The organism is Paenibacillus cucumis (ex Kampfer et al. 2016) (genome assembly GCF_019748695.1).
GTDB lineage: Bacteria > Bacillota > Bacilli > Paenibacillales > Paenibacillaceae > Paenibacillus > Paenibacillus polysaccharolyticus.
In genome coordinates, this window is record NZ_JACLIC010000023.1 from 1 (window position 1) to 57,671 (window position 57,671).

Below are 57,671 nucleotides of genomic sequence, written 5' to 3' on the forward strand. Positions count from 1 at the left end.
GAAATCTTAATGCATCTCAGATCCCTGAAAAAAACACGCAAAGACGTATCCCTGCATGATCCCATCGGTACGGATAAAGAAGGAAATGAAATCACATTAATTGATATCCTCGGCACTGAGGCCGATGATGTGGTAGATCGTGTGCAACTCAAAATTGAGAAAAGCAAAATTTATCGTAATCTCGACATTTTGGATGATCGGGAGAAAGAAGTCGTCATTGGCCGCTTTGGCCTTGAGGCTGGTGGAGAAGAGCGAACCCAGAGAGAGATTGCCAAGGAACTCGGTATTTCACGCAGTTATGTTTCGCGGATTGAGAAGCGGGCGTTGATGAAGCTGTACCATGAGTTCTATAAGCAAAAATAGATGTGAACTAAACATGTATGTGTTTATGTTTCAGGAGGGCGGCCTTTCGTTGTGAGGGGCGGCCCTTTTATGGTGGATGTACAATTCTTCTGAGCACGAGATGTATTGAAAATGAAATTTTGATGCATCTACGTGCTCTAACGTATTTCTACATAGTGAACTATATACGGATAAAGAAGGAAATGAGATTACATGAATTGATATTTCATATTCAATTACAATGAAACCCCGTGGAGGGAGGATCTTTTTCCCATATCCAATAATGAAAAGTAATGATAGGTATTCAGCGAAGATTATTATATATTAGATGGTATATTATTTTTTCATCACAGAGAGCATGAGCAGAAAGAGAGTGGTGGTGTACCATGCAGGAAGAAACGTTGACAAGAGGACTCAAGAACAGGCATGTGCAGTTGATGGCGATTGGAGGGGCGATCGGAACAGGATTGTTTCTTGGAGCGGGCAAAACGATTCAACTCACCGGCCCATCGATCCTATTCGCATATATCATTACAGGTATCGTATTATTCCTTATTATGAGAGCGCTTGGAGAGTTATTGCTGAGCAATCTGCAGTATCACTCCTTTGTGGATTTCGTGCATGATTACCTGGGAAATATGGCGGCGTTTATTACGGGCTGGACCTATTGGTTCTGCTGGATATCTATCGCGATGGCAGATATTACTGCTGTTGGTCTGTACACACAATTTTGGTTTCCGAACGTACCTCAATGGATGCCGGGACTGATTGCCTTGGTCATTTTGCTGGGCATTAATCTGGCTACGGTCAAGCTGTTTGGAGAGATGGAGTTTTGGTTTGCCTTGATTAAAGTTATCGCTATTCTGGCACTGATCGTGGTCGGTTTGTATATGATCTTTACAGGTTTTACAACAGATCAGGGTGCTGCAAGCTTCACGAACCTCTGGAGCCACGGGGGCTGGTTTCCGAATGGGATGCATGGTTTCATCATATCATTTCAGATGGTCGTGTTTGCGTTTGTAGGCATGGAACTGGTGGGGCTGACCGCAGGGGAAACGGAAAATCCGGAGAAAGTCATTCCGAGAGCTATTAACCGGATTCCCATTCGAGTGTTGCTTTTCTACGTGGGAGCCTTGCTGATTATTATGAGTATCTATCCGTGGAGTGCGATTGTGCCAACCGAAAGTCCGTTTGTACAGGTATTTGCGGCGGTAGGGATTGCGGCGGCAGCCGGAGTGGTTAATTTTGTCGTGCTGACGTCTGCCGCATCGGCATGTAATAGCGCTATTTTCAGTACAAGCCGTATGGTATATTCTATGGCCAAAGACCAAAATGCCCCTGATTCATTTGCACGTGTAAACAAAAGAAAGGTTCCAGCCAATGCACTTTTTTTCTCCACCATTGTGATCTTTATCGCGATTGTGCTGAACTACATCATGCCCGAAGGGGTTTTCACACTGATTACCAGTGTCTCAACGGTATGTTTTATATTTGTCTGGGGAATCATGGTGATTTGCCATCTGCGATATAAGCGTACTCAACCCGAACTGGCATGTCAAAGTCGGTTCAGACTGCCGCTATATCCATTTTCCAATGTGTTAATTCTGGCGTTCTTGGCTTTTGTGATCGTTGTGTTGGCGCTCGCAGAGGATACAAGGGTGGCGTTGTTTGTAACACCCGTATGGTTCCTGATCGTTTCAGTTATTTATATGATCAAGAAAAGAGCGAAGCAGTAAGGGGAAATGTTCATTCTAATTGAAACAGAACACCCGTTGGGGAGTAAGGAACTAAGGAACTAAGTAAATAAGTATTAAGAATTAAGGGAATAAGGAAAGAAAATAGAGAAAAGAGAGAATAGAGAAGAGCAATCTCCAAGGAGGTTGCTCTTTTCTTTCAGCCCGTTTTTTTACCCGAATAATTGGAATCAAGCCACTCCAGAACCACATCTACAGCTTCCTTATATCGCTGACCCACAAGTAGACCTGTATGTGTTGTACCCCAAAGCCCAACATAACTGGCTCCTAGTTGCTTCGCGGTTAATCGGCCTCTTTGTTCCTCGTCCTCAGACAACACAGCTTTGATCACCAGACCGGGACAAGTAATCAGGCTTCCATCAATGGATATCCCTTTTGCCCCGCAGAGTGCGGAGAAGGTTCGAAATGCTTTTGCCGATTCCATTTGCAGATAGTGTCGTTGAAAAGCGATATCCTCTGCGGTTTCATCGATCGTTTCGTTCTCCTCGCGTAGAGGAGCTGGCATGATTATTCCTGCTTCTATTCGATCCGTCAGGGGGTAAGGGAAGGCATCATGGACTTCTTTGCTGATACTGGTGTCAATGATTATTAAACCTGCCAAGTCAGCGGTTTCCGCAACCTTTTGGCTAAGTATGCCGCCCATGCTGAAGCCCACCAATATAGGAGGTTCATCAAGCAGAGATAATACCTCACGAATGTCTTCCAAATAATCCTCCACCGTAATTCGAGTCATGTCCATCACCCGGCTTCTATAATGGCTTCTGAGATTCATTGCAAAACAAGTCCATCCATGCTCTACAAAGTGGGGGATATACTTACTCCACATCCAGCTACCTGTGTATGCCCCGTGAACCAATAACAGCGGAGGATGCGTGCTTATCGATGTTGTGCCTGATCCTTGATTTCGATTTCCCCTGTAAACTTCAACGTGAAGTTCATGTTTACCCATTCGCTCTACCTCATGTACAGGTAAAAATTGTGTGTAATCAATCATAATAAATCCTCCTTGATAATTAGTTTGAAATCAAACTATTAATTCAAAAAAAATTAAAAGTTATCGTGTATTTTGATCAGAATGCGAAGCAGTTCATTTTTCTCATCATCTGTAACGTCCGTATAGAAGGTATCCAGCAATCGCTGTGAAATATCCTCAAAGATCGGTTGTAATGCTTCGCCCTTGGCAGTTAACTCCACATGAACAATACGGGAATCGCCTGTATCTCGTTCTTTGGCAACGTATCCGGTTCTCACCAATTTGTCCACAAGTGCAGTTACTGTCGATTTATCTTTGCGAATATTCTTGGCAATCTCCGCCATGGTCATACGCTGATGGTTGTAAAGTGCGTAGATGATATCTCCATGTGAAGTAGCCAGATCGTGAATGCCCTGTGCTGTCATCTCGGTCAAAATAAAACGACTTGTTTTCTCTTTAATTTTGGATATAAGTGAAACAGCATCTCTTGTTTTCATACTTGTAATATAATTGGATATCAAACTAATGTCAAGTGACTCATTGATATGGGAAAAACCACCCTGATTTGAGTAATAGAAAAACGGGTTACCAAGGTGGACGATGAAAAGCGCTAATGTTTATAGTAAAAAGTGTATCTATTGGAGTTTGGGACTAACAGGGTGAGTGTGATCTCCGCTCTTGACCTCTTCGAAAATGTCTGTTGAATTCGTACTCGTCTCTGTGGGCCTTTGTTTACTGAACTTGTGTTGTAGATCCGTATCAGGTTTAGTTGTAATGGTGTAATTACGCAAAATCTCTTCCAGATCGCCAACGGTCACTGGGCGAGCGTGTCGTTTCAGGACATACCCGAGTTGCCCGTTGGGTTCGACCGTTGCTGTCTGCAAATCATCTATACTTTTTATTCCTGCCTGTCTTAAATGCATCTCTAGCTGATCCATCGTATAACGCATTCGTTTCAGATTCGGAATGATGACTTTACCATCTTCCACAACAACCTTGGAGCGCCCGCTCATGATACGTTCAAAAAAGTTAAATTTCATTTGGAGTTGCTCTACGATGAGCAATGTTGCAATAAACACAGCTGCGGAGCCAATTGCTTTCCCCAGTTCATGGTTGGCAATCGGCTGCACAATCGTGGTTCCGATGGAGATCATAATAACGGTAGTGGCAACACTCATCTGAGAGATCGATTTACGACCTGCGATTCGTAGCAGGATCATACCAATGAGAACAAGTAAGACGGATTTCCAGATCCAATCCATGCAAGACATCCTTTCTTTTCCTAATTGAACGCTGATTATTAGACTGTTCCGGGATGCGAGGGAATATACCCAATCCATTCATTATGCTTATACCTCTGTTCTGATGTTCAACCAATAACGAACTTTCATTTTAACTACTTCTTCGTTTACAATAGGATATTGATGCAGTAAACAAAGGAGCGGTTACGCATGGCGAAACAGAAATATTACGTGGTATGGGAAGGAAAGAAACCTGGCGTATACAGCACTTGGGCGGAATGTAAGGCTCAGACGGATCAATATGCCGGAGCCAAATATAAATCATATGAGTCCAAGGCAGCTGCCGAAGCAGCGTATCGTGCTGGCTGGAAAGGGAACTGGGGTTCAAGTGCAGGTGGCGCTTCCAAGTCGAAGTCAGGCAGCAGCGGCAGAAGTACCGGGATGGAGACATCCGAGGAAGTGGACTATGATAGCATCTCTGTTGACGTAGGCACACGAGGCAACCCAGGGCCAGTAGAATATAAAGGTGTGGATACCCGCACAGGTGAGGTGCTTTTTTCCGTCGGCCCGATCTCGAAAGGCACCAACAATTTGGGAGAATTTCTGGCGATTGTGCATGCGCTGGCTTATCTCAAAAAAGAAGGTAGTAATAAAACGGTCTACACCGATTCGGTGAATGCGATGAAATGGCTGAAACAAAAAAAAGTTGCGACAACACTCCCACGTGACAACTCAACGGAAGAAATCTGGTTGATGATTGACCGGGCAGAGCAGTGGCTTCGCACGAATACGTACACGAATAAAGTGCTCAAATGGCAGACGAAACATTGGGGCGAGATCAAGGCGGATTATGGCCGAAAGTGACACTTCTACTCGAGTTAAAAAAAGATAAGCATGTCTATTAGAAACGATATTTACAATTTCCAATTTCCATTCTATAATCATCAGCATATGATAAGTCACACATATGGAGGAGCCTGTCATTTTAACAGGCCCTCTTTATCTTTTTGGGCCGGGATTCCGGCTATTGATCACTGGAACAGGTGAGATGAGTACACATTGCAGGAGGCAGACATGAGTTCCATTTATAGAAGTGAAGAAGGCAAGAGCAGTATTCTGGAAGAATACGAAATTTATTTGAGTGAGCTGGGCGAAGGATTTACAAGAGAGTATGTGGAGACACGTTTTGGGAAAACACATGTGTTGCTGACTGGGCCGGAAGATGGCAAGCCGTTATTTATTCTTCAGGGTGGCAATTGTGTGAATCCAATGACTCTGTCCTGGTTCTCTTCATTATTTCAATCCTATCGGATTATTGCGCCGGATACGATCGGCCATCCCGGGTACAGCGAGGAAACGAGCATTTCGGCTCGTTTTGACAGCTTGGCGATGTGGGTATCCGATCTGCTGGATCATTACAACATTGAACAAAGTGCGTTCATTGGTCCTTCATTTGGCGGCGGCATCATTCTGAGATTGGCTACTTATATTCCGGAGCGTATTGCATGCTCGGTGCTGGTAGCTCCCGCGGGTCTTGCGGTCAACTCCAGAATGAAAACCGCTCATGATATTACACTTCCACTCGTTAAGTATCGTATGACTTCTTCGCCAGCTTCTTTGCAAAAGATTACGGATAACCTGTCATGCCATTGTATGAAGGAAGCAGATAAAAACTTGATCGGCAAAATATTCAAATATGTCAGTCTGGAGCAGGATTTACCCAAACTCGCAGAGAGAGAAGAACTTGAAAATTATACCTCGCCTACACTACTTCTGGTCGGTGAGAAGGATGTCTTTTTCCCAGGAGATAAGTGTATTGACCGTGCTCAGAAAATTATTCCGAATGTACAGGCGATTAAATATGATACAGGCCACTTCCCTTCTCAGGATGTACTAAGAGAGATGAATGAGGAGATTCAGCAATTTTTAAATAAGCATTATTAAAGGCGATTAGCATAGGAACATGGGGTAGTTCGCATTTTTACGAACAGATTAACGAAACTGCCCCTTTTGTCGATACTATGTATAGAAGAGTGCTCGCATCTTCGATATAGAAAACGGAAGCTTGAACGAAAATGCACTTTCCGCGAGAAAAATGTTTCAAACGGTGGTGTATGGTTTATAAAGATGGTTAGCGATGATTTGACTCTCTGGTTGGATTTATTTCCGATGAGTTCAAGGATCAAATTCGTCGTTATGCGGCAAGTCTTCCGATCGACAAGCTTGAAAAGAGGTTTGGGATGAGAAAAAATAACTGGAACATGGCTTTGCAACGCAATGTCATTTTGAATGATACATATCAGGTAAGACAGGTATTGACTAGTAGTGAATTAGCGATTGTGTATGTTGGGCGGAATCGGCATACAGGTGCCAAAGTCGCTATAAAGGAATTTTTCCCCCATCGGATTGCTGCACGTCAGTCAGACAAGCGCAGTGTATTTTGTGCATCCCGAGGATACGGCGGACAATTCCATGAACTGTTATCTGTATTTCTTCAGGAGGGTGAGTTGTTGTCATCTCTTAATCATCCTCACATCATTACATATGTGGATCATTTTGAGGCCAATGATACGGGATATCTGGTCACAGAATATTGCGCCGGCATGATCTTGACCGATTATTTACAGGAGCGTAACCATGCGCTGCAACCCGAGTTTATTACAGATACGCTATTGCCGCTCGTGGATACGCTGGATTACATTCATAAACAAGGCATTCTCCACCGGGATGTCAAACCTTCCAATGTCATGGTGATGGAGGATGGCACGCCCAAATTGCTGGACTTTGGTGCGGCTGTGCGCTGGCCGATGCAGACCGGAGCAAAACAGGCGATTTTTACCTCTAAAGGGTATTCGCCGCTTGAATTTTATTCCGAGAAAGCAGTTCAGGGACCCATGTCAGATATCTATAGTTTGTCTGCCTTGCTTCATTACTGGACTTGTGGTCAGCCGCCTATGGATGTGAAGCAACGTTTGTTCCAAGACGAATTGCCTTCCGTCCGCAAGCACAATGAATATGTTAATCCGTGGCTTGCCCGAGTCATTCATTGGGGACTTATGGTGCGTTCGGAGAAGCGTTGTACCTCTCTGTTTTGGGTGAGAAGATCACTTCGCATTCAGGCCTTGGTGTGGAAGGTTCGCAAACCAGGTATGGTGGAGTGGATGCATGAGGAAAATGAGCATACTCAAGTCTATGAGCCGGAGCCGAAGAACCAACATGAGACGGCCTGACCGTGGTGAGTTTCAATGAAAGTGGAGTAAGACTGTGTTGCGTATAGCTGTGGTGTTTAAAGGAGACCAAATCGACTCTATCTGCAGAGAAGATTTGGTTTTTTTACTATTTTGGGTTTTACTATAATAAAGGTAGAGTTAATCTAGTATAAGCACGTTGGAGGAAAGAAGGTTGTGAACGAATGGAGTTTGAATTTCATGTTACCCTAAGTGACCTGAGCCCGCAAGAAAAGCAAACTTTTATCCGTATCTGTGAAGAAGAGAACGTAAAACCGGTCCTGATCGAACTCGATCAAGGAGAGCACATCCATCAACCCATGATTACGGGCATTGTCCATAGCGAGGATTTTCAGGATGTACAGCGTATCATTGAAGAGATTTCAATAACATTTAGGAATAACGGGTTCACTGTGGTACGTACAAAAGTAGAGATACCGGCTAAGGAGGAACGGTTTTTCAAACAACCGATGGTGCCTCAGTACAGACCTTATTTTGAGTGGCATGGTAAGGTTCAAGTCGAAGATGTGAATAGGCTGAAGCATATATGTGCGGGGACAGGTGGCCATATCTCCCGTAATTCGCTCCATAAGAATGGCAGTATAAGGTTTGTAACTGTGCGTGAGTATGAGCATGCAGATCATTTTTATCGTAGCGTCGAGGAAATTCATAACATTTTGCAAAGCAATCAAATTGAACTAATCAAGCAACAATATGAGCTGTGTATATATGATAGTCGGGAAGAGTTGGATCGAGGCTGGATCTGATTGAACCAGCTTGATGTGTTTAAGATAAGATTGGAGGAACAGTTGTGACGAGAAACGGGAATGAAATACCCATACATCGCTTCAATGAAGACGAGAGATTAATTATTGTTTTGGAAGCGCTACTGAAACGGGCTACGCTAGTCCATTCATCCTTTATTTTGAAAGGTAGCCTGTTAACGAGACAGTACTTGGAGAATCCAAGTCTGCGCTATGCTGAGGATATCGACTTTCTGTATAAAGGTACGATTGAACATGCGGATCAGGCCAAGCAGATTTTTACGGATTGGATGATTCAGGTGACCGAACTTGATCTGAATGATGGAGTCCATTTTCGCAGCTTTCGGGAGAATGCATTCTGGCGTGAAATTGATTACGCAATGGATGATGACTTTCCAACGGTGAATACCGATATCGCCTATGCGATCCAGAGTGAGTCCAGTGAAGGGAATCGGTACGAAGATGAGCTTTTTCTTGATATTTCATTTAATCTGAAGCTGGATGCAGAGCCTGTGGAGTTAAACTACCAACCGTTAAGAGGTGAGCCTTTTGTAGTTCCCTACACGGTTCCGTTGTCCACTCAAGTCGCTTGGAAGTTGCATCAGACGATTGTGAGACCGAGGTTCAAGGATCTATATGATCTGCAGTATCTCGTATCTCACCCTTCCTATGACAAGCAGGCTGCAGAAGATACGCTGCAGACACTCGTCAATGAATGTAGCATGACGACTAGTATTACGAGTGAAGATATGAAGAAAATATTAGTCGAAGATTTGCATCCACTGTATCAAGGTTTGGAAAACGATTATCTATTGAAGCAGCTTGCAGGGGATCGGGTACCTGAAGTTTATTTCATGGAAGTTGCTACTCGCTTGCGAAAAGCGCTGAATCGTGCGGGTATCCACCAAGAGGCTTTCAAACATCTGCCGTCCCCGATATGGAATAAAGGACAGAACGGAGAATATGGATATGAATGATTTTATGAACAAGGATGATAAGAATGATGTTATTTTGGGCTCAGCAGCCCATGAACTGGAGCAGATGGTAGAACAGGTCTGCGAACTGATTGGCACACCACTCGCAGAAACGACAGAACTGCAACGTCAAGTGCTCGCCGCTTTTGGTTTTGGTGCGGTGTACAGCATTACTCATCGTGATCGGCTGGCCGAACCCCAGGCTCATGCGCTAAGCATTCGGATGTTGATCAAACCGTTTAATTACAGTGAACAACAGGCAGTTGATTTTGCTGACGATCTGATTCGTGTTGCATCCAAGGAAGAGGTTCATCCAGTGATGAATACGATTATTCATCGCGGTATTAATGGACATATCCAGTTTGCGCAGGAGGATCACGAAGCTCTTGCTCGTAACATTCAGGAGATTATGGCGGCAGTTCAGCAACAAGGATAGATGTGGGAAGGTGAGAGACATGGACTACATGAAACTGAGCAAAGAGCTTTCCTATGCATTGAGACATGCGCCATGGGAATACGAGCTTGAGCTGGATGAAGAGGGATGGGTAGAGATTTCACAACTGCTCGTCGCTTTGCACGAAAGCCCAGGGTGGCGTAATGTAACAGAAGATGACATGCAACATATGATTGCAGTTTCGGAGAAAAAAAGGCACGAGATCAATGCTGGACGAATTCGTGCACTTTATGGTCATTCTACTCCGCAAAAAATATCCAAAATAGCTACACAGCCTCCCGAATTGTTGTATCACGGTACACCCGTACGTGCTGTGTCCTCCATCATGGAGCACGGTTTGCAGCCACGGCAACGGCAGTATGTGCATCTATCGGCTGATATGGATACGGCACGTCAAGTTGGACAAAGGCGAGATGATCAGCCTGTTATTCTACGCGTTAAGGCTGGACAGGCGGCACGTGAGGGTATTCTTTTTTACCATGGCAACGAGAGTATTTGGCTGGCTGATGTGATTCCATCGCGTTATATTGAGCAAGGTTAATCGATTAGTTAGGTTAAAGAATGTGTAAGTTTTGTTCGAAGAGCTCCATAATAATGTATACGAAAAGGGCTGTTCCCCGTCATCATGTGACGTATGGAACAACCCTTTTTCTATATCCTGTATGTTACCGTGAGGGCAACATGACGAATTTAATTACCCAAAATAGCTTTAAAACCTTCACTTAGCGGTTGAGCTGGACGCCCAAGCAATGTTTCCAGTGCATCGCTCTCTACAGCCAGTGCGCCTTGGCGAATAGCGCTTTGCATTTCAACCAGCATGGATACAACAAAATCAGGCAAACCTGCACCTTTCATGATGTCCGCATAAGCCGCATCGTCGACATTTTGCACGTTGATTTCCTGCCCCAACACTTCACCAGCAATGGCAGCAAGCTCAGCTTGTGTGCGCAGTTTACCAGACAATTCATAGACCTTGTTCTCATGTCCTTCGCCTGCAAGTACAGTAGCAGCAGCTTCAGCATAATCACGTCGAGTAGCCCAGCCAACCTGGCTGTCATTCGTGGCATGTACCCAAGGAGCACCATGTGTTACGGCTTGTACACTGCCAGCTTCATTTTCAAGGTACCAATTGTTACGCAGGAACGTATAAGGGATGCCAGACTCACGAATCGTTTGTTCTGTCTTGCGGTGTACCTCAGCAAGAGAGAGCGGGTTATGCTCGGCGTTGACCACACTTGTATAAGCGATATAACCGACACCTGCTTTTTTGGCAGCTTGAACAGCAGTCTGGTGCTGACGGATACGTGTCTCGTTATCACCGTCTGTGGAGATCAGTAGCAGGCGGTCTACACCGGCAAAAGCTTTCTCCAACGTTTCCGGTTGATCGAAATCCCCATGACGTACGTCTACACCCTGCGAGCGCAATGCTTCTGCTTTTTCTGGTGAACGGACACTAACAGCCAAGTCTGTTGCAGCGTTTGTCTTCAACAACGCGTCAACAACCAGTGAACCAAGTTTACCCGTAGCGCCTGTAACTAACAATTTCATTTTGTTTCCTCCTAAAATGTGGTTTGCAACATTTGCATCGTTAGCAGCTTCATTGTCATTGTTGAACAATCGTGTATGTACAGCGTACCTCTAGAGTATTAAAGCAATACCACTTCCGAGGAGTAGCTGTGGATGTGTGAAACAAAGTGTTTATCTATGTAACTATAATAGTTACATAATAAAGTGTTGTCAAATTTTAATATCTATAAAGACGACTAAAGTAGTCTGAATATATGGGTAAAAGGAATCAACCAATGGTTATTAAATTTTTTCGACTATGGAATAAATGAGAGGTGGTTCTTTTGGAGTGTTAAAAAAGAAACATATATTGGTTGAATATATGTAAAAATGGTATATAAGACCCAAAAATTTCAAGTTATATAGAACTAAGTACGATAGATTCATTGCGTATAAGAGAAGAAAAATGGTAAAACCTTCGACAAAATAGAAAATTATGTACGAATTGACAAATGTAAAAGCGATTATATAATGTGGGTATCTACAAATTAATCCATTTAGTTACAAATGATTCCAAAATAACGAATTGGCAGGAGTGAAACAGCGATGTGGTTTTTGGTTCTATGGTTATTTGGGCTTATTTCAGGAACGATTCATCTTTGGATGCTCGGTTTCCCTGGCGAAATGAGCGAGATTAGCAGAGTGTTATTGCTTCATCAGTTTGTGGTTACATTTGGACTTGTAGGTGTTATTGGTTACGTGGTTAACATTGCTAGAGCAGAACAGACAGCCAAAATGCTAGGTTGGCCAGGAGGACCGTTTCAGGTCAAATATGGATTCTCGCAAGTCGGACTTGGCGTTATGGGTATTATGGCGATCTGGTTTCAAGGGAACTTCTGGGTGGGTGTATTGGTTACGATGTACATATATGGTTTGAGTGGTCTGTGGTCACATACTTATGTCATGATCAAGAATCGTAAGGCAGATGGGGACAGTATCGGCAATTTGATAATGGATGTTGTCTATCAAACGTTTATCACCGTTCTTTCCATATGGGCTGGCGGCATCTGGGTAATGAGCTAGACAGAGACTGGATTTATGACAACACAGCTTGAATCTCAATTAATGAATGAGGTGTGGTCGTGATGGTACGTAAAACCGTGGAACTCTCCGAAACACAAAAGGGAATCTATTTTGATTGCCAAGTGAATGATCCATCTTCTTATAACATCTCCGCTTCGATACAAATCGAAAGGCTTCAACTTGAAGCCTTTCGACGTTCCATCGAGTTGCTCATGCATGAACAAGTCGTGCTCCGCACGCACATTGAGATACAGCAGGACAGACCAGTTCTGGCGATCCACGATGATATGGAGTACTCACTGATTATGCGGGATCTGAGTCAGGCTCATCAGGATGGCAAGGAACAGCAACTGGAGGGATACATTGAAGAATGTATTCAGGCTCCCTTCATATTGGAGCAAGGCCCTTTATTTCGAATCATGCTTGTACATATGGACGAGAACACGCATGTTCTTACTTTATGTATCCACCATTTAATCTGTGACGGTATGTCTCTGGAAATTTTTAAAAATAAACTTCTCCATGCGTACACCTGCATCCTGCAGGATCTACCTTTGGAAATAAAGCAGGATCAGGGCTTTATCTCTTATATCGAATCAGAGAATACGAAAATACAAGAGAACAAGTATAACCGTGAGCGTGAGTTCTGGTTATCCAAAATGAACGGTGCAGAGCCCCTGGCACTGCAGCATGACTATCCGGCTGGCGGTTCACAGACCGGTGTGGGACATGAGCTACGTTTTGATATTCCAGAGGTGTTGATGGCGGATATTACAGAGATGTCAAAGGAGCATGAGGTTACGGTATTTATGTTTTTCATGGGGGCATTCAGTATTCTATTGAATAAATATGCAGGCAAAGAGGATATCACGTTTGCTTCTCCGTATTCCCATCGTCCGGATATCGAATTGGAAGAAACGATTGGCTGTTTTGTACATATGTTGCCGATGCGGTTCCAGATTGACCTAGAATCTAAATTTGGTTCTCTCCTTGAGCAAGTTACTGCAGCCTGGATCGAAACGTATAAACACATTGGATATCCTAATAATCTAATCGTCAGAGACAGTATGTTGCAGGTGCAACCAGGCTCACCATCGGTATTTGATATCTCCTTTGTGTATGACTCATATGAGGAGGATCTGCCAGGAAGCCAGCTTGTGGAACAGGATAAGGTTACTTTCCCAGGTGATCTGATGGTTGTATTAAACGGCACACCTCAAGGTACACAGCTGAAGCTGCAATATAAACCGAATGTGTTTCGAACAGACTCCATTGAACGAATGGGTCAGCGCTTCTTATTCCTCATGCAACAGCTGGTAACTGCACCAGAGAAGAGCATTGGTGAATACAGCCTGCTGATGCAGGAAGAGCAGGAGCAATTGCTGCATCAATTTAACCAAACTTCATATTTTCCCTACACTCCGCAGCATATCATCGATGTTTTTCATACAAAAGTAACAAAGCACCCAGAACGAGTAGCTCTACTCGAAGGAAAAGAAAAACAAACCTACGCACAAGTTAATGCAAAGGCCAATCAATTGGCAAAACAGATCATCGCACGGAAAAAGACCGAAAACGAGGCAGTCGGCGTACAAATGCTACGTTCTTCCGATCTGGTCATCGTCTTGCTGGCTGTTCTGAAGGCTGGATGTGCTTTTGTTCCCCTAGACCCTTCCTATCCGGTATCCAGAAAAGCCTACATTTTATCCGATGCGAATATATCCACCGTTATTGCCATCCGGCCAGAAGCAGAGGATGACTCGCTTCCGGCTCACTATATCTACACAGAAGATGGGATGGTATACACGGGAGACAGCTCCAATCTCGAAGATCCTCTAGATCCTTACAGTCTCGCCTACATTATGTACACGTCAGGATCAACGGGCAAACCTAAAGGGGTCATGATTGAGAATCATAGTGTGGTCAATACATTGCTTGATTTGGAACGTCGTTTTCCAGTACAAGCGAGTGATGTGTATATGTTAAAAACTGCGTATACCTTTGATGTATCCTGTACAGAATTGTTTGGTTGGTTTATGGGTGAGGGAGCATTAAGTATTCTGCCGCCAGGCGAGGAGAAGAACCCGGACCAGATATTGACTACAGTAGCTGAACATCAGGTGACTCATATCAACTTTGTGCCGACGCTATTCCGTCTTTTTCTCGAGACGATGGAACTTCGTTCTGATCTCTCAGGACTGGACACGCTGAAATGGGTATTTGTAGGCGGAGAGGCCGTCACACCCGATATCATTAAAAAATTCAACCAACTGAATATCCGGGCAAGCCTGGATAATGTATACGGTCCTACGGAATGTACGATATGGGTCTCCCATTATCCATTGAGTGCCTATGAAGGGCATGGAAACATACCCATTGGTTCCCCATTGAACGAGTCCAGATGGTATGTCGTTGGAAGCCGGGATGAATTGCAGCCTTTGGGCATTCCGGGGGAACTATGTCTGAGCGGTGTAGGTCTTGCACGCGGATATTTGAACCTGGAAGAAATGACAAGGGAAAAATTCGTTCCTAACCCTTTCTTTGACGAAGAGAAGGACCCTGAGTATTTCAGAATGATGTACCGCACTGGGGATATGGTTCGCTCCCTTCCAAGCGGAACGATTGAATACCTGGGGCGCATTGATTTTCAGGTCAAAATTCAGGGTGCAAGGTTAGAGACAGGTGAGATCGAAAATACTCTTTCATCTTACCCGGGAGTCATTCAAACCGTCGTTGTGATGAAATCCTCCGAGACAGGGTCCGGTTTACTGTATGCCTATTATTTGTCGGAGCAGGAATTGCCTGTGGCTGATCTGAGAGACCATTTGTCCAAATCTCTGCCAGCTTATATGATTCCATCTGTTTTTGTACATAAATCGGAGTTCCCACTCAATAGTAGCGGGAAAATTGATCGCAATGCACTAATTGCAGATACCACTCATATTCACACTTCAAGCACGGCTTACGTTGCTCCAGCCACGGAATTAGAGCGGCAGATTGCATCGGTATGGGCAGAAGTGCTCGGTGTCGAGAAAGTCGGGAGAGATGATCATTTCTTTGAACTTGGTGGCAATTCATTTTCCGTTATTCAGGCTCATAATCGTTTAAAGCATCGTACTGATGTGGATTTCCCAGTGCCCCGCTTTTTTGAGCGTCCTACACTGCGGCAGTTTGCAGCATTGGGACAGAAACAGGAGACAGCACGGATACCGATGTTGCGAGAAGAACGTTTTGGACGGAAAGCCGGTATTCTGCGTGATGATATTGCCATTGTAGGGATGTCCGTGAATGTACCCGGAGCAGAGGATATTCATGAATTCTGGCGTAATCTGATGGCACAAGAGGAGAGCATTCATTTTTACAGTGATGAGGAACTGAGGACGCTCGGTGTAGACGAGGCATTGCTGCGTTCTCCTCGTTATGTTAAAGCCAAAGGGCGGGTCAACGGGATTGAGGAGTTTGATGCTGGCTTTTTCGACTATACACCTGGCGAAGTTAAAATGATGTCCCCTCAGTTCAGACTAATGTATCAGGGAATATGGGAAGCATTTGAGGATGCTGGGTGCAGACCTGATGAAGCAGGCAAAGTCGGCGTTTTCCTCGGTGGATCGGATGACTTTGAGTGGTATCGACAAGTGCTGTTCGGGGATGCGGGATACAGCAGCAAATATGAAGCATTTACACTCAGCACCAATCATTTTTTGGCTACACGCATGGCCTACAAGTTGAACCTTAGAGGTCCTGCTTATACAGCTCTTACGGGATGTTCAACGTCTTTGGTCACTCCACATCTGGCATGTCAGTCTTTAATCGTTGGAGAATGTGATGTCGCTGTGGCTGGTGGAATTACAGTAGAGCTGCCGAATGAAGGTGGCTACGTGTACGAGGATGGCATGATGTTTGCCTCGGATGGCCATTGCCGTCCATTTGATGCAGCTGCAAGCGGCACGGTGTTCTCCAATGGGATGGGGATCGTGGTGTTGAAGCGGTTGAGTGATGCATTGCGAGATACAGATCATATTTACGGTGTCATTAAAGGTTCAGCCATTAATAATGACGGTCAGGAGAAGCTGAGCTTCCTTGCGCCAAGTGTAAGCGGTCAGGCAGAGGTCATTCAGGATGCGTATCAGGCAGCCGGAGTTGATCCCGAAACGGTTAGTTACATTGAGGCGCATGGCACAGGCACACTTCTGGGTGATCCGATTGAAGTTGAATCGTTGACACGTGCTTTTGCCTCCGAGAAAAAGCAGTTCTGTTATCTTGGCTCAGTAAAAGGCAACGTGGGACATATGGATACAGCGGCTGGCGTTGTTGGTTTGATTAAGGTTGCACTTAGTCTTGATCAAGGATATATCCCGGGTACCGCCAATTATGAACAACCGAATCCGAAGATTGATTTTGCAAGCACGCCCTTCAAGGTCAACTCGCAGGGGGTGGACTGGAAACCAGGTGAAGCTGGTGTTCTGCGTGCAGGGATTAATTCATTTGGTGTGGGAGGCACGAATGCTCACATGGTGTTGGAGGAGGCTCCAAAGATGGACAAGTGCAGTCCGGATGATGATGTCAATGTAATGATTTTTTCAGCCAAAACAGAGTACTCGCTGAGCCGCACTGCTGAACAAATTATGGAGCATCTCGCGCAGCATCCAGAGATATCCATTTCGGACGCAGCGTGGACATTGCAGACCGGTCGAACGGGTTTTGCTTATCGTAAGGCACTGGTTCTGGATAAAAGCTGGAAAGATGATCCCGAGCAATGCATGCGTCAGCTGGAGAAGGCAAAAATGGTTCATTCGCCGCAAGATCGGCGTCCGGTTTATTTTATGTTCCCTGGGCAGGGCAGTCAGTATCAGGGCATGGGTGCAGCATTGTACAAATCGACAGAGCAGTCAGGCATTGCACCACTTTTCAAGAAGCATGTACAGCAGATTGTGGATCTGCTTCCTGAAGAAGAGCGAGAAGAGATTCTGTCTGTTGTATACGGTGATCAGCATCCAGAGCGAATTAACCAGACGGAGTACAGCCAATTTGCGCTATTCATGACCAGTTATGCCATGGCTCAATCCTTGATTGATCTGGGCATCAGGCCAGATGGCATGATCGGACATAGCATCGGAGAACTGACAGCAGCTGTGGTTGCAGGTGTATTTGATCTTGCAGATGCTGTACAGATCGTAAGGCTACGGGGACGTTTGATGCAGCAACAACAGCCAGGTGTCATGCTCGCCATCATGGAGGACTCTCCGTTGGTAAAATCCCAATTGGAAGAAGGTACGTGGCTGGCTCTAGTCAACACAACAGGTTCCAGTGTCATTGGCGGGACGGCAGAGGCGATTGACCGAATGGAAGAAAAGGCCGGAAGACTCGGCTGGAAATGCGTTCGTGTGAAAACCTCCCATGCCTTCCATACACCGATGATGAAGGATGCTGCGATGGAATTTGAACACAGTCTGTCCGCTTATTTGCTGCATAGCCCGCGGATTCCATTGCTTTCGAATACGAGCGGAACATGGGCATTGCCGGATGAGATCGTAAGTCCAGACTACTGGGCAAGGCATATTTTAGAGCCGGTGTTGTTTGAAGCAAACTTGGCTGAAATGTTAAAGGAAGAACAAGCTGTATTCATTGAGGTTGGGGCAGGACGGACATTAAGCTCATTTGTGAGACAGCACAGTCAGTCCAAGGAAACACAATCCGTATTGAATATGTTGCGTCACGTTAGAGAAACAGAACCGGACGTGCTGTATACAAACCGCAGAATCGCCGAGTTATGGTGCGAGGGCCTTCAGCCGGACTGGAAAGTACTCAAGGGACAGAACGTGCGCCGCAAATGCTCCTTGCCAACCTATCATTTTGATAAGCAGCATTATCCAATTGGCCAGTCGCTTATTGGTGGTTCGACGTTGGAAGGAACAAGCAGTAGTCGACATACACCTCAGTCGAGTGAACAATATAGCAACACGTCCCTTTCCGTTGCGGGAGGTTATGCAGGTAGTCTGGAGGCCATGAAACGGGTTGTTCTGGAGGCGTATGAAACGATTTTTGGCATAAATGACCTGGAAGAGCATGTTAATTTCTTCGCCGTTGGTGGAGACTCGCTCAAAGCAGTCAGTTTGTCCGCATCGATTCGGTCTTCCATCGGGATTCAGGCAGAGGTTGCGGATGTGTTTAACCATGCTACACCAGCCCAACTGGCGGAACATCTCTTTGCAATGGTTGAGCCGCAAGTACAGAAGCAGAACATGATTGAGGCTGCGCCGATAATGGATGCCTATCCAATCTCATCTGCGCAGATGCGTATGTTCACTCAATCCATGCTGGATCCAAATAGCACGGCGTATAATTTGCCGTCGGCTACCCTGATCGAAGGAGATTTGGATCATGCCAGAGTAGAGGCTGCACTGGAAAAGCTGGTGCAATGTCATGAAGCGCTTCGAACGACGTTTGCAATACGCGGAGATCAGGTGGTGCAGATGGTTCATGCATCCGTTCCTTTAGATTTCAGCTTTACCGAGCAGTATTTAGCCGATGAACAAGAGACTTCTGCTTTGATTCAGACGCTGATTCGTCCTTTTGAGCTTCATCAGGCTCCACTCATGCGAGTGAACCTGATTAGAACAGGAGCGCGCAAGCATCTGTTGTTCTTTGATATCCATCATATTATTGCGGACGGTACTTCCGTTGAGTTGATTACACGCGACTTCAATGCACTGTATTTTGGGGAGGAACGCACTGTCCGGTTACATTACAAAGATTATGCGGTCTGGCAACAGCAGCGTCTTACCTCTCAGGCTTATCAGCCGCATCAAACATACTGGCTGGAACGGTTGAGTCCAACACCGCCTGTACTGCAGCTTCCACTTGATCATGATCGTCCATTACAGCGAGAGATGAAAGGTGAACGAGTTCATTTCACGTTGAGCCACTCGTTAACGGAGCGATTGCACAAGCTGGCTTCATCCACGGAAGTTTCCATGTATATGGTGATGTTGAGTGTATGGAATCTTCTGTTAGCGAGTCGAACAGGTCAGCAGGACATCGTAGTCGGGACCCCCGTAGCGGGTAGGTTACAGGAAGAATGGAAAGAGACAGTTGGAATGTTTGTGAATATGATTGCCATGCGGAATTATCCAGCATCAGATCGGACCTATACCGCTTTTTTACAAGAGCTGAAACAGCATACACTCGATGCTTTTGCACATCAGGAGTATCCATTTAATGAGCTTGTAACGCAGCTTGGACTTAAGCGGGAACTGAACCGTAATGCCATCTTTGATGTGTGTTTTGATTATCAGAACATGGAACTGCATGATCTTGAGCTTCATGGACTTCAATTCAGTTCTATTCCTGTGGAGACCGGAGTCTCAACTTATGACCTGTTGTTAACATGTCAGGAGAACAGGGAGCAGCAAGTCATTGAAGGGTACATTGAATATGCGTTAGACCTGTTCCGGGGTGAAACGGTTGAGCGTATGATTCAAGAATTCATTGAACTATGTGAGCAGGTTGTGCAACAACCGGATGCACCTCTAGGTAAGCTGTATGAACGAGTCCAGCGTGCTTCGGGAGCTGAGGTTCATCGGTTGGCGGGACCCATTTTACATTATGATCATACCCTGAGCTTGCATCGTTTGTTTGAACTACAGGCAGAGCGTATACCAGACCAGACTGCACTTATTGTTTCTTCGGGCAAGGAACTTACCTACCTTGAGCTTAATGAGCGAGCGAATGCGTTGGCTTGGAAGCTAATTGATCGAGGGGTACGTAGAGATGAACCTGTAGGCATATTAACTGGCCGGGATGAAACTCTCATTATTATGTTGATCGCAGTACTCAAAGCGGGTGCAGCTTACCTGCCTATAGATCCAGCATTTCCACCGCAACGTATTCTGGACATGATGCAAGATAGCAAGATGAAGTTGCTACTGTGCACTGCTAATGAGGCCAATGTCGTGGCTTTTGAAGGCGAACGCATCGTTTATGAGCCTGATTTTGCTGACGAACGTTCAACTATTAATCCGAATGTGGACGTTCTATCTTCTGACTTGTCTTGTGTCATCTTCACCTCTGGATCCACCGGAAGGCCTAAAGGGGTAATGATTGCTCACGATGCGATGGTCAATTTTGTGGAAGACATCAGGCATCGAAACCTTTTTGAATATGAAACAGATCGAATGATTAGTGTAACAACGGTATCTTTTGATATTTTCGGATTTGAAGTGTGGGCACCATTGTGTACAGGGCATCCTCTATATTTGGCAGATGAGCAGGAACAGCTTGATCCCGTTCTTGCCGCGCGCCAGATAAGGCAGCATGGCGTAACGCATATTCTCAGCACGGTATCCCGGATTAAAGCATTTGTTGAAAATTCGGAATTTGCCAAGGTACTCCCTCATCTTCGGTGTGTTCTTACCGGAGGAGAAAGTGTTCCGGCAGGACTTCTGACTGATATTAAAAAATATTCGTCCGCCCGTGTCTTTAATATGTATGGCCCTACCGAAACGACGATTTGGTCAACGACCAAAGAGTTGCAACAATCTGGACTCATTACGATTGGCAAACCTATTGCTAATACGGAGCTTTATATCGTGGATGAAGAGGGTGAATTCCTGCCTCCCGGAAATTATGGAGAACTCTGCATTGCAGGCCGCGGGGTGTCCAGAGGTTACCTGAATAATCTGACCGAAACGACTGCCAAGTTCATTGACAATGCAAAGGTTCTGGGTGGACGTATGTACCGGACAGGTGACTTGGCTCGTGTGTTGCAGGACGGGGAGGTCGAACTAGCGGGACGTTTGGATCAGCAAGTGAAGATCAGAGGATACAGGATCGAATTAAACGAGATCGAGCAAATGGCTATGAGCTATGAACGTTTGAGAGAAGCCGTCGTGAAGGTCGAAGGAAACCAGCCTGAGCAGTTGCAACTGGTGCTCTACTACAGCTTGAAGCCGGACATAAGTGTATCGAATATGGAAGAGCAGGACACTTTGCTCAGGTCTTGGCTGAAACAGAAGTTGCCACAGTATATGATGCCTTCACGCATCATTCGTCTAGACAAGCTGCCAGTTCTGCCGAATGGCAAACTGAATCGGAATGCCCTTCAATGGACTGACTTTGGAGCGATTGAGGCGATCGAAGCTAATGAGAAGCCAGCTCCATCTTTAATGGCTGGTTCTTCTTCTCCAGTGGGAAGAGAACAGGCTCGCAAAGAGCTGGAGCAGATGCTGGTTGAAACATGGAAAGAGATGTTGAACCGGGATCATGTCGGAGTACAAGAGCACTTTTTTGATATTGGCGGTAACTCGCTAGGTCTGATCTTGATTAATAACCGGTTAAACGCTTATCTTGGGAAAAATATTCCGCTTGTGCAGTTGTTTGAACACTCTTCCATTACTTCGCTCGTTGATCATCTGATGTCTGAACAGATGTCAGCTTCTGTGGATGTACCTGTTCAGAATGAACACGAGCAAGAGCATGTATCCAGGGAAGTCATCGCGAGCACGAGCACTGCGGTCAAACCTGATCCTTCAATGATGCAAGAAAGAGTGATAAACATCAAAACAGATGCGGATGTGAACAGCAGGAACAGAAGCACTTCCCCATCGGATATCGCTGTTATAGGTATGGCCGGTCGTTTTCCAGGATCAAAAAATATCGAGGAGTTCTGGGATAATCTGATGGCAGGTAAGGACGGCATTACCCGACTGACTGAAGAAGAATTGGCAGCAGCAGGGGTGCGGCCTGAAGAGTATAAACATCCTGAATATGTTCGAGCCAAAGGCGTTTTGCAAGATACCGAGTTTTTTGATTCCGGATTTTTCGAATACCCGTATCAGGAGTCCGATATGATGGACCCGCAGATTAGACTGCTTCATCAGTGTTCCTGGGAAGCGCTTGAACATGCGGGCTGTGATCCATACCGGTACTCAGGTTCCATCGGTTTATTTGCCGGAAGCGGATTGAGTTTACCATGGATGGTTCAATTCCTGGGTCGTTCAGGTGATCTGCTGCAAGCTTTTGAAGCGATGACGCTGAATGAGAAGGATTATATTACGACACGTATATCTCACAAGCTGAATCTAAGAGGGCCAAGTATGGCTGTGCAGACGGCATGCTCGACCTCGCTCGTCGCGATTCATCAGGCAGCAGAATCACTGATCCGGGGAGAATGTGACGTGGCTCTCGCAGGGGGAGTGTCTATCTCTTATCCGCTCAAAGAAGGGTATCACTGGCATGAAGGCATGATCTATTCCAAGGACGGGCATTGCAGAGCGTTCGACGAACAGGCCTCAGGTACGGTTTCGGGGAACGGGTGCGGCATGGTTGTGCTGAAGCCGCTTCATGATGCTTTGCGCGATGGGGATCAGGTCTTTGCGGTGATCAAAGGCTCAGCGATTAACAATGATGGATTGGATAAAATCGGATATACTGCGCCAAGTGTTACCGGACAGGTGAAGGTCATTCAAACCGCACTTGACCGCTCGGGGGTGTCTCCACAGGAAATCAATTATGTGGAGGCACATGGGACAGGCACCAAGCTCGGTGATCCCATCGAGATCGAAGCACTTAGACAGTCCTGGGGAACGGATAAACGTAATTATTGCGCCCTCGGTTCGGTCAAAGCAAACATCGGTCATCTGGACGCTGCAGCGGGTGTTGCCGGATTTATCAAAACCGTTCTAACGTTGCATCACCGAACAGTTCCGCCGCAGATTTATATGGAAAGAAGCAATCCTATGCTGGAACTGGAACGCAGTCCTTTCTACATTAATCAGGAGCCGCAATACTTCAAAGATCAGCAGCAGGTTCTGCGCGCAGCGGTAAGTTCCTTCGGCATTGGCGGCACGAATGCTCACGTGATTTTGGAGCAACCGCCCGTACGAGAGAGTCAAAGTGTGTATCAGCCTGTACACTTACTCCCGTTCTCGGCCAAGAGCGAATCCGCTCTGGATCGAACGTATCATTCGGTTTTACAAGCACTCGAAAAAATGCCGGAACAGATGCCGAGTGCTGCTTGGACATTGCAAGAGGGAAGAAGTCGATTTAACTATCGTAAAGCTCTTGTCGTTGTGGATGGCTACGTCCCTTCGCAAGATCAGGTGGAGGAACATGAAGCACAAGCGAGTGTGAACCAGGGGGATAAGCCTAAAGTAATGTTCTACATCCGTGGGGATGTTTTATGGGAACCACACGTGATTCGGGAACTTTATGCTTCCAGGTATCGTAGTCTAGTGTCTGAACGATTCAAGCAATACTTTGAAGAAGTACTGAGCTTTTTTGAATCCAAGGAACAGTATGCACTTCGTCAAAGTATAGGCAGGCCAATTCGGGATTCAGACCTGAAATTTATGTATTGCTTTGTGGTGCAGTACGCTCTGTTTGCAACGTTGATTGAGTCAGGGGTTAAACCGGATGGAATGTGTGGAGAAGGTGTCGGTGAACTGGTCGGACAGGTCATTAGCAATACGCTTGAGTTGGCTCATGCGGTGCGTCTCTTATATAGCCGTGAAGATTGGCAGACACAAGAAGGTGCCTTGTCTGAGGCAATGAGTACGATCGACACATCAAAGAATTCTTTACTGTCTGCGGAAAAGATACTTTGGGTTACAGCCTGTCCGCTACAGAACGGAGAGCTTGTAGACAACGATATATTGAAGGATGCGCAGGTTATCTCTCTTACCGGAGATCGTTCCAGCTCGCTTGAAGCCGATATCTATTTCATGAAAACACTGGGATATTGCTGGTGCAGAGGCATCGAACTGAATTGGGCACATATTAACGGACAGAGCTCTGGGCAAAAGATATCTCTCCCTACTTATTCGTTCGATCCAATCGTTCATAAGCATGATGTTCCGCTGTACCTGCTTACAGGTGTACCTCAAACTGCGGCTTCTCAGACTTCATTACCAGAACAGGCGAACACAGGCAAGAGTAGAGTCCGTTTGAATGTGGATGAAGTATACGACACCACTGCTCAGTTCTGGCAAGAGTTGCTTGGTTGTGAATCAGTGAACTCCGAGGATGATTTCTTCCAGCTTGGTGGACATTCCCTCAAAGCTATCACTCTGGCATCCCGAGTCAAGGAAACATTCGGAGTTGCTATGGGACTAGAGGATGTCTTCGATCATTCTGTGCTTGCCCGTATGGTGGCATGGATCGATCAGCAACAAGACAATGGGTTGGATCATTCGGGATCAGGAGACAGCATTTTCCCAGCAGCATACAAAGACCGATACAAGACGACTTCTGCGCAACGAAGAATGTTCGTGGTACATGAATGGATGCAAGGCGAGAGCACAGCCTACAATCTTGCAAGTTCGTACCGGTTGAAGGGAGCGCTCGATACGGCACAATTTACAGCGGTGATGGATGCTCTCGTACAGCGGCATGAGGCGTTTCGTACGCGCTTTGAAATGCTTGAAGGTGAACTATACCAGGTCATTGAGGATCAGGTTTCAAGTGTAGTGGAGTTGCTGGAACTTGAAAAAGAAGAGCCGGAGCAGCAATTGATGCAATGGCTGCAACCATTTGATCTGACCCAGGCACCACTGGTTCGTGTAAAGCTTGCCCGCCTGTCCGATGACGAACATATTCTGTTCATAGATATGCATCATATTATCTCTGATCAGAGTTCCATCGCGATTCTTATGCAAGAATTTGCCCGGTTATATAGTGGGGAATCTTTAGAACCATTATCGATTCAGTACAAGGACTATGCTGAATGGATTGATCAATCTACATCAGACGGGCATGCTGCCGAAGATGAGGCGTTTTGGCTTGAAGAATTCAAGGATGTGCCTGCGTCTGTCGAATTGCTTACAGATTACCCGAGACGTGGAGAACTTTCTAACCAGGGTGGCCGAATTAGCAGTGAGTTTGGAGAACAGTTAAGTGAACAGATTAATGATTTTTGTGCAAAACAGGGATTGACTCCCTACATGTTATTCATGGCGGCTTTAAATGTGTTGATCTCCAAATACACGGGACAGCATGATCTGGTCGTTGGCACAGCTGTAGCCGGAAGAGAGAAGCCAGAACTGAATCACGTAATGGGTATGTTTGTAAACATGCTCGCCATTCGTACTATATTAGACAAGGATCAGCCTGTTGAGCTTTATCTGAACGAAGTTCGTAGCAAGCTGTTATCCTGTTATGAACATCAGCAATATCCATATGAAGCGTTGGTTGAGAAGCTTGATCTGATGGGTGATGGGAGCCGTAATCCACTTTTCGATATTGTTCTTAATTACATTAATATGGGTACGGATGAGCTTGAAGCAGGGACATTACAAGTTGAGTCCTGGATGGATGGCAAGGTGGATGCCAAGTTTGATCAGACCTGGACGGTTGTTGAACACCACCAACAGTATACGCTTGAACTGGAATATCGTTCTGAATTGTTCCATGCACGATCCATGGAAATGATGATGGACAAGTTCCGGTATATCTTAACTCAGATGGTCACAGGAGAGGTAGAGCGGGTTCGTCAGATCAAGCTTACTGTGCCTGAAGAGGATGAATGGCTGTTATTCGGTGTCAACGACAACCACATGGACTATCCGCGGGAAGCAACAATTCCCGAACTATTTGAGGAACAAGTTCAATTACATCCACAGAAGACAGCCTTGGTGTGGGGGAACGAGGAGTGGAGTTATGCTGATGTGTATGCACAGGTTCAGAAGCTTGCATCTCGCATACTCGGACAAGACGTGGCATCAGGCTCAAGTATTGCTTTGATCCTGGACCGCGGACCGATCCAGATGATCAGTATCCTTGCTACACTAACCATAGGTTGTAAATATGTACCAATTGATTCGGCATCACCGCCGGCTCGCATTGAATTTATTTTACAAGATTGCAATGCGTCTATACTTTTGACCGAAGAATCGTATGCCTCGGCATGGAAATCAGCGGTTCCACGTGTTATGGTCCCGTCCGCAGAACTGGAATCGTTTGTTTCAGGAGAGTCTGTAGAGCCTATAGTCCAGCAGATAAAGACTGTTGCAGTCGATCCGGCATATATCATCTATACGTCAGGTTCGACCGGAATGCCAAAGGGAACGGTGATGAGTCACCGCAATGTCATTAAAGTGATGAAGAAAAGCAATTTTGTGACGGTGGTGCCTGAGGACCGGGTATTACAAGTTTCCAATTATGCGTTTGACGGTTCGATCTTTGATATTTTTGCTTCCTTAATTAATGGGGCTACCCTGGTACTTATTCCAAAAGAGATCATTCTCGATATGGCACGTCTGGCGGCAGTGATTCGTCAGCAGCAAATATCAGTATTTTTCATTACAACCTCGTTGTTTAATATGCTGGTGGATTGGGATGCAGCATGCCTGAAGCATGTTCGCAGAGTGATGTTTGGGGGCGAAGCGGCATCCGTGAGCCACGCAAATAAAGCAATGGCATGTGTCGGACCAGGCGTACTGTTAAATGGATACGGACCGACGGAAGCGACTTTCTTTGCCTCCTATTATTTACTGGAGCAAACAGAGCCGTATACCGACTCTCTGCCTATAGGTTATCCATTGTCCAATACAGCTCTATATGTTCTGGACGAGGATATGAATCCTGTTCCTGCCAATGTGCCAGGCGAGTTATATATTAGCGGGGATGCGGTAGGTATTGGATATTTGAACCGGGAAGAGCTGACTTTAAAACATTTTATAGCTGATCCTTTCCGCAAAGGCGAACGGATGTACCGGACAGGAGATATCGTCAAGCGTCTACATGATGGCCGTTTGATCTTTATTGAACGATCTGATTTTCAAGTGAAAATCAGGGGGTTCCGAATTGAGTTATCGGAGATCCACAATTGCTTGGAGCAGCTTCCGGGAATCAGGGATGCTTTTGTGATGACAGCGACAGATGCATCTGGAAGTTTATATGTCACTGCATTTTATACATGTGAATCCAACATCTCACGAACGGTTGATAATGTTCGAGCAGAGTTGCACAAGCGGCTGCCTGAATACATGGTACCTGCACAGATCTGGCGAATGGATCATCTGCCTATTAATGCTAACGGCAAGGTGGATCGGAAGGCTTTAGCTGATCTGGTAGAAGCGCAGTCCGTTCCTACAGCGACAGATTCTGTCCTGACGGAGATAGAGCAAAAAATCCTTGCAGCCATGAGAAAGGTACTGAGTAATCCGAACTTTGGCGTAAACGATCATTTCTTCCAAAATGGTGGACATTCGCTTAAAGGTATCGCACTCACGCAAATTTTGTCAAAAGAAGGAATTGCCATCAGTGTGAGCGAATTATTCCAATATCCTACAGTTAGAGCGTTTGCGAATTCGCTGGAAATGCTGAATTCTCCATCTAGTTTATTCGAAGAAAGCCTGCATATTCAGTCCCCTATCGCAGTTCCCCAAGACATATCACTTCATGAGAAACAATTAGACAGCCTGGTGTTACATGTCTTGAATAATTGTAATCAGGTTTCAAGTTTCATGGCGGGAACACCTGTTATCGGTTGCTTCCCACTATCTCCAATTCAAAGAGCACATGCTTCTACAACTGCACGAGCAAGCGGTTTTACAACCATATTGGAGGGTAATTTAAATGAATTTACTGTGAAAAGACTGATTCTCGGCGTGATTGCCCGTCATCAGTTGCTACACAGCATTATATATGAGGAAGACACGTTACAGTGGCATCAGTGTGATTTGTCCGAAGCAGCAGATATGTTGCAACAACTCATTCCATATCTTGATGTTCGTCCCTACGCCCTTGCTACGCTGGAAAAAATGGAGCACAAACTAATTCAGTCGCTATTACACAAGTCGCATACACTCGATGGTTTGCCATGGCGTCTGTGTATTCTGCGAACAGGAGCTAGTAAGCACAAACTGATTTGGAGTTTCGATCACCTTGCCTTTGATGGCATGAGCGCCGAGATCATTAAGCAGCAACTTGAGTCGGCAATTGCCCGTAATCAGCAATCTGGAATGATCGCTACAGAAGGTTCATTGGAGATACGCAAATATGAGGATTATGTAAACATGCTGTCTCGAGGGCCTGTTAACATCACTGAGCATGAACTCGAGGAGCGGTATTCCATTCAGGCTTGGCAACATTGCAATAGTAGCGTTATGAATCAACTGTTAATCACCACAGGCGAGTCAGCGCCTTCAGCGATGACGGTTGAAATACCGCGTACAGATATTACAGACCAAGATCTTAATGAGTCCTGGTGGAACTATTTTAAATCCTTTGCTGGCATTATCGCTTCTTATCTGAATGCGAAAGAGTTGCCTGTTGCGCTTGTGCATTATGGCCGAGAGTATGGACAAGAAACGTATTATGATCACGTAGGTGAATTCCTCGATCTGATTCCGATTCTTGTGCATGCTGATTTTGCTCAGGAAGATTTGGTGGAACGCTTGGACTTCACGAAACGACACAGCATTAACTTTATGGCGCTGACAGATGACTCGTTCATGACGTCTCCGTATTCCAAAATTCAAAGACAATTGGCTACAGCCTACAGACAGACGGGTCAGGAGCCAAGGAAACTTATTTTGTTCAACTTCCAGGGCTTTATCTCCAGCGAGGAGACCATCCCAGAGTTCGAACAGATCGATGACTCCGGGTCTAATCCGAGCCTCGCATACATGGAATGGGTCATTCGATACGATGAAAATTCTGTGTACGTGCACCTGGGGTGTCATACAGGTCTGGATACGGAGCGCTTGAAACAGCAGATTGAGGAGCAACTCGGCAGTTACGAGAATGTAAAAGTGAAAGTTCATAATGAGGCAGCGGAGGTGCAACATGTCCAGTAAATCCATACAACGAGGGCCGGAGTTGATTGTGCCGGAGCATTATGCAACAGTTGCTGAACTTCTTATGTATATCGCTGACAAACATCCGGATAAGGGAATCACTTATATCAGTTCATCCGGCGAAGAACAGTTTGAATCGTATCCTGAGCTGCTGAAGCAAGGACGTCTGTATCTTCAAGGCTTGCTTGAGAGCGGGTTAACTAAGGGACAAGTCGTTATATTGGAGATTGATCATTCACAGCAGTTTTATCGTACATTTTGGGCTTGTATTCTGGGCGGCATTATTGTCGCCCCGGTCAGTCCTCCTGCCTCCTGGGAGCCGGGTTCAGCTGGTCTGGAGAAATTCACGAAAATATGGGGAATCCTCGGGAAACCTGTGGTAGTCGTAGAAGAAGCATTTTTGCCAAAATACGAACAGCTTGCTAAGAGTCCAATTTTTGAGGGATTGAACTGCCTTAGCGTTAGCAAGCTTCAGACAAGTTATACAGTTGCCGAAATAAGTCTGACTGCTCCTGAAGAAGTTGTTTTTCTACAGTTTTCGTCAGGAAGTACAGGTATCCCTAAGGGAGTACAGTTAACGAATCGTAATATTATTGCGAACAGTATTGCATGCAAGACCTTCCTTGGTGCTGAAGAAGGAGATAACGTGTTTACTTGGCTGCCTCATACGCATGACATGGGAATGTTCGGGCAACACCTAACGACTGTACTAAGCGCTGCTAATTTAATGGTTATGTCTCCGTATACCTTTGTAAGATCCCCTTACTTGTTCCTACGCAAAATTACGGAACATCAAGGGAAGTGGTTCTGCTGCACAAACTTTGGTTTTGAATGGATGGTTCAAAAGATCCCGGATTCCAAACTGGCTTCGCTTGATTTGTCTTCGCTGCGCATGGCCCTAAACGGTGCCGAGCCCATATCGACCAAAGTTATTGAACGATTTGCTCAAAAATTCAGTTCCTGTGGTTACCGCACGGATATGATGTTTCCTGCTTACGGCATGGCTGAGGCAACTGTGGGTGTGTGTACCTGGAGGTTGAAAGAGGAGCCGCGCATCGAACAAATATCACGTAAAGCGCTTGTGCAACAAGGAAAAGCGATTCCGGTGGATGCCGCTGTTCATGACCCGGCAGATCTGATTGAGTTTGTGCATGAAGGTTATCCCATGACGGGAATCCAGATTCGAATAGCCGATGAGTACGGCGAAGTTGTCGATGAGCGCACGGTGGGTGAAATCCAGATTCGCGGGGAATCCGTAACCTCCGGATATTACAATCTGCCAGAAGTCAATCGAGAGCTATTCGTGGACGGATGGCTGAAGACGGGGGATCTCGGTTTTATGGCGGAAGGTTCCCTTGTTGTAAGTGGACGAATCAAGGATATCGTATTCATCCGTGGTCAAAATCATTACGCACATGATTTGGAAGAAATTTTATATCAAAATGGCAGTATTCCAAGAGGCAATCTGACGGTTGTGGGACATTTCAATAACATTTCCCAAACGGAAGAACTGCTTGTATTTGTAAAATATAAATCGAACACTCCGCAGTTTCTGGAAATAAGGCAGGACTTAATAGATCGGATGAGGGCTGGTCTAGGAATAGAGATTACTCATGTTCTTCCGATTAAGGTTATTCCGAAAACGACTAGCGGCAAAGTTCAGCGTTTTATGCTGAGAAACGAATATGAGGGCGGTGCATTTAACAAGGATATCGAGGCCATTGAAGCCATGCTCCTTCAAAACCAATCACAGTCCATTGCGGAGAGTGTTCATCCGTTAACTTTGGAGCAGACTGTGCGTGGGGCTTGGGCTGAAGTTCTACAGTTGCCTGTGGAGAAAGTAGCGGTGGATATTCCGTTTCTGGCACTAGGTGGAAACTCCATTCTTGCCTATCAATTACTTGATAAGTTGTCTGCACACATGGGACGTGAACTGGGACAGGAAGTACTCGTCTTTGGCAGAACGGTACAGGAAATGGTCGAATATCTTCAGGAACTTCCCGAAGAGAACAGGTCACTCGAAAATGAAATACGCCCGGATAATCAGTTGAACGTACACCGAGCGATTGCAATAACAGGGTTGTCCCTTCGGCTTCCTGATGCAGATACACAAGAGGAGTTCTGGAGCAATCTCGTTCAAGGATTGGACAGTGTGGATCAGGTGAGTCCGGAACGAGCTGTACGCTCCAAACGGCCGGATTGGACAGATTGGATTGGAGAATTAAAGAACCCGGATACTTTTGACCACGAATTTTTTGAAATGCCGACGGAACAGGCTTCATTTATGGATCCGCAGCACCGCAAATTGCTGGAGGTTGCCTATGAGGCGCTCGAGGATGCAGGCATGATCGTGGATCAGGAGGAAAAACGTGATGTCGGTGTATATGTTGGTATTAACCCCAGCTCCTACTTTGATCTCGTTGTAGATTACATGAATCGTAGCAAGGGATTCGAGGTGCACTCTCATGCGATGGTTGGCAATATGTCCAATATCGCAGCGGCATCGATCTCACACTTATACAATTTCACGGGCCCGGCGCTGGCCATTGATACCGCTTGTTCTTCCTTTCTCGTAGCCTTGACGCAAGCAGTGGCAGCGATTCAGGACAAACGTATCTCTGGCGCAGTTGTAGGCGGAGCAAGCATTTTGGCAACACCTCATGTGCACCAGTTATCACGTAATGCGGGAATATGCTCTTCTACACAACATACCAAGGTGTTTGATCAGGGAGCTGATGGTTCGGTTATTGGTGAGGGTGCAGTAGTTGTATACCTGGAGCCGCTAACAGAGGCAGTTCGCGCGAATAAACATATCTATGGCGTGATCCGTGGCACAGCGGTGAATAACGATGGGTACTCTTTAGGTATTATGGCACCTAATCCTCAGGGGCAATATGAAGTGCTACGAGCTGCATATAACGATGCCAATCTGAATCCAAAAGAAATCTCGTATATCGAGGCGCATGGATCAGGAACAAGAATTGGAGATCCCATTGAAGTGAATGCGTTACTCCGTCTGTTTCAGGAGAAAGGATACGGCGAAGGCACCTCTATCGGTCTAGGCTCCGTCAAAACCAATATAGGACATTTATTCGCAGCATCCAGTGGAGCTAGTCTGGCCAAAGTTTTGCTTAGTATGCAGCACAAGGAACTTCCTCCAAGTCTGCATATGAATAACCCTAATCCAGCTCTTCGCCTGGATCAGTCTCCTTTTTATATCGTTAATGAGCATAAAGATTGGACGGTAACCGAAGGGAAAACGCGTAAAGCTGGTATTAGTTCATTTGGTCTTGGCGGCACGAATGCTCATATTGTGCTGGAGGAGTGGAATGCACCGGCAGTTTGGAGACAGGACACGGAACGGGATCAATTGTTAACCTTCTCTGCCAAGTCAGAGCAGGCGTTGCAGAAGCTGATTGATAGTACGAAAAAGTATCTGGAAGAACATCCGGATCTCCGACTAACGGACGTGTGCTTCACACGGAACAGGTATCGAAAGCATTACCGTTATCGTGCCGCTGTCGCAGTAAAAGAGACCGGGGAGTGGAGTCAGGAAAGCTTGCAATTTGGCTTCAAAAAGAGAAGCCGAGCCGCCCGTGTCAACATCGTTGTTGGAGGAAATAAGTTGGAATTGGCTGATCAGGAGTATTGGGCGAACCTACTCGAATCCCTCATGCGTATCGTACCTTCCATCCAGGAGGTTCGTGGCATTGACGGTGGAGAACAAATGCTGTCCCAGCTCAAGCTGAACGATAAGGCGGATTCCACCCAGGCTCCAGATAAGCCGACAATCACGCTGAATCGCAGCAAAATAACATCCGGAAGTATTCAGGATGCAAACTGCCCGATGGCGAGTGCAGATATTGTTGTAATGCTGGCTACTTGTGATGGGGTCGAACCTGCGGGAGGTACAGGCAAAGAGAGTTATATCCACTTGTCCGGAGCGACAACGCTTACTATGGAAAAACAATTAGCCTTGTTGCTGGGACAGCTCTACGTGCGTGGTGCTTCACTGGATTGGGAACAGTTGCATCCCGATGGAACGGGCCAGATCGTGCATTTACCAGCGCATCCATTCGAGCCACATGTACATTGGGTAGGGGCGAATCAGGGAACGGAGGTCTTGATATGACAAGAGAAGAGATTGAAGGGTTTATTAAAGGGGAAATCGCTGCCGCACTGAAACAGGAACCTGATGAGATTGATGAAGAAACGAATTTCTTGAAAATAGGGGTTTCTTCCGTTCAGGCACTCAAAATTATAAATCGTACACGTAAACATCTGCAGGTGGATATTAGTCCTGTTGCGTTGTTTGAATACAAGACGATTGCAGAATTCGCATCATATCTTCATGAATCGCTTCTTCAAGGGGAGGCAGTCGAATGATTGAACTGGATTCGAAACAGGAGCAAGAGATTCTCCATGAAGCCGAGTTATTTGCTACCCGTGAGATTCGTCCTTATGCCCGGCAAATTCAGGAGCAGCAGTCTATCCCCCGCTCGTTAATTCGTGCTATGGCCGAAAGAGGGTATTTAGCTGCATCTATTCCACATGAGTATGGGGGAATGGGTCTTGGTCCCAAAGCATACGGACTGTTAACGGAAGTATTTGGTAAAGCACTTCCGGCGGTTCGAAGCTTATTGACGGTACATACTTCACTGGTGAGCGAAACTTTGGTGCGTTTCGGATCGCCAGATCAAAAGTCGTCCTGGCTACCCAAGTTGGTCCGTGGGGAATGGATCGGAGCGTTTGGACTGACAGAGCCCGAGGTCGGGTCGGATGCCAAAAACGTAAAGACAACTTGGCGGGAAGAAGAGGACTGTTACGTACTTAATGGAAAGAAAAAGTGGATTACCTTTGGAGACGTAGCGGATGTGTTCATTATTGTTGCCTCCCAAGAAGGGAGGAGTACAGCATTCTGGGTTGAACGTCAGTATGACGGTGTGCAGACGCAAGCCATCGAGGGTGTAATGGTTGGTGGCGAGACAGGAATCGCTGAAATTGATCTTCATGAAGTTCGTGTGCCCAAAAGCCATCTGATTGGGCGTATGCACGAAGGCTTTGAGTACATCGTAAGCGGTGCGCTTGATCAGGGCAGATATAGCATCGCTTGGGCAGGACTCGCTATAGCGCAGGAGGCTTTGGACTCCATGGTGACCTATTCACGCAAGCGAAAGCAATTTGACCAAAAACTCAGTCATTTCCAGCTCATCCGCGGCATGATTGGTGATGCAGTAACGAAAGTCCATGCAGCAAGAGCGCTATGTTTGCGGGCAGCCGAGCTTAGAGAAGCCAAGGACCCGCAGGCTGTCATGGAAACAACGATTGCTAAATATTTTACATCCAAAATTGCAGTAGAAGTGGCAAATGATGCGCTCCAGGTTCATGGAGCCAATGGAATTAGCAGTGAGTATCCGGTATCCAGACTGTACAAGGAGGCTAAAATCCTGGAGATTATTGAAGGCTCCTCCCAGATGCAGCAGGAGATGATCTCACACTATGGGCTGAAAACCTATTACAAGCGTGGCGGTGGGCTATGACGATCTGCGCATTATTTCCAGGGCAAGGTAGCCAATATATCGGGATGTGCAGTGATCTCTTAGAGAGAGAAACGGAAGTCCGGTTGATTTTTGCCGAAGCGAGTGAGGTTATCGGGTTTGATCTCAGAGATTTGATTCTGGCCGGCTCACTGGAGCAACTGACACAATCCGAATATGCTCAGCCCGCTGTACTTACAGCAAGTTATGCGTTGTTTGATTCCTTCGTTCGCCGGACTGGAATTAATCCAGATTATGCGATTGGTCACAGCCTGGGTGAGATCTCTGCTTTGGTGGCTGCTGGTGCATTAAAGTTTGCAGATGCAGTCCGCTTTTCGGCTTCACGGGGGGCATTGATGCATCGTGCAATACAGGAACAGAAGGGCAGAGCAGGAATTGTCGTTGATATGAGTCAAGCAGAACTCGAAAACATCGTTGCCAATATTCGAGAGGTTCATTACGTGACTATCTCGGGGTATAACTCACCTAACCAATTCGTTGTTGCAGGTGAGGTGGGAGGTTTGCGTTTGCTGGATGATCTCGTTGATCAAGCTGGAGGGGAATTTATTCCCTTCCGCATGATGCCTATGAAAGCAGATGCGCCCTATCATAGCGAACTGATGCAATTTATCCAGCCTGAGATGGAAGCGATGGTATCTAAGCTGTCCTTTTCCGAGCCTACATTTGCGATATGTTCCACAGTGAACGGAGAGTTCATCCGAGCAGCAGAGGATATCCCAAGGTTACTGACAGCTCAGCTGTTGCAGCCGATTCACTGGATTCAGGCTTTAGCGCAAATTCGTCGGTTGGGTGCGAGCATTTGGATGGATGTCGGCCCAGGCCAGAGTGTAAGAAATATGATTGCCGAATACGACACTTCAATCACTGCCTATTCGCTGGATGATTCGCAGGATCAGTCGAAGCTCCTGGCAATGTATGCGGCAGGGATTCAAACATACCGGGGAGGCGAAGCTCGATGATTACTACAAATATGATGGCGTATAACCAGCGAGTGAAACAACACCTTCCTGGCGGTGTGCACTATAATTTCCACCTTCCCTGGGAGGAGACACCGCTACACTTTGCCCATGCTTCCCGAAGCAGGGTAACCGATATGAACGGCCGTGAGTATCTGGATCTCTATGCTCGCTTTGGTGCACTTATTGTAGGGCACGGTAACGAGGAATATAACGAATGCCTGAAGGATACGATTGATCGTGTTCTGTCGGTAAGCCATTGTGATCTGGACGCTGAGGCATTGGAGTTAATCCACCAATATGTACCTTCAGCTGAGATGATTCGGTTTGGGTTATCGGGTACAGAAATTGTGCAAAATGCACTGCGTCTTGCCCGCGCTTGGACAGGAAAAAATCGCTTTGTTCGTTTTGAAGGTCATTATCATGGCAATTCAGATAACATTATGGGCGGTAAAACGCCCCGGACAGGTTTGCCCGTACCTTCGGACTATCCTGGTGACATGAAGGGAACACAGGGAAGGGCAAGAGATGTCATGGAATCCCAATCCTATCTGCTACCTTGGAACGATGCTACCCGTCTGGAAGAATTGTTTGTTGAACATGGTGATGACATTGCAGCAGTAATCATGGAGCCGGTTTGTGTAAACGGAGGCGGAGTCATGCCAGCTCCAGGTTATCTGCAAAGGGTGAGACAACTATGTGATCATCATCAGGTTGTACTTATTTTTGATGAGATCATTACAGGGTTTCGTATGGGACTTGGCGGGGCTCAGGAGATGTTTGGTGTTACGCCCGACCTGACTACGCTGGGAAAAGCGATTGCTGGCGGCGGTGTTCCCGTGTCTGCTCTAGTTGGCCGAGCCGATATCATGAAGCTGCTGGTGGACAAAAAAGTAATTCATGCGGGAACGTTTAACGGTTATCCGTTAGGCACAGCCGCGGTGAAAGCAACGCTCGAAATGTTGGGCCGCAATGGAGGAGAAGCCATGAATCGTATGAATCTTCACGCCGAGATGATTCATGACATTCTCACAAGGGAAGCAGCGAAGGTGGGGCTCCCCCTTGTTGTTCAAGGCCCAGCGGGATGCGCTTCCTATCATTGTTGCACCGAAGAACTTAGCAGTACGGCCGATTATACATTTGAATTGATGTCCTTTGATATTTTGTTGAATGGCAAGCTCGCGGAACACGGTATTCTTGTATCGACACTCTCTCGCATGTATCCGAACATTATGCTGGACATGAAAGATGTGGCCTGGTTCAGCGAGCGTGTCCCTGCGGCGATTGCGGAGATGAAAGAGCTCTACGATGAACTTGTCTAATACCGCCAGATCAACAGGAAGAGAGGTTAGGTATGCATAATCAGCTTATTGCAATCATTGGCGCAGGCGTTATGGGATGTGCTACAGCACTGGATGTTGCCAGAGCGGGGTATCGGGTCATTTTGCAGGATCATTCAGAGTCCGTGATCCTTCAGGCACCTGATGTCATACGTCGTGAATACCGTTCAGCATGTTTCTTGAAACAAGGATACGGTGAGGTCCCGCTCGATATCATCATGGATCGAATTTCGTTCCGAATACAGGACGAAGGTGTGGAAGAGGCTAACGTCATTATTGAAAATGTGACCGAAAATATAGAGTCCAAAAAGGAAGTTTATGCGCGTTTGAGTCAAAAGGCCCGTCCAGATGCTCTTTACGCGTTGAACACAAGCTGTATTTCAGTAACCAAGCTGGCCTCCTTTTTACCTGATCCAAGACGCGCCATAGGTGTACATCTGATGAATCCGGTTCCGGTTAAATCGATGGTGGAGGTGATCAAAGGGCATCATACAACACCTGAGACAGAGCAAGAGATGGTAGCGTTTCTGGAGTCTCTCGGCAAAAATCCGGTCGTCATCGAGGATCTGCCGGGTTTTGTATCGAACCGACTCTCGCATTTGTTAATGAATGAAGCAGCCTTTATTGTGCAGGATGGTATCGCTACAGCTGAGCAGGTCGATGCCATTATGAAAAAGGGGTTTAGTTATCAGATGGGCCCGCTGGAAACAGCAGATCTGATCGGTCTCGATACCGTTGTGCATTCGCTTAAAGTGCTGTACGACAGTTATCAGGACCCCAAATTCCGCTGTTGTCCGCTATTGCAGAAAATGGTGGATGCTGGACACTGGGGACGCAAGACGGGGCAAGGGTTCTATGCCTATTAACGAAAGGGAGGCATGTCCATGGAGCGGTTGAAGGATATCAAATGTGTCGTATGGGATCTGGACCACACGATCTGGGATGGAGTCTTACTTGAATCCGGAGATGTGAAGGTAAGGGCGCGCATAAAGGAGGTGATTGAACAATTAGACCGCCGCGGAATACTGCACTCCATTGCCAGTAAAAATGACGCAGAGCTGGCTTGGGCCAAACTTACCGAATTGGGCATTGCCGAGTATTTTTTATACCCCGAGATTCATTGGGATGCGAAGTCCATATCCATTCAGCGTATTCAGCAGAACATCAATATCGGAATGGATGCCATCTTGTTTGTGGACGACCAGCCGTTTGAACTGGAGGAAGTGAAAAGTGTACATGCGGATGTTCAGATTCTTCATGCAGATCACTATGAGACGATGCTGAATGATCCGAGACTGATGCCTCGCTTTATTACAGCAGACTCTTCCCGCAGAAGACAGATGTATCAGGCAGATACACTTCGAAAGCAGGCGGAAGAACAGTATGAAGGTCCTTCGGAGAAGTTTCTGGCTTCACTTGGTATGAAGTTTACGATCTATGAAGCGACAGAGGATGATCTTCAGCGAGCGGAAGAGCTCACGGTTCGTACCAATCAGTTGAATGCTACAGGGATCACTTACAGTTATGAGGAACTACATCAGTTGATGACTTCACAGGATTACTTGCTATTGGTGTGTGAACTTGAAGACAAGTACGGAACATATGGAAAGATCGGGCTCGCGCTTATTCATAAGCAGCCGGATATATGGAGACTGAACATGTTGCTGATGTCATGCCGCGTCATGTCAAGGGGGGCAGGAAGTGTATTGCTCACTTATATTATGCGTGAAGCGAGGCAACAGGGTAAGCAGATGCTTGCTGATTTCAGAGAAACCGGGAGAAACCGGATGATGAATATCAGCTATCGTTTTGCTGGTTTTACACAGCTGTCTGCAGATCCTGACGGAAAGATCGTCTTTTCGCATGATCTGAAGCAGGTTGTGGAGTTTCCGGACTATATTGAAGTTTGTGTGCCTGAAAGACAACATCAATAACAAGGGGGAAGAGCAGTGGATTATCGTCAGGAAATTCGAGAGTTTATCGGAAACAATCTTACCATGGAACATGAGGACGCTCAAATTAGCGACAACGACAACTATTTTGAAATGAGATTTGTCAACTCACTCTTTGCGATGCGTTTAGTGGATTTTGTAGAGCGCAGATTCCAGATTGAGATCGGAAATGATGATCTGGACTTGGCCAATTTCAGTACCATTAACCGTTTGCATGATCTCATTGAGAGAAAGCTTGCTGCCAAGGAGGTGGCACGATGATAACAGCCAATCAGTCATCTGTTCGTCCAGTGTCTAGCCCGGCAGCCAGTCCTTCCAATAAGTATATGTACCTGTTTCTGGCGATGTCCTTCGGTACTTGTTATGGTATTGCCAGCTTGTTCATGTTCTTTCCTGATTTTATTGTACCAATCACTGGTGAACTGCATCTGATGCATCCGTTAGCTATCGTTGCTCTGTACTCTCCTTCCATTGCCGGATTGATTACATGTTATTTAATGGGTGGCAAAGACGCGCTGAAAGGCATGTTCTTGAAGCTGGTTCCGCGAAAAAAAGATCTGTTCTGGATTCCTGTAATTATCGGTATTTCCATCGTATTTGCTTCATCGATGCATTTTGGCTCCCTGCTATTCGGCATACCGGTCCCCGATCTGACATATAGTGTACCGGAAATGATCTGGCTTGGCATTTTGAACTTGTTCAAGGAGACGGGGCTCATCGGCGGTTTATTTGGCTGGATTGGATTCTTACTTCCCTTCTTGCAAGGCAAGTTGAAAAACAATGTAACAAGTGGTCTGATTACAGGATTCCTGTTTGGACTATGGGTGCTTCCGGGTTATCTGATTTCATCTTTTGGCACCTCAACCACATACATATACTACGTGGTGCAGCTTATGGCGTTTATCGTATTTCAGAGCTACATCTTCAATGCTACCAGAGGTACGCTGTTATTTTACCTTTTGGCTTTCTGGCTTGTTGCTACAGGAAGTCAGATCGATCTGTATTACTTCAATCCGCAAGTACAGATCATGCAATTTTTCTTTTTCGTAACCTCGGCAATTATCATTCATATCGTCTTTAAACGCAAAAAAGTTGACACAACGCTCCAGACATTTCCTGCATATGTTCTAGACGCGAAATAAGCAATTAACGGTGGTGATGGAGTGATGGCAGAGACTTATCTTGAACGACTGCAGAAGGGCAGGGGGAACAGGCAGGTGATCTGTTTTCCTTATCTGGGTGGACACTCTCGGAGTTTTTATCCTTTAGTATCTCACCTTCCGGATACGGAAATATGGGCATTTACACCTCCCGGTCACGGGATGAATTCGGAAGAGCCTCTGGAACATATGCAACAACTTGTAGAGCTTTATACGAACGAACTGTTGCCTATAATTAAATCTGGCGCAACCTTGTTTGGGCACAGCTTGGGCGGAATTACAGCTTATTATGTTACTCAGCGGTTACAACAGGAGCTTCCAGATGTAGCAAAGACATTGCGTCTTGTGTTATCCGCCTGCAATACGCCTGCTGAATGTGGATTGAAGCGTTATGATCAGATGTCTGATGAGCATCTGATTGATCACCTTTTTTCCTATGACGGCCTACCTAAAGAGCTCATCCACGAAAAAGAACTTTTGCAGTATTTCATGCCTGTAATTCGGGCAGATTTTCGCATGCTGGAATCCGCAGCGACACTTGAATGTCAGCCTCTTTCACTGCCAGTGCTGTTTCTGTGGGGAGAACGGGACAATGCCGTTCCCCTTCAGTCAGCGCTCAAATGGGAACGATATTTTGATGTACCGATGAAGCTTCAGACCATTCGAGAGGGGACACATATGTTCATCATGCACCACCCTTCAACAGTGGCGCATTATCTGACAAGCTTTATGACTCCAGAAGTAGAACCACTGAACATAGTAGATAGATGAGAGGAGCCATGTTAGTTTATGCTGCTGAGAATGCTGAGAAACGACTTAATGAGGAAAAAAGGAATTACGGCTGCGCTGTTTATTTTTGTCCTGCTCGCTGCTTTGCTGGTATCTTCCGGTTCTCGAATGATCATGGAACTGACGAGTTCCATTCAGTATTTGTTCTCTGAATCGAAGACACCTCATTTTGTGCAAATGCACTCTGGAGATCTGGATCAGGCCAAAGTGAACACATGGGCTGAAGGAAATGCAATGGTTGAGCAACATCAGATTGTCGAGATGGTTAACATCAATGGAGCCAACCTTTATCTTGGTGCAGAGTCCGAGAAAAATACCGTCATGGATATTGACTTTGTTACACAAAATCAGCAATTCGACTATTTACTGAATCTGAATAGTGAGATTATCCAAGTTCGTGATGGCGAGATTGCTGTGCCCGTGTATTATTTACAGCAAAATAAATTAAATATCGGTGACCAGGTTCGGATCAATAATGGGGCTTTTGAGCGTTCATACACCATTGTTGATTTTGTGCGTGATGCACAGATGAATCCATCTGTTGTGCACTCGAAGCGTTTTATCGTAAGCCCGAGTGATATAGAGCAATTGAAGCAAGGGGTCGGAGAGATGGAATATCTCATTGAGTTCCGACTGCATGATCCTTCCAAAACAAGCGAGTTCACCCAAGCCTATCAAAATGCAGGGCTTCCTAACGCTGGCCCGGTGGTGACCTATGGTTTGTTCCAGATTCTCAATGGGATGACAGACGGAATTATTGCAGCCGTTATTATTTTGGTCAGCCTGGTACTGATTCTGATTGCGATGCTGTGTATTCGTTTTACCATGCTTGCCACTATTGAGGAAGATTACCGCGAGATCAGCGTCATGAAAGCCATTGGTATCTCAGAGAAAGATATCAAGCGGCTCTATTTGGTCAAATATGTGTTTATGGCAGGTTTGGCTTCCATCTTGGGTTACATCGCTTCCCTCGGAGTGAACCAGCTATTTGTATCTAATATTATGCTGTATATGGGGAAAGCACCGGCTACATTACTACATTTCGCCGTGCCTCTGCTCGCAGCAGGTTTGATATTCACCATGGTTGTGCTATTCTGCCGCGCTGTGCTTCGTCGTTTTCGTTCGATCTCTGCTGTGGAAGCCCTTCGCACTGGAAGTTTGGGAGATACACAGATCGTTCGCAACCGTTTAAACCTGTCACGTAATCGCTGGTCTTCCGTGCCTGTTTTCCTTGGGTTAAAAGACGTGATGCAGCGTGTCAAAATGTTCCGTTTGTTATTATTCGTATTCATCGTCAGCTCATTTATTATGATCGTACCGCTTAACTTTTTGAACACACTTCAGGCTCCAAGCTTCATATCTTATATGGGTGTAGGGCAAAGTGATATTCGAATTGATCTTAGGCATACGAATGATGTAGAGCAGCGTTATGCTCGTTTGGTGAATCAAATTGAAAACGATGCTGATGTTCAAAAATATTCACCTCTCGTAACAAGCCAGTTCAAGATTCGTAATGCAGAAGGCAGCTACGACAATCTGAGCGTGGAGAGCGGAGATTTCAGTATATTTCCTTTGTCTTATCTAAGTGGAAATGCCCCAGCAACAGATCGTGAGATTGCTCTCTCGGATGCAAACAGCAATGATCTCAAACTTAAAACGGGGGATCAGCTGACCTTGCAAGTGGGCGGTCAAGACCAAGTGATGACGGTCAGCGGCATTTATCAGGATGTGACGAATGGCGGAAAAACAGCAAAGGCGCTTTTGCCATACAACAAAGATAGTGTGCTCTGGTATGTAGTCAGCTTGGATCTGAAAGACCGCGGTGTGATGGCTGCCAAAATTGCAACATACGAGAAAGATTTCTCGCCAGCGCGTGTAACGGATCTTCAAGGATACTTGAATCAAACGCTTGGTGGTACGATTCAGCAATTAAAGCTGGTGACCACACTTGCACTGGCCATTGGAGTATTCATTTCTATTTTGATTACCTCACTGTTCCTGCAGATGATGGTTGCCAAAGATAACAACGATATTGCTGTATTGCGAAGCATCGGCTTTGCGTTATCCAAGATCAAGTTGAAGTATGTCGTCATGTCACTGGTCATCCTCATTGTAGGTGTAGCCGCAGGCACAATCTTATCCAATACACTGGGTCCAATGCTGGTGAGTGGCATTATGTCCTCTTTTGGTGCTTCAAAGATTGTATTTGTAATTGATCCGGTGCAGGCGTATGTACTCTGTCCATTGCTACTGGCAGGAACGATCATTATTACAGCCTGGATCAGCATTCAGTCGATTCGGGAAACTAGCATTTCGAAAATGATAGTGGAATAGGGAGGCATAACGAAGATGACAACAATACTAGAAGCTAGAGATGTGAATAAATCCGTAGCGATTGGCGAGAATGAAGAACAGCGTATTCTGAAAGATATTAATCTGCAACTCAAAAAAGGAGAGTTTGTCTCCATTATGGGCCCGTCCGGTTCGGGTAAATCGACCCTGCTCTATAACATCAGTGGCATGGATCAGATCAGTGCAGGCAGTGTGTTTTTCAACGGTAAACAAATATCGGCTTTCCCGGAGAAAGATCTGGCGAGTCTACGTTTGACCAAAATGGGTTTTATTTTTCAGAACATTCATCTGCTCAAAAACTTAAATCTGCTCGACAACATCATCCTTTCTGCTTATCTGGCCAAAAACAGCAACCGGGACACGATTAACAACCGTGCAATGTCGCTAATGAAAAAAATGGGAATCGACGAACTGGCTGAGCATAACATTACCCAAGCTTCAGGGGGACAACTTCAACGGATCGCAATATGCCGGGCTTTGATCAACAATCCGGATATTTTGTTTGGGGATGAACCTACTGGAGCGCTGAATTCAAAATCAACACATGAGATCATGGACATTCTTGGTGATATTAATGCCACAGGAACGACGATTTTGCTCGTGACCCATGATGTTAAAGTTGCAGCCCGCTCGGAACGAGTACTGTTTATGATGGACGGCAATCTGGTTGCAGACAAAAACATCGGAAAGTATGACCGGGACAAACAGGATTTGAAGGCGAGAGAAAGTCGGTTAGGACAATGGTTGACGGAAATGGGGTTCTAAACTTAGAGCTTCATGACTAGAATAGACCGACAGTCGGTCGAGAGGTAATGGAGGACAGAACATGAGATTGATGAAAAATCCGGAGGAACGCAGAAATGAAATTTTGGATGCGGCCGAAATTCTGTTCGTGACCAAAGGGTACACCAAAGCAACGATTATGGATATCCTCCAGGCTTGTGATATTGCCAAAGGCACATTCTATTACTACTTCCAGTCCAAAGAGGAGGTTATGCATGCCATCGTTATGCGTTTTATTATGAGCGGTGAAGCGGCGGCGAGGCGTGTCGTGGCAGATCCCGAGCTCAGTGCGCATGATAAAATTTTCCGAATCATTATGACCCAGAATCAGCCTGACGATCGCAAGCTTGGCGTGATCGAGCAATTGCACAGCGTGCAAAATGTAGAAATGCATCAAAAAAGCCTGGTTGAAACGGTTCTTCGTCTCAGCCCCATTCTGGCAGAAGTCGTAGAACAGGGCATTCAGGAGGGGGTATTTCATACCCCTGCTCCTCAGGAGAGCATTGAGTTTTTACTCGTTTCCTCGCAGTTTTTGCTGGATCAGGGCATTTTTCATTGGCAGGAAGAAGAGTTTCAGAAGAAGGTTAGAGCATTCAGTCAGATTATGGAACGGGTTCTGGGTGCTGAACATGGAAGTTTTGCCTATGTCACGGGACTATATTTCCCACATCAAGCTTAACAAGTAAAGGAGTCGTAACCATGGAACAAACTGCTCACAAATCATTTGGTAAATTTCTGATTGTCTGGTTTGGTCAATTGATCTCGATGATTGGTATCGGACTGACCGCGTTCTCTCTGGGGGTATATGCCTTCGAAAAAACAAATACGGCAACCAGCGTTGCGCTGATTACGCTATTTACGTTTTTGCCCAACATCTTGCTTCGCCCGATCGGAGGGGTGATGGCTGACCGATTTGACCGCCGTACGATGATGATTATTGGTGACCTTGGCTCTGCGGCTGGTCTGGTCTTTATTCTGTCGATCATGCTCACGGGTGATATCCAGTTATGGCATATCTATGTGGGTGTGGCGTTCAGCTCGGTGTTCTCGGCGCTGCAAAGTCCGGCATATAAAGCGTCAGCAACTGACTTGCTGGATAAGGATCAGTTTTCCAAGGGCAGTGGCCTAGTGCAACTTGCTGAATCTTCCAAGTTTTTGTTTTCACCGATCATCGCAGGTATTCTGCTTAGCGTGACAACGATTGAAGTTATTATGATCATTAACATTGCGACATTCCTGATTGCCATTCTGGCCGTACTCGTTATTCGCAAGAGCATGAAGGTGGAGCGAGAGGAAAAGGACGATCGCAACTGGATGACCGATATTCAGGAAGGCTGGAGAGAGGTTGTCACCAACAAAGGTGTATTGCTACTCGTTATTATCATTTCTCTGGTTACCTTCTATCTCGGGTTCCTGGAAACACTCATTGGCCCAATGTTGCTCTCATTCACCGATGCCAAAACACTCGGAACGTTTCAGTCCGTTAGTGCGATCGGTATGCTGATCAGCAGCTTGTGCATCGGTATTTTCACCATGACGAAGAAATATGCGAGTGTGCTGGTTGCAGGTTTGGTCATGTGTGGTCTGGCGTTCTCCTTACTGGGTGTATCGACGAACATTTACTTTATTATCTTTGCGGGTTTTCTGTTCCTGTCCTCCCTGCCATTTGTTAATATGAGTGCAGATGTGTTGGTGCGGAACAATATTGCCAATGAAAAGCAGGGCAGAGTGTGGGGGATTATCGGTATCCTGTCCCAGCTTGGTTTCATTATCGCGTACAGTTTGGCTGGATTTCTGGCGGACCATGTGTTTAACCCACTGCTAGTGGAGGGGGGAGCGCTGGCATCCTCCGTGGGTCAGATCATTGGAACCGGACCTGGCAGAGGCATAGCGTTGCTGTTTATCATTGCGGGCCTGTTCGTTATTCTGATTGCGATTATCACGTCACGTTTGAAAATGATCAAATCACTGGAGCAGAGCAGTGATATCGCTTCACCTCCCGATGTGGGCGGTCTTGCGCATGATTAATACATTTATAGTGTTGTAGGAAGCAAGATAGCCCTCCGTCTGATCCGTGTATACCGTTCTTAACCTTAAACGGCGTACAGTTGGTTCAGACGAGGGCTTTTTTTGTATAAAAGCTACAATCCGGTCTAACCTTTCACTGCACCGGAAGTCAGACCTCCTACAATATACTTTTGCCCGATGAGGAATACAATCAGAACTGGCAGCGAGGTGAGTACGATATCGGCGCTGACCAGATTCCATTTGGCGCTGAATTGTCCGAAAAAATTGTAAACCGCCAGCGTCATTGGCCACATCTCTACGGTGTTCAGCATATAGAGCGGCGCCGTGAACTCATTCCAGACACTCAGAAAATTCAGAACAAATACGGTAACCAGCACTGAGGTTAACAAAGGTACAATGATTCGAAGGAACAGCTTGATTCCATTGCAACCATCCATAATTGCAGCTTCATCCAGCTCTTTCGGAATGTTGCCCACAAACGCATACGTGATGAACAGGGAGATGGGAATGCCCATCGCGGTATAGAGCAGAATCATGCCTGCGTGGGAGTTGATCATCCCGAGTGATTTCATCACTTCCATGAGCGGAATATAGTTTAGTGGCAGTGTGATGCCCAGAATCAGAAAAAAGTATAAAAACTTGCTCAGTTTCGAATGATTGCGGGATAACGTGAACGCAGAGAATGCCACGACAAACACCAGCAGCAGAGATGACACGCCCGAGTGCAGCAGACTGTTGAAAAAGGAACCTCCCAAGTGTCCTTGCTCATAGACGATTTTATAATTTTCAAATATAAATTTCTCGGGAAGCGTAAGCCTCAGTACCTTGGCTTCGGCGTCTGACTTGAATGAATTCAATAGGATAACGGCAAATGGAATCAGTACAACCAGACTTAATAGCCAGGCGAGTACATTTAACGTCAGAGACATGATTTTTTTTCTAAACCGCATATTAATATTCCACCTTTCGATTCATCAAACGAATGATGAAGAAAGAGATGATCGCCATGATGACAAAGAGAATGGTGGATAGCGCGCTCCCGAGCCCCCAGTACCCTTTGGCAAAAGATGAATAAACGGCCGTATTGATCACATCCGTAGCATTGCCCGGGCCCCCGTTTGTCAGAACGTATACCGCATCAAAGACACGCAGGCCATACGTAATATTGAGCACGGTGGCAATGGTGATGGTAGGCAGCAGCATAGGTATGGTAATACGGAACAGCTTTTGAATAAAGCCCGCACCATCGATGGATGCAGCTTCATAATAATCCCGTGGAATGGCGAGCAGTCCCGCGATAAAAAGCACCATGATATACCCCATGCCTTTCCACGTATCGACAGCCATAATCGATGGCATCGCCCAAGTGAGAGAGCCCAGCCAGTTCTGGGCGAGTGCATCCAAACCGATGGAACGCAGTGTAACATTAACGAACCCGTTGTTCGGATCAAGCAGGCTTTTGAACACCAGACCTACAATCAGGAAGGAGAGGACTTGGGGCGAAAAGATAATCATCCGATGCCAATTGGCAGCTTTTACACCGCTGACCAGCAGCAGGGCAAGGAACAAGCCCAGAACGGTTTTGGCGATGGAGGTAACCACCGTAAACAGCACTGTATTTTTAATGAAAAGCAGATAGGTCGGATCACCTGCCAGAATCGTGCGGAAATGCTCCAGACCAATAAAGTTTTTCTCCGAACTGTAGCTGTTCCAATCGGTGAAAGAATAATAGATACCCAGCAGGGCAGGAGCAACGATGAACAACAGATATAGTAAAATCGCTCCGGATGAGAAATACCAAGGGTAGATTTTGTTCGTATTCATAACCCGTAACACCAATCCTTCCTGCAAAACGGGAAGAAGCACCCCAGCGTTTGACCGATGGAGTAACTCCATTCCAGTTATGCATTTGTTTCCGAAATAACCTTCGGCTGTTACTGCCACTTCTCATCCTTCAGCACTTTGGCTTGTTCGGCGCGGCGTTTATCAATATTTTGCAGAATCTGATCAGGGGTCATCGCTCCCGCAAACATGCCTGACAAGTCTTTACCGATATCCATCCACTGTGGATCGATATATTTTACGGCAGCCTGCATGACGGTGCCCTTCTCATGATTTTTCTCATAATCAATGTAGTCCTGTGTCAGCTTCGGTTCGATCTCGGGCCAGCAGATCGTCAGATTTCCTTCGCCTCCATCAAACACCTGTTGCAGATGATCATGCTCGGTAATCCAGCGGAAAAACTTCAACACTTCTTCGGGATGTTTGCTGTTTTTGTTGCCAAACATGGCTGCTGAACCGCCGGGGTTCACTCCAATCGTCTGATTGTCTCCCCAAGGCATCACGAAGAATCCCATAGTATCCTTCATCGCAGGATAGGCTTCAGAGACTTCCTTTTCCGTGCCTGGAACACGCAGCAGCATTGCAGCTTTTTCCTGTCCAAATGCTTCAATGCCCGCTTCTACTGTATTGGATAAGAAGTCTTTGCCGAAATAGCCAAGATCAGCAAATTCTTTCAATTGCTCGATAACGGTCTTCAAATGGGTCAAGTCTGCGATCTTCATCTCATTATTGTTCAGCTTTTCATAGGTTCCTGCGGCCTTCTGCTCATAGTTCGGCCCGGTCTCGAACAATGGCAGCACCTGATACCAACCGCTTGCTGGAGCTTGATAGAATGGAATAATATCTTTATCCTTAATTTTCTGGCTAATCGCTTTGAATTCGGCATAGGTCGTAGGAGGCTCAATACCTAGGTCAGCAAAGATACGTTTGTTATAGTACACATACCAGATTTTCGTAGGGGCAAAAGAAACCCCATATACCTTGTCATTATGACTGACGGTAGGCAAGATCTCTTCTGACATCCGTCCCGTAAACTCCTCATTGGTCAGATCAATTGCATTTTCTTCTGGTCTGACATTGGCTGGCATGCTCAGCGGGTCTACATCTACATTGAAAATATCAGGAGCCTCACCGGAAGCCAGTTTTACCTTGATCAGATCACGCCACTGCGCGTCAGGAACCACCTGAAAATCAATTTTGACCCCGGTTTCCTGCTCGTATTCCTTCGCCATCGTCTGCATAATCCCCGTTCGTGGAATACCGGATTGGCTTGTGCCGAAGGTCAGTGTGACCTTGCCTGTGCCTTCCGCGTTTTTGTTCGAGTTACAGCCAGCAAGCAGCAGGACAGAGAGAAGCAGCATACTTGTCATTGAAAAAAGAAATCGTTTTCTCATTTTGAACCTCCCTAAAATTCAATCATTTATGCACTTGCCGAAACGCTTTATGTAAGCGTATTCTTATGTGGATAACTTTACTTTGAATAACGAGTAGGCTCAATAGACAAAAGCGTTCTTCGAGGTGGACATTTTCGAAGTCATCGAAGATACGCAGATGTTGATAATGAAGACGGGGGTATGGAATTGCGGTATCGATTCAGAACATTACAACAGAGTTTGTTTGCGTATTATTCAGCGGTATTTATTACGTTTTCCCTTATTGTGGCTGGCCTGTTATATGTGTATCTCACCAGTGATATTCGTCATCGAAGTGAAGAGCAGCAAAAACAATTGGGGTTGTCCATTGTTAGTCATCTGGATCAGGAAGTTGTGAAAATGAACAATTTCTCCATGAACATCGTATATTCCAATCTGGTCAAGGAGCATTTCAGTCATTACTTGGCTCCGGCAGAGGGGGTTGAACGAACGATGACAAGTGACCCCTCGCTGTATAAGGACACGACTACACTCATTGATGTCATTATGGCGATTATTAGCAGCTCCAATACGGCCAAACAGGCTAACATTTACGATGTGAATGGAAAGATGCTGGGGGCGGGAGTATTCAACGGACAGCTTCCAGTAGATCTGAAGCAGCGCCCCTGGTATAAGGAAACCTGGGAACGGAGCGGCTGGCGTGTCATTCGTCTGTTACAAGGTGGTGCATTGCCCACGCCCACCGGGGAAGGGAGAACGGATCAACCTTATATCTCGCTTACACGGGTTTACAAGGATGGCAATTACGTCAGTCAGGGTGTCGTTGAAATTTTGCAGCTTGCCGAAGACCTATTCCAGTATTTGCACGAACTGCAAGCAAGTAATAAGGAACTTCGAGTTTATGTGCTGGATGAGCAGGATACCTTGTTGTACCCGCTTCCTTCAGCCACGATAGATGCTGATTCCTCTTCAGCTGGCTATTCGGAAGATATGAAACTAATTCAACATCGTACATCTCCGCCTGAAACAATGCAGGAAGTCACCCATTCGCCTACGGGGTCAAGGCAGATGATGACGTATATGACATCGCAGGAAACCGGATGGACTGTTGTTGTCATGCAGTCCAAGCAGTCCCTTTTCGCCAATCTGAACCGGATGGCATTGATCTTTGCAGGTGCTACGCTAGCAACCCTGTTGATTATTTTGATGTTTTCGTATCTGATCTCGAAAAGGGTTACTTTGCCGCTTCATCGGTTGCAGCGCATTATCCAGAAAACAGGTGAAAACGACCTGATGTCTTGTCAGGAGGCTGGTCAGTTGTTATTCAAGCTGGACCATCCTGCGTCCATCCGGGAATTGGCAGAGCTGAATGATACCTTCATCCGGTTGAATCAGCAGCTTGTGCAGTCTTTTCAAGACCAGATGGCCATCAAATCTCGGGAGACAGAGGCGAGGTTGCTGGCATTGCAGTCACAGATGAATCCGCATTTTCTATACAACAACATTACCAATATAAGCATCATGGCGGAGGAGGGCATGAATAAACAGATCGTGGTGTTCTGCGATCATATCGCTTCTATGCTTCGTTATATCTCTACTTCTGGCAAAAACGGCGTCCCGTTATCTCACGAACTTGAGTATTGTGAACGGTATCTTGAATGTATGAAAATTCGCTTTGAGGATGATTTGCACTACGAGTTCTCGATCCCTGATGAGATGAAAAATATCCGGGTTCCGATGTTGATCATCCAGCCTTTGCTCGAGAATACGATGAAATACGGTTTGAGTGATACACTGCCATGGAAACTGCATATCACAGGTGAATTGCATATCGATCAGGAGAGCTGGCAGATTCACGTTGAAGATAATGGCCCAGGCATGGAGCCTGAAACGCTCGCACAACTTGTGCATTATATCGATGAATCTCAGGAATGGGATAAAATGCCTCAGCTTGAGATTAACGGGATGGGACTCAAAAATATCTGGGCTCGCTTGAAGTTATGGTATGGTCAGGCAGCCAGGATGTGTATCGAAAACAAATCTACCGGCGGTGTCAGCATTCGTATAAGAGGTTCCATTCGAAAGGAGTAGGGTCGAACGTATGAATATGATGATGAAATACAGAACCATAATTGTAGAGGATGAGGCTTTAATTCGTCGTAATGTGTCACGAAAGTTCAAAGAGCTGAATACACGGTTTGAAGTCATCGGGGAGGCGAGAAATGGTCAGGAGGCGTTGCAACTTATCGAACAGAGTGTACCTGATCTGGTCATTACCGACATTCAGATGCCCGTGATGAACGGGCTTGAACTAGCGAAATATCTTTATTTTGCTTACCCGCATGTTAAAATTGTTATCCTTAGCGGGTATCATGAGTTCGAATATGCACGGCAGGCGATCCATTATAAAGTCGAAGATTATTTACTTAAACCGTTGTCGGAAGAACAGCTTCGTGCGCTGCTGGATGCGATGGAGCTGAAGCTTGGAAGCGCTGTGGATTCACTGTCACATGTAAGTGTCGTGCTGGAGGATCAGGTGAAAACGGAAGATATTGCAGCGTCAGTCAAGCTCTATCTCAAACAAAACTACATGCATGAGATTACATTGCAGGATATGGCAGCACAGATGCATTTCAGCGTAGACTATCTGGGGAAATGTTTTAAAAAGGTAACAGGGGAGACACCATTGAAATACCTGACGGGTCTGAGACTAAACGAGGCAAAACGTCTGCTTGCAGCGTATGAGCATTTGGATATCAAGACCATTGGCGGAGCGGTAGGGTATGCGGATTCACATTATTTTAGCAGGATTTTCAAAAACAAAACGGGCCTGTATCCGAGCGAGTATCGGCAACAGTGGGAGGAACAAAAAAAAGCTCTGTCCATGGATCAAGGCAATCCGGATGGGCTGAGCTGATTATTGGGATAATGCTTCTTCCGTAATTTTGCGGATATCAAACGGGGAGCGGTTACCTTCTTCGATAATATCGGGCAGGATGTGATTCAGGAAATAACGAACACAGTGGAGGTCGATATTTTTGATCTTGATCAATGCGTAGCGGTACATGACAATGAATTCTTTTTCCGTATTGCCACGTTGTAGCTCTGCAAATGCTTCATACACTTGATCCATTTTATCAGCTACTTCAAGGATAAGCCCTTCAACGGAGTTGTCTTTACCTTCGCGCAGTTGTCTGCGGAAAATATCTTGAAACTCAGGTGGGATATTCTCATTAATAAAATGGGATACCATGCCTTCTTCCACCTGTTGCAACATGGAACGAAGCTCCAGCGAGTAGTGTTTAACCGGTGTTTTGATATCACCAATGAAAATTTCGCCATAATCATGGCTACTGGTGATCTCGTATAGCTTCTTCCAATCGATACTTACACCTTGCTGTTCTTCGATATCGGCGAGTGTTTTGGCGTATTGTACGACTTTCCAGGAGTGAGCAGATACACAATGTTCTTCGAATTTGAATTTGCCAGGGGTACGAATGATACGTTCAAGATCGTTCAGTGATCGGAAGTACGTATGGATTCCCATAAATGTGATCATCCTTTGCTAGTTTGGGTGGTCGATACACCGACTATACTGTGGTTATGTTAACCGAAGATTAACGATCTATACACCCTATGTAAATTTGTAAAAGGAAGATCAAAAAGCCATGTGGGATGCTGAATCAGATTCAGTATCTCACATGGCTTTGAGTATATGTGAAAGTAAGGATATCTTGTATTCATGAAACTATTGATAGTAATACTATCAGGAACATAGTCTGCAGGAGGTGTATTATGCTTTTTTGCGTACCGGTGAAGTGTACCAGTAGGCCATACCAACAAACAGGGCGCCGCCGATGATGTTACCAAGTGTGACCGGAATCATATTGTGGAACCAACCAGCCAGCGAGATCGTATCCGGGTGGTTAGGCAACAGCCACGCCAGGGACAGGAGGGTCATGTTGGCTACACTGTGCTCATAACCGCTTGCGATAAAGGCATACAGACACCACCAGATGAGAACCAGTTTGGCGATATCTTCTTTGGAGCGGGCAGACATCCAGATGGCTAGACATACGAGCCAGTTACAGAGAATGCCGCGGAAGAAAAGCTCAGTTACTGGAGCACTCATTTTTTTGGCAGAAACAACGAACAGAAGATGCTCCGGGGTGGCTGCTTTGAACAGACCGCTCCCTACAATCAGCAGGCTGAGCAGGACGGCACCGATCAAGTTGCCGAGAAAAACAAGTCCCCAGTTTTTTAGCGTATCATTCACTGTGGTTCGTCCGGCGAGTGTGCTCATCGTAAAAAACATGTTGTTCCCTGTGAACAGTTCTGACCCGGCAAAGATCACCAGCGTCAGGGCGAGTCCGAAGGACATGCCCATCAGCATCGTTTGCAGTGGTGAGTGTGCGGCAAGCAGCGGAGCCCCGATACTAAAAATCAGGATAATGCCGAGCCCCACATATGCGCCTGCCATTAAGGCAGCGACCATGTAACGTGGCAAACTTGCATTCATCTGATCTCTCTTTTTGACGGCAGCTTCAATAATTCCTTCAACACTTGGTGTATACATCACGGTTTCCCCCATTAGTCAACATCAATCGCAATCCCCATTGTTACGGTAGAGCAGAGGTTATACAGCAATCCAGACCTGGTCATTCTCTACCTTGACCGGATACATCTGCACTTGACCGTTGTCTGGTGCTTGCACCTGACCTGTTGTCAAATCAATTTTCCAGTCGTACAGCGGATCATAGAGATAGTGTCCAGAGACAATGCCTTCCGCCAGCGGCCCACCCTTAGGGTGGGGGTTATGGTTGTCAGCAGCAAAGATGGTGCCATCCGAAGCACGGAATACCGCAAGCTGCAGATCTTCGATCTCGACAACTCTGCCAATGCGTGGCAGAAATTCATTTATAGCTCCAGCCGGGAAATACGTGCCTGTTTGTTTGGTTGTCATCGTAAACCACTCCTTTTGTATCAATTTGTTTCTCTATTTGAATCCCATATAATCTAATTTGGTTTATGGGCGAGCCGTAACTTCAATGCTATGGAACATTTTGCTTTGGCCTTCTTCATCACGAATCGCTTTTTGCCATGGTTCTTCCACCTGTGCAAGGGCAAACTCGATCCGTTCCATCAACGCTTTACGTTCCTCAACGTTATCCACAACAACCGAGCGGATGTGCTCCAGACCCATACGTTCTACCCATTCGGAAGTACGCTCCAGATAGTTACCTGTCTCGCGGTAGTACTGCATGATAGCTCCGCACAATTCGATCAGTTCATCATCGGTTTTGACTTTGCACAGCGAGTCAGCGAGCCTTGCTTTGATTCCGCCGTTACCACCGATGAAGATTTCCCAGCCGCCGTCATTGCCGACGATCCCGATATCCTTCGTACATGCTTCTGCACAGTTCCGAGGACAGCCGTTCACGGCATATTTGAATTTGGCTGGCAGATCGAGACGTTCAAATTTACGTTCGATTCTCGCACCCATGGCCATCGAATCCTGTGTGCCGAAGCGGCAGAATTGGGAGCCAACACATGTTTTAACCGTACGAAGCGATTTCGCGTAAGCGTAACCCGAAGGCATATCCAGCTCAGCCCATACTTTAGTCAAATCTTCTTTTTTGACGCCGATGAGATCAAGACGCTGACCGCCTGTCACTTTAACCGCTTTGATATCATATTTAACCGAAACGTCAGCGATCTTTTTCAGATCGGCTGGTGTCGTTACCCCGCCGTACATCCGAGGTACAACGGTGTATGTTCCGTCTTTTTGAATATTGGCGTTCATACGTTCGTTAACAAACCGGGATTCTTTTTCATCTTCGTGTGTGTCCGGATAAATCATGCCCAGATAGTAGTTGATGGCCGGACGACACTTCGAGCAGCCCTCAGGCTGGCTCCAACCAAGTACATTCATGACTTCCTTGCTCGTTTGCAAGCCTTTTTCCCGGATTTCAGCTACAATCTCATCCCGTCCGAGAGTTGTACAGCTGCAGATTCCCTGTTTGCCACCGGCAGTGAAATTATCTCCAAGCACGTATTGTAAAATCTGTTCAACCACTGGTTTGCATCCTCCGCAAGAGCGGGTTGCACCTGTGCAGGCTTTAATCTCGTCAACTGTAGTTAGACCCTGATTGGTGATGACATCCACGATGGCGCCTTTGGTTACGCCGTTACATCCACAAACGATCTCATCCACCGGCATCGTTTCAACAGACGTCGTTTTTTTATGACCGCCGCAACCTGTACCCATAAGGGAACTGTACAATTCATCTGTCATTTCAGTCTGGTTTTTGATCAGTTTCTGCAGTTCAGCGGAATCCGTAATGTCACCAAAGAGTACAGCACCTACCATTTTATTGTCACGAAGCAGGATTTTTTTGTACGTTCGTTTCCAGTCGTCTTTTTGCGAAATTACGTTATGTTCCGGGCTATCAATGAATTCGCCAGTAGAGAAGACGTCTACACCCGAAATTTTCAATTTGGTGGACACAACCGAGCCTTCATACGGAGCTGTTTCGACTCCGCAAATATGTTTCGCAAGAATCATTCCTTGTTCAAACAGTGGCGCCACAAGTCCGTAACACACACCGCGATGTTCATTACATTCTCCGACAGAGTAAACGTCTTTCAGTGAAGTCTGCATGTAGTCATCCACGATGATACCTCGGTTGACTTCGATCCCACTCTCCCGAGCTACCGCTATATTCGGTTTAATACCAACCGCCATGACCACAAAATCAACATTCAGCACAGATTCGTCGGCAAAACGAATACCTTCAACCCGTTCACCACCCAGTAGTTCGGAAGTTTGAGCGCCCATTTTGAACTTGATTCCCTGACGTTCCAGTTCAGCTTTCAACATGGCAGAAGCCTGAGGATCGAGCTGGCGTTCCATCAGATCATCCATAAGATGCACAACAGTAACGTCCATACCGAGTTGCACAAGTCCCTTTGCAGCTTCCAGGCCTAGCAGTCCGCCCCCGATGACAGCTGCTTTTTTGTATGCTTTTGCAGCTTCCAGCATGATATTGCAATCGGCGATATCGCGGAAACCAACGACACCCTGCTTGTCATGTCCGGGTACAGGGAGGATGAAAGAATTTGACCCTGTTGCAATGATAATTTTGTCATACGGAGCACGGTGTCCATCTTCGGTTACTACTTCACGAGTCTCGGCATCAATGCGGGCAACCGTGGTTCCTGTGTGAAGCGTAATGCCGTAGTCCTCGTACCAGTGGAGATCATTAAGGACAATGTCATCCAGCGTTTTACTACCTTCAAGTACGTAGGACAGCATAATACGATTGTAGTTAGGATAAGGTTCTGTACCAAAAACCGTAATATCAAAGCGTGAAGTTAATTTTAGAATTTGTTCCACCGTGCTGATTCCGGCCATACCATTACCGATGACGACTAATTTTTCTTTATTTCCGTTCATGTGTGTAGCCCTCCCTTGGATAAACCTGTACATTTACCAACATTTTTAATGGCTTATATTTGAATTATACATCGACTAACTCAATCATAATGTGATTTATTTCACTAATTACGATAGAACATTCATATTAAAATAAGTGTGATGACCGTCACGAAAACAAAAATATTTTTAGAAATGAGAAATACGAACTATTGTTCTTATTTTTGGTTCGAGGTATGATCATAGTGGGGTCGGTTACGTTCCCTATTTTCTCGAAAGGACGTTTTTGCATCATGATGGGAAGATCCCACCTGATTATCGGTACAGGCGTTTCACTTTCAGTGTTGCAACTCCTTGGAATGCAGGTTACTGCTCCGGCTGTAACCGTTGCACTAATAGGATCGTTGTTGCCAGATATTGATGAGCCTAATTCATTGCTGGTATCGAAAGCATTGCCGAGCAGTTTGATTCGACTGTTGCAGACGATTCTTTTGCCTGCGGCTGTGTTTGTGTATTTTTACGTTCCGGCCAAACCGTGTAATCTGCTACTTGCTGTATTCATTGGGCTTGTGTCGTTCCTGCCTTCGCGATCACTGCGTAAAGTATTGATGTTTGCCATTGGACTGGGCTTGGTCTTTTATGGTCATGCTTTTGCTCCGTGGAATCTGATTGCAGGCAGCCTGCTTATGCTGTGCACGACACTTACACACAGGGGCTTAACCCATACCTTGTATGGAACAGCTGTTTGGACGGGGTTACTGTACAGTACAACGCAGCAGCAAGGCCCAGAAATTTGGGTCGCTGGAGGTTCCGCTTATGCTCTTCATCTGCTTGCCGATTCCTTGACGAATCGGGGGATTCGTCCATTGCCGCCATTAAAACTGCGTATTCGGGCAAATCTGATGAGTACGGGAACCAAACATGGAGCAGTTGTAGAAAATGTCTGTGTAATCCTGACACTGATTTTGGCATGGTTTGCATTCTCGCCT

At 46.0% G+C, this 57,671-nt stretch carries 39 protein-coding genes (1 of these 39 running past the window's edge); 28 read left to right on the forward strand and 11 right to left on the reverse strand.

Annotated elements, in window-relative coordinates; genetic code table 11:
• Positions 1 to 363: sigma-70 family RNA polymerase sigma factor (locus H7T88_RS13355; RefSeq protein WP_221788871.1), on the forward strand; the 363-nt coding region annotated here is incomplete at its 5' end.
• Between the two features lie 365 nt (positions 364 to 728).
• Positions 729 to 2,078, forward strand: a complete 1,350-nt coding sequence (locus H7T88_RS13360; protein WP_221788873.1) for an amino acid permease — start codon at positions 729 to 731, stop codon at positions 2,076 to 2,078.
• A gap of 157 nt (positions 2,079 to 2,235) precedes the next feature.
• Here H7T88_RS13360 and H7T88_RS13365 read toward each other — a convergent pair whose 3' ends face one another.
• The 3 genes from H7T88_RS13365 to H7T88_RS13375 form a co-directional block, all read right to left on the reverse strand.
• Positions 2,236 to 3,090, reverse strand: coding sequence for an alpha/beta hydrolase family protein (locus H7T88_RS13365; RefSeq protein WP_221788875.1), 855 nt, complete (start codon positions 3,088 to 3,090; stop codon positions 2,236 to 2,238).
• Between the two features lie 53 nt (positions 3,091 to 3,143).
• Positions 3,144 to 3,566, reverse strand: a complete 423-nt coding sequence (locus tag H7T88_RS13370; RefSeq protein WP_221788876.1) for a MarR family winged helix-turn-helix transcriptional regulator — start codon at positions 3,564 to 3,566, stop codon at positions 3,144 to 3,146.
• 138 nt (positions 3,567 to 3,704) lie between these two features.
• Positions 3,705 to 4,331: a DUF421 domain-containing protein gene (locus H7T88_RS13375; protein ID WP_221788877.1), complete on the reverse strand. Its 627-nt coding sequence runs from the start codon at positions 4,329 to 4,331 to the stop codon at positions 3,705 to 3,707.
• Positions 4,332 to 4,520: 189 nt separating this feature from the next.
• On the opposite strand from H7T88_RS13375, the gene rnhA reads away from it, so the two are divergent.
• From rnhA to H7T88_RS13410, 7 genes are all read left to right on the forward strand, one after another.
• On the forward strand, positions 4,521 to 5,174 hold the full coding sequence (gene rnhA, locus H7T88_RS13380) for a ribonuclease H (RefSeq protein WP_221788878.1): 654 nt from the start codon (positions 4,521 to 4,523) through the stop codon (positions 5,172 to 5,174).
• Between the two features lie 210 nt (positions 5,175 to 5,384).
• Positions 5,385 to 6,254 carry an alpha/beta fold hydrolase gene (locus tag H7T88_RS13385; RefSeq protein WP_090915009.1) on the forward strand — a complete coding sequence of 290 codons (870 nt, stop codon included), beginning with the start codon at positions 5,385 to 5,387 and terminating at the stop codon, positions 6,252 to 6,254.
• Between the two features lie 296 nt (positions 6,255 to 6,550).
• Positions 6,551 to 7,540 (forward strand): serine/threonine protein kinase, encoded by a 990-nt coding sequence (locus tag H7T88_RS13390; protein WP_154887929.1) that lies wholly within the window; start codon positions 6,551 to 6,553, stop codon positions 7,538 to 7,540.
• A gap of 182 nt (positions 7,541 to 7,722) precedes the next feature.
• The gene (locus H7T88_RS13395; RefSeq protein WP_221788879.1) at positions 7,723 to 8,304 is read left to right on the forward strand and encodes a hypothetical protein; all 582 of its coding nucleotides are present in this window, start codon (positions 7,723 to 7,725) and stop codon (positions 8,302 to 8,304) included.
• Positions 8,305 to 8,348: 44 nt separating this feature from the next.
• Positions 8,349 to 9,278, forward strand: coding sequence for a nucleotidyl transferase AbiEii/AbiGii toxin family protein (locus tag H7T88_RS13400; protein ID WP_312027620.1), 930 nt, complete (start codon positions 8,349 to 8,351; stop codon positions 9,276 to 9,278).
• A complete protein-coding gene (gene imm48, locus H7T88_RS13405) occupies positions 9,271 to 9,711 on the forward strand; it encodes an Imm48 family immunity protein (protein WP_221788880.1) in 441 nt (146 codons plus the stop codon). Before H7T88_RS13400 ends, imm48 begins: the two co-directional genes overlap by 8 nt.
• Positions 9,712 to 9,730: 19 nt before the next feature.
• Entirely contained in the window at positions 9,731 to 10,270 is a 540-nt protein-coding gene (locus tag H7T88_RS13410) for an RNA 2'-phosphotransferase (protein WP_221788881.1), read from the forward strand.
• Positions 10,271 to 10,419: 149 nt separating this feature from the next.
• Here H7T88_RS13410 and H7T88_RS13415 read toward each other — a convergent pair whose 3' ends face one another.
• Positions 10,420 to 11,277 (reverse strand): SDR family oxidoreductase, encoded by an 858-nt coding sequence (locus tag H7T88_RS13415; RefSeq protein ID WP_221788882.1) that lies wholly within the window; start codon positions 11,275 to 11,277, stop codon positions 10,420 to 10,422.
• Between the two features lie 564 nt (positions 11,278 to 11,841).
• On the opposite strand from H7T88_RS13415, the gene H7T88_RS13420 reads away from it, so the two are divergent.
• The 16 genes from H7T88_RS13420 (at position 11,842) to H7T88_RS13495 (ending at position 46,032) form a co-directional block, all read left to right on the forward strand.
• Complete coding sequence (locus H7T88_RS13420) at positions 11,842 to 12,318, forward strand: DUF6790 family protein (protein WP_167375605.1); 477 nt, start codon at positions 11,842 to 11,844, stop codon at positions 12,316 to 12,318.
• 62 nt (positions 12,319 to 12,380) lie between these two features.
• Positions 12,381 to 29,114, forward strand: a complete 16,734-nt coding sequence (locus H7T88_RS13425; RefSeq protein ID WP_260510929.1) for a non-ribosomal peptide synthetase/type I polyketide synthase — start codon at positions 12,381 to 12,383, stop codon at positions 29,112 to 29,114.
• Positions 29,104 to 33,246, forward strand: coding sequence for a beta-ketoacyl synthase N-terminal-like domain-containing protein (locus H7T88_RS13430; RefSeq protein WP_221788884.1), 4,143 nt, complete (start codon positions 29,104 to 29,106; stop codon positions 33,244 to 33,246). Before H7T88_RS13425 ends, H7T88_RS13430 begins: the two co-directional genes overlap by 11 nt.
• Entirely contained in the window at positions 33,243 to 33,500 is a 258-nt protein-coding gene (locus tag H7T88_RS13435) for an acyl carrier protein (RefSeq protein WP_090914993.1), read from the forward strand. Before H7T88_RS13430 ends, H7T88_RS13435 begins: the two co-directional genes overlap by 4 nt.
• On the forward strand, positions 33,497 to 34,654 hold the full coding sequence (locus tag H7T88_RS13440; protein WP_221788886.1) for an acyl-CoA dehydrogenase family protein: 1,158 nt from the start codon (positions 33,497 to 33,499) through the stop codon (positions 34,652 to 34,654). The genes H7T88_RS13435 and H7T88_RS13440 overlap by 4 nt, the downstream gene beginning before the upstream one ends.
• Positions 34,651 to 35,631, forward strand: coding sequence for an ACP S-malonyltransferase (locus H7T88_RS13445; RefSeq protein ID WP_154983241.1), 981 nt, complete (start codon positions 34,651 to 34,653; stop codon positions 35,629 to 35,631). Before H7T88_RS13440 ends, H7T88_RS13445 begins: the two co-directional genes overlap by 4 nt.
• Positions 35,628 to 36,950, forward strand: a complete 1,323-nt coding sequence (locus tag H7T88_RS13450) for an aspartate aminotransferase family protein (RefSeq protein WP_260510900.1) — start codon at positions 35,628 to 35,630, stop codon at positions 36,948 to 36,950. Before H7T88_RS13445 ends, H7T88_RS13450 begins: the two co-directional genes overlap by 4 nt.
• Before the next feature lie 32 nt (positions 36,951 to 36,982).
• Positions 36,983 to 37,834, forward strand: a complete 852-nt coding sequence (locus H7T88_RS13455; protein WP_221788887.1) for a 3-hydroxyacyl-CoA dehydrogenase family protein — start codon at positions 36,983 to 36,985, stop codon at positions 37,832 to 37,834.
• A gap of 18 nt (positions 37,835 to 37,852) precedes the next feature.
• Positions 37,853 to 38,902: an HAD-IIIC family phosphatase gene (locus tag H7T88_RS13460; RefSeq protein WP_221788889.1), complete on the forward strand. Its 1,050-nt coding sequence runs from the start codon at positions 37,853 to 37,855 to the stop codon at positions 38,900 to 38,902.
• Positions 38,903 to 38,917: 15 nt separating this feature from the next.
• Complete coding sequence (locus H7T88_RS13465) at positions 38,918 to 39,181, forward strand: acyl carrier protein (protein ID WP_090914983.1); 264 nt, start codon at positions 38,918 to 38,920, stop codon at positions 39,179 to 39,181.
• Positions 39,178 to 40,062 carry a hypothetical protein gene (locus H7T88_RS13470; RefSeq protein ID WP_186811628.1) on the forward strand — a complete coding sequence of 295 codons (885 nt, stop codon included), beginning with the start codon at positions 39,178 to 39,180 and terminating at the stop codon, positions 40,060 to 40,062. The genes H7T88_RS13465 and H7T88_RS13470 overlap by 4 nt, the downstream gene beginning before the upstream one ends.
• Before the next feature lie 24 nt (positions 40,063 to 40,086).
• Complete coding sequence (locus tag H7T88_RS13475; RefSeq protein ID WP_221788891.1) at positions 40,087 to 40,851, forward strand: thioesterase II family protein; 765 nt, start codon at positions 40,087 to 40,089, stop codon at positions 40,849 to 40,851.
• Positions 40,852 to 40,881: 30 nt separating this feature from the next.
• Positions 40,882 to 43,203, forward strand: a complete 2,322-nt coding sequence (locus tag H7T88_RS13480) for an ABC transporter permease (protein WP_260510901.1) — start codon at positions 40,882 to 40,884, stop codon at positions 43,201 to 43,203.
• Between the two features lie 15 nt (positions 43,204 to 43,218).
• Positions 43,219 to 43,986, forward strand: a complete 768-nt coding sequence (locus tag H7T88_RS13485; protein WP_090914977.1) for an ABC transporter ATP-binding protein — start codon at positions 43,219 to 43,221, stop codon at positions 43,984 to 43,986.
• A 61-nt stretch (positions 43,987 to 44,047) separates the two neighbouring features.
• Complete coding sequence (locus tag H7T88_RS13490; protein ID WP_090914975.1) at positions 44,048 to 44,683, forward strand: TetR/AcrR family transcriptional regulator; 636 nt, start codon at positions 44,048 to 44,050, stop codon at positions 44,681 to 44,683.
• Positions 44,684 to 44,703: 20 nt separating this feature from the next.
• Entirely contained in the window at positions 44,704 to 46,032 is a 1,329-nt protein-coding gene (locus tag H7T88_RS13495) for an MFS transporter (RefSeq protein WP_090914973.1), read from the forward strand.
• A 125-nt stretch (positions 46,033 to 46,157) separates the two neighbouring features.
• Here the strand turns inward: H7T88_RS13495 and H7T88_RS13500 are convergent, their stop codons facing one another.
• The 3 genes from H7T88_RS13500 to H7T88_RS13510 form a co-directional block, all read right to left on the reverse strand.
• Positions 46,158 to 46,982 (reverse strand): carbohydrate ABC transporter permease, encoded by an 825-nt coding sequence (locus tag H7T88_RS13500; protein ID WP_221788894.1) that lies wholly within the window; start codon positions 46,980 to 46,982, stop codon positions 46,158 to 46,160.
• A gap of 1 nt (position 46,983) precedes the next feature.
• Positions 46,984 to 47,856: a carbohydrate ABC transporter permease gene (locus tag H7T88_RS13505; protein WP_154983234.1), complete on the reverse strand. Its 873-nt coding sequence runs from the start codon at positions 47,854 to 47,856 to the stop codon at positions 46,984 to 46,986.
• Positions 47,857 to 47,966: 110 nt separating this feature from the next.
• Positions 47,967 to 49,268: an ABC transporter substrate-binding protein gene (locus H7T88_RS13510; RefSeq protein ID WP_221788895.1), complete on the reverse strand. Its 1,302-nt coding sequence runs from the start codon at positions 49,266 to 49,268 to the stop codon at positions 47,967 to 47,969.
• Between the two features lie 180 nt (positions 49,269 to 49,448).
• Between H7T88_RS13510 and H7T88_RS13515 the strand changes: the two genes are divergently transcribed.
• Together H7T88_RS13515 and H7T88_RS13520 are read left to right on the forward strand one after the other, a co-directional pair.
• Positions 49,449 to 51,338, forward strand: coding sequence for a cache domain-containing sensor histidine kinase (locus H7T88_RS13515; protein ID WP_260510902.1), 1,890 nt, complete (start codon positions 49,449 to 49,451; stop codon positions 51,336 to 51,338).
• A 10-nt stretch (positions 51,339 to 51,348) separates the two neighbouring features.
• A complete protein-coding gene (locus tag H7T88_RS13520; RefSeq protein WP_260510903.1) occupies positions 51,349 to 52,164 on the forward strand; it encodes a response regulator transcription factor in 816 nt (271 codons plus the stop codon).
• Here the strand turns inward: H7T88_RS13520 and H7T88_RS13525 are convergent, their stop codons facing one another.
• The 4 genes from H7T88_RS13525 to nirB form a co-directional block, all read right to left on the reverse strand.
• On the reverse strand, positions 52,165 to 52,794 hold the full coding sequence (locus H7T88_RS13525) for a YfbR-like 5'-deoxynucleotidase (protein ID WP_090914967.1): 630 nt from the start codon (positions 52,792 to 52,794) through the stop codon (positions 52,165 to 52,167).
• A gap of 246 nt (positions 52,795 to 53,040) precedes the next feature.
• Positions 53,041 to 53,823 (reverse strand): formate/nitrite transporter family protein, encoded by a 783-nt coding sequence (locus H7T88_RS13530; RefSeq protein ID WP_145332246.1) that lies wholly within the window; start codon positions 53,821 to 53,823, stop codon positions 53,041 to 53,043.
• Between the two features lie 60 nt (positions 53,824 to 53,883).
• Positions 53,884 to 54,210, reverse strand: coding sequence for a nitrite reductase small subunit NirD (gene nirD / locus H7T88_RS13535; RefSeq protein WP_221788896.1), 327 nt, complete (start codon positions 54,208 to 54,210; stop codon positions 53,884 to 53,886).
• A 63-nt stretch (positions 54,211 to 54,273) separates the two neighbouring features.
• The gene (gene nirB / locus H7T88_RS13540) at positions 54,274 to 56,703 is read right to left on the reverse strand and encodes a nitrite reductase large subunit NirB (RefSeq protein WP_090914960.1); all 2,430 of its coding nucleotides are present in this window, start codon (positions 56,701 to 56,703) and stop codon (positions 54,274 to 54,276) included.
• A 272-nt stretch (positions 56,704 to 56,975) separates the two neighbouring features.
• Here nirB and H7T88_RS13545 point away from each other — a divergent pair, with 272 nt between their 5' ends.
• Positions 56,976 to 57,671: the 5' portion of a metal-dependent hydrolase gene (locus H7T88_RS13545; RefSeq protein ID WP_221788897.1), read on the forward strand. 12 nt of this gene lie beyond the right edge of the window; only the first 696 of its 708 coding nucleotides appear in the window; it begins with the start codon at positions 56,976 to 56,978; its stop codon lies off the right edge, out of view.

Excerpts from the sequence above, each read along its gene's own strand:
- H7T88_RS13495 (WP_090914973.1), top strand. The coding sequence starts at position 44,704 with ATGGAACAAACTGCTCACAAATCATTTGGTAAATTTCTGATTGTCTGG.
- H7T88_RS13390 (WP_154887929.1), top strand. The coding sequence starts at position 6,551 with ATGAGAAAAAATAACTGGAACATGGCTTTGCAACGCAATGTCATTTTG.
- H7T88_RS13420 (WP_167375605.1), top strand. The coding sequence starts at position 11,842 with ATGTGGTTTTTGGTTCTATGGTTATTTGGGCTTATTTCAGGAACGATT.
- H7T88_RS13490 (WP_090914975.1), top strand. The coding sequence starts at position 44,048 with ATGAGATTGATGAAAAATCCGGAGGAACGCAGAAATGAAATTTTGGAT.
- H7T88_RS13375 (WP_221788877.1), bottom strand. The coding sequence starts at position 4,331 with ATGGATTGGATCTGGAAATCCGTCTTACTTGTTCTCATTGGTATGATC.
- rnhA (WP_221788878.1), top strand. The coding sequence starts at position 4,521 with ATGGCGAAACAGAAATATTACGTGGTATGGGAAGGAAAGAAACCTGGC.
- H7T88_RS13410 (WP_221788881.1), top strand. The coding sequence starts at position 9,731 with ATGGACTACATGAAACTGAGCAAAGAGCTTTCCTATGCATTGAGACAT.
- H7T88_RS13430 (WP_221788884.1), top strand. The coding sequence starts at position 29,104 with ATGTCCAGTAAATCCATACAACGAGGGCCGGAGTTGATTGTGCCGGAG.
- imm48 (WP_221788880.1), top strand. The coding sequence starts at position 9,271 with ATGAATGATTTTATGAACAAGGATGATAAGAATGATGTTATTTTGGGC.
- H7T88_RS13425 (WP_260510929.1), top strand. The coding sequence starts at position 12,381 with ATGGTACGTAAAACCGTGGAACTCTCCGAAACACAAAAGGGAATCTAT.
- H7T88_RS13415 (WP_221788882.1), bottom strand. The coding sequence starts at position 11,277 with ATGAAATTGTTAGTTACAGGCGCTACGGGTAAACTTGGTTCACTGGTT.
- H7T88_RS13360 (WP_221788873.1), top strand. The coding sequence starts at position 729 with ATGCAGGAAGAAACGTTGACAAGAGGACTCAAGAACAGGCATGTGCAG.
- H7T88_RS13435 (WP_090914993.1), top strand. The coding sequence starts at position 33,243 with ATGACAAGAGAAGAGATTGAAGGGTTTATTAAAGGGGAAATCGCTGCC.
- H7T88_RS13525 (WP_090914967.1), bottom strand. The coding sequence starts at position 52,794 with ATGGGAATCCATACGTACTTCCGATCACTGAACGATCTTGAACGTATC.
- H7T88_RS13395 (WP_221788879.1), top strand. The coding sequence starts at position 7,723 with ATGGAGTTTGAATTTCATGTTACCCTAAGTGACCTGAGCCCGCAAGAA.
- H7T88_RS13510 (WP_221788895.1), bottom strand. The coding sequence starts at position 49,268 with ATGAGAAAACGATTTCTTTTTTCAATGACAAGTATGCTGCTTCTCTCT.
- H7T88_RS13480 (WP_260510901.1), top strand. The coding sequence starts at position 40,882 with ATGCTGAGAAACGACTTAATGAGGAAAAAAGGAATTACGGCTGCGCTG.
- nirB (WP_090914960.1), bottom strand. The coding sequence starts at position 56,703 with ATGAACGGAAATAAAGAAAAATTAGTCGTCATCGGTAATGGTATGGCC.
- H7T88_RS13505 (WP_154983234.1), bottom strand. The coding sequence starts at position 47,856 with ATGAATACGAACAAAATCTACCCTTGGTATTTCTCATCCGGAGCGATT.
- H7T88_RS13445 (WP_154983241.1), top strand. The coding sequence starts at position 34,651 with ATGACGATCTGCGCATTATTTCCAGGGCAAGGTAGCCAATATATCGGG.
- H7T88_RS13365 (WP_221788875.1), bottom strand. The coding sequence starts at position 3,090 with ATGATTGATTACACACAATTTTTACCTGTACATGAGGTAGAGCGAATG.
- H7T88_RS13370 (WP_221788876.1), bottom strand. The coding sequence starts at position 3,566 with ATGAAAACAAGAGATGCTGTTTCACTTATATCCAAAATTAAAGAGAAA.
- H7T88_RS13515 (WP_260510902.1), top strand. The coding sequence starts at position 49,449 with ATGGAATTGCGGTATCGATTCAGAACATTACAACAGAGTTTGTTTGCG.
- H7T88_RS13455 (WP_221788887.1), top strand. The coding sequence starts at position 36,983 with ATGCATAATCAGCTTATTGCAATCATTGGCGCAGGCGTTATGGGATGT.
- H7T88_RS13530 (WP_145332246.1), bottom strand. The coding sequence starts at position 53,823 with ATGTATACACCAAGTGTTGAAGGAATTATTGAAGCTGCCGTCAAAAAG.
- H7T88_RS13500 (WP_221788894.1), bottom strand. The coding sequence starts at position 46,982 with ATGCGGTTTAGAAAAAAAATCATGTCTCTGACGTTAAATGTACTCGCC.
- H7T88_RS13475 (WP_221788891.1), top strand. The coding sequence starts at position 40,087 with ATGGCAGAGACTTATCTTGAACGACTGCAGAAGGGCAGGGGGAACAGG.
- H7T88_RS13520 (WP_260510903.1), top strand. The coding sequence starts at position 51,349 with ATGAATATGATGATGAAATACAGAACCATAATTGTAGAGGATGAGGCT.
- H7T88_RS13470 (WP_186811628.1), top strand. The coding sequence starts at position 39,178 with ATGATAACAGCCAATCAGTCATCTGTTCGTCCAGTGTCTAGCCCGGCA.
- H7T88_RS13385 (WP_090915009.1), top strand. The coding sequence starts at position 5,385 with ATGAGTTCCATTTATAGAAGTGAAGAAGGCAAGAGCAGTATTCTGGAA.
- H7T88_RS13485 (WP_090914977.1), top strand. The coding sequence starts at position 43,219 with ATGACAACAATACTAGAAGCTAGAGATGTGAATAAATCCGTAGCGATT.
- nirD (WP_221788896.1), bottom strand. The coding sequence starts at position 54,210 with ATGACAACCAAACAAACAGGCACGTATTTCCCGGCTGGAGCTATAAAT.
- H7T88_RS13460 (WP_221788889.1), top strand. The coding sequence starts at position 37,853 with ATGGAGCGGTTGAAGGATATCAAATGTGTCGTATGGGATCTGGACCAC.
- H7T88_RS13450 (WP_260510900.1), top strand. The coding sequence starts at position 35,628 with ATGATTACTACAAATATGATGGCGTATAACCAGCGAGTGAAACAACAC.
- H7T88_RS13440 (WP_221788886.1), top strand. The coding sequence starts at position 33,497 with ATGATTGAACTGGATTCGAAACAGGAGCAAGAGATTCTCCATGAAGCC.